Below are 55,025 nucleotides of genomic sequence, written 5' to 3' on the forward strand. Positions count from 1 at the left end.
CCGGGCGCCCCACACGAGGCGGCGCCGGCCACGGTCGCGCGACGCCCGACGCCCGCTCCGCCCTCGAATGCGCAGCTTGCCGCCGGAGCGCCGCCGCCCCTGGCGGTCGTTCCACCGGCGCCGCCGCTTCTGGCGGTCGGTCCGCAGGCGCCGCAGCATCCGGCGCTTCCGCACGATCCCACCACTGTCGCGGCCAGCATGCGGGCCGCGCCGATGGCAGGACCGCAGCAAATCGAGGTGCTGGGCCTCGTGACGCAGATGGGCGTGATGATGCGCGACCAGCGCGAGGAGAACCGGCAACTGCGGCAGGACGTCGCGGTCATGCGCGAGATGCTGGATGGCCAGCTGAGCGACTTCAATCGGCGCCTGTCGCTGGCCGAGGCGCGTGGCGCCCTCAACGCCGCGATGGGCGCCGCGGCGGCTGAACGGCCGCCAGCACGCCAGGCGCAGGCCGGCGGGCGGTCGGAGGAGCGCCGGCGCTATCGGGTGCAAGCCGCGTCGCCGGGCCTCGCCATGTTGGCGGAGATCGACCGTAGCGGCGAGGCAGGCGCGAGCCTGCAGGTCAGCGTCGGCCACGAGATTCCCGGCTACGGCCGGGTGCAGAGCATCGGGCAGGAAGGCAGCACCTGGATCGTCCGCGCCGAGCGCGGCGCGATCCAGTAGGGAGCGACGATCATGCAAGGGCTCGTCGAGTTCTCGGTCGAAGTCGGGCAGGTGCTCGCCATCCTGCTACCGGCCTTTTGCTACATCGCAGCACTTGGCCTGTTCGTCTCGTCGGGCTGGGGCTTCTGGCGCATGTCCCAGCCTGATAATCCGTTCCGGGGCAAGCCGTGGGTCCCCGTCATGGGCCTCATCCTCTGCGGCGTGTTCGCGTCCTTCGACCGCATCCTGACCATGGCCAATCGGACGGGCGGGTCCGCCGTCACCGTGGCGCTGAACAGCAGCCTGACCGGCTACACGCCCGCCACGCCACCGGGCGGTGTGCTCGGCGCGACCCCGGGCGAGACGATCCTCAACATCGTGGCGGTCTTCCAGTCCTTCTTCCAGGCGTTCGGCGCGATGGTCGCCTTCTTCGCGATCTTCACCTGGTGGAACGTCATGCGCGGCGTCAGCAATCGCCGGCCAGGCGGCTGCCTGGTGCAGTTCGTGTTCGGCGTGATGCTCATCAACGTCCTGCAGATCTCGACCTGGCTGGTCGCAGTCTTCCGCACCGGCGCCTGACAAACCCCGATCACTGTTCGCGCCGCCTTCTCGGATGGTCGTGTCGAGAGGCTGACCCTCTCGGCAACAGAAGGTGAGAACTCGTGAAGACCAACTCTCTTTCCCTCTCCCGCCGCGCCGGCCGCTTTGCGCTGGGCGCGGCAACCGCGGCCGTGGCCCTGCTCGTGCAGGCCTCGGCCTTCGCGCAGTCGGCCAACGGCATCGGCGCCCAGGTGCAGAGCATGGCCCAGGAGGCCAGTACCACCGGCGGCAATGTCGGCTCGATGGCCATGTATGTCGCAGCACTGGTCTGCCTCATCGGCGGCGCCTGGGCGCTGTGGCAGAGCCGCCAGCCGCAGAACCGCGAGGGCGGCAAGGTCGCGATGGGCCTGGCGGGCCTCGTGCTCTGCGGCCTGTTCGCGACCGGTGGCGTGTGGATCGGCAAGTCCGCCCAGACGGCCTCCGGTGGTGCGGCGACCGTCGCCGGCACCAACGCCATGGTGACCTTCGGGAACTGATCGCGTGCGCCTCTTGCCGCTCCCCCTCTCGGCGCATCCCTCGGCCTGGCTCGCGGGAAGCGGGGCGGGCGGCCAACCGGGGGCAGATCGCGAGCCAGGGCGACGGGCTTCGTTCACAGCGGAGCCCGTCCTCTCAGGCGATCCGGCGACGTGCCGGTTCTGCGGCGTCCACACGACGGCTCGGCACGAGCCCTTTCATCTCAACGGCGACCATCGCGACACTCGGCCCGAGAACCTGGTGGCCGCCTGCGCCTGGTGCCATCTCTGCCAACACCTGGATGATGCCGAAGCCGCCAGCGCGGCGATGCTGATCTGGCTGCCGGAGATATCGCAGGCCGCGCTCGTCACGATTGTCCGCGGCATGCTGACGGTGCTGGCGGGCCATGGCGAGGTTCGCGCCGCAAGCACGCGATCGCAGCGCCAGCCGGAAGTGCAGACCGGGGTACACCGCGCGATGGCGGCGCTGCAGGCGCGCGCTGACCTCGCGCGAAAGATCCTGGGGACCGCGCGCCCTGCCATGCTGGGCGCGGCGCTCCTGGCCCTTGAACCGACCTCCTATCGCGAGCGCGCGAACCTGCTGGATGGAATCCGCCTGCTGCCGACAGATCGGCTGATCCGCGGCGGCCGCGACATCCTCCCCGACCTCCTCCGCCAGTGGTACCCGCCGGGGGAAAGCCGCCAGAAAAGGACCGCAGCATGATCGGCGCGATCTCACGGCTGCTTGCCGGTGCCTCATTGCTCCTCAAGCAGCCACTCCACGCCTTCTGCGAGCTGGAGACCGCGCATGGGAACGCGCTGGTCACGAAGCACTCGGATTATGTGAGCTTCATCCGCCTGGATGGAATGCGACGGCTGGCGACGCGGGCGGATGTGCAGCGGATCGCGACGGCGCAGCGGATCGACCTCTCTGGCGCGCTCGAGCGCCGCGGCCATGCCCTGGTCGCCTGGTACATCTCCGATCCCGACCAGTCGGCCGTCGAGATCGACCGTCTCAACCTTGCCGCCTGCAGATCCGTGGCGCGGGAGCTCGGCCTCGACGTCCGCGACATCCTCGATGAACGTGCCCGCCTCTGGCCGGAGCTGATGCGTTGGGAGGCCGCCTATTACATCCTCTGGACGCGGCGCGCCGTGCTCACCAAGGAAGAGCGCAAGCAGATGGTCGAGGAGCAGGCGGAGATGGCCAAGGCCGGCCCGCCGGCCGGCGACAGCCAGCGTTACTATCTGCGCTCCGAGGTGATGGCGGCGCGGCACAGCGCCTTCGTGACGCGGGTCCTCGCCTCGCTGCAGAAGAACGATATCGCCGCGCGGGAACTCACCGCCTACGAGGCGCTGAAGGCGGCCCGCGAGGCCGTCTACCGCGAGACCGCCGGCTCCGACTGGAAGGCGTCGCTGCCGGGCGACCGGGTGACGCCGCGCATGCCGGAGGACGAAGCCACGCAGGGTAAGGATTTGGCCTCGCACATGCTGTGGCCAGGCTTGGGCGATCAGATCTTCCATGCGGATGCGGAGACCCTGGGCGGGCAGCGCGTCCGGATCGGAGAAAACGAGTACGCGCATATCGACATGTCGCTCGGCCCCGAAGATCCGCGGCCTTTCGTCGAGCTCGCCGCGCCGCTCGGCAAGGACCGCATTCCGTGGCGCGGCGCCGTGGTCCTGGAAGGGGGCGGCAGCATCGCCTCGCAGTTCAAGGAGATCGCCGCGACCTTCCTGAACATGTTTCCGGGCAATGGCGACATTCAGCGCGCGTTCGAGGCGCTGCGCCAGGCACGCCAGAGCGATGGTCATATCGGGGTGCGCATGCGCGCCTCTTTCGCGACATGGGCACCGGTCGAAAGCGGCCGCAAGCTGCGGCGCCGGGCGGCGACGCTGGCGCAGCGGATCGAGGGTTGGGGCAACTGCAAGACCACGACGGTCGCCGGCGATCCGCTGGAAGGCGCCATGAGCAGCGTGCCTGGCTTGTCGCTGACCTCGACCGGCGTGCCCTGCATGGCGCTGCTCGGTGACGCCCTGGCCATGCTCCCCTGGAACCGCACGGCATCACCCTGGGAGCGCGGTAGCGTCCTCTTCCGGCGGCCCGACGGCTCAATCTGGCCCTACGACCCCTCCGGCGGCTCCAAGCGCCCGCAGGTCCTCGATATCTTCGTGGCGCCGCCGCGCTCCGGCAAATCGGTGCTGGCGAATGTCATCAATCTCGGCCTCTGCCTCAGCCCGGCGGCCCTCGGCAGCCAGGGCGCCCGCCTCCCGCTGATCGGCAAGATCGACATCGGCAGGACCGCCGAGGGTTTCGTCCGGCTGCTGCAGGAAGCGTTGGGCCCGCAGCGACGCCATGAGGCGATCTTCGTCGCGATGCAGTTCGCTTCCGGCTATGAGGTGAACATCTTCGACACCCAGGTCGGTTGCTCCTATCCGCTTCCCCTCGAGAAGGCCTTCCTGCAGAACTTTCTCGCGCTCGCCACCACGCCGCCCGACACCTCAACGCCGTATGAGGGCATGGGTCAGCTGATCCCGGCCGTGATCGAGGAGGCCTACCGCCTCTGCACGAACGTCCCCGGCGGGTCGCCGAAGCCGTATCGCGCGGGGGTAGAGCCGGAGGTGGACCGCGCGCTGCAGCGCCATGGGATCACGCTCGATGCCGAGGACCCGTGGTGGCGCGACGTGGTGGACCGGCTGATCGAGGTGGAGGAATGGCGGTTGGCCGAAGTGGCGCAGCGCCACGCCGTGCCGGTGCTGCAGGACCTCATCGCCGCGGTACGGACCGAGCAGGTGCGGGATGCCTTTGCTGACCTCAAGATTGCGACCACGCACGAGGAGGCGTCCACGCTCTTCGAGCGCTACATCTATGACCTGATCAAGCGCTATCCGTCGCTGAACGCGCCAACCAGGCTCGACTTCGGCCCGGCCCGGGTGATCGTGCTGGACCTGGCGGCGGTGGCACCGGCGGGCTCGGCGGCGGCGAACCGGCAGACCGAGCTGATGTACATGCTCGGTCGCCACATCCTGGCCCGGAACTTTTTCCTGCACACCGACTACCTGGAATTCGTGCCGGAGATCGTGCGGCCGCATCATGCGAAGCGCTTCCTGGAGGCGCAGGAGGCGGTGAAGCGCCTCGACTACGACGAGGTCCATCGCACGAAGGGCAGTCCGCAGGTGCGCGAGCAGTTCGAGCGCGACGCGCGCGAGGGGCCGAAGCACAACCTGCAACTTGGCTTTGCGAGCCAGGAAATCCGCGACATGCCGGACAACATCATCAACCAGTCGACCGGCCGCTTCGTCCTTCGGCTCGGCAGCGAGAAGGAGAAGGACGCGGTCATCGACCTGTTCGGGCTCTCGGAGGCGAGCGCGGAGGTGGTGCGTTTCGCGCTCAATGGGCCGGGACCGGATGGGGCGCCGTTCCTGGCGGTGTTCCAGGCGGGCGGTGCTAAATACGAGCAGATGCTGGTCAACAGCATCGGGCCAGTGGAGCTCTGGGCGCTCAGCACGACGCCGGTCGATACGGCGCTGCGAAACCGGGTGACGCAGCGGCTTGGCTTCAGCGAGGGGCTTCGGCGGCTGGTGAGGGTGTTTCCTCGCGGATCGGCCGCGCAGGAGTTCGAGCGGCGCAAGGATGAGCGGCTCCGGCGCGGTGAGTCGGACGGGCGGGCGGAAGAAGGCGTCATCGACGAGATCGCCCATGAGCTGATCGACGGGAAGGGGATCGGCATCATTCTACGTGATGTTGAGCAACGCCCAGCCCCGGACTACGCGCTTGCGGCCGAGTGACAGGCGCCTGCCGCGCTTCTGCACGTTGGCTGAAGAATGCGTATGTCACCGAACACACGAAAGAAGGAGCGGCTTATGCCGATCGTGGTCACCGCGTCCGAGGTCCAGAAGAACTTCGGGGCTATCATGACCGGGCCCTGAGTGAACCGGTCCGCGTCACCAAGTATGGCCGCGAAACCGTCTACATCATCTCGGCGGATACCTTCCATGCCATGAGGCAAGCGGTGCGAGCGGCGCTGGGCACCAAGGATCTGACCGACGAGGAGACGGCCCTGATCGAGGCCTCGGAGATCCCGACGGGACATCTCTATAGCGCAGAAGATTGAGCCGGCTACAGGGCGTTGCCTGTGCCTGCTCCGGGCCTCGTCGTCTCATATTCGTCCGTGGCGTGATCAGAGCCGGTGAGCTGATTGACGGAAGGGAAGCGGCATCGTTCTCCGCGATGTCGAGCGCGACCGGGAGCCGGCCTGCGCGCTGGCAGCGGAGTAATTGCGAGGCGTCTTTCGGAGTTCGTAGACCGGCTGCAGAACCCGACGCATATCCGACAATCGGCTTCCCTCCCAGAACGCCGCTAGAATGTCGGGGGCTGACGTCGGCCGTCCACGTTGGCTGCCGCTGATCCATCTTTTTCAGCCATGACGGCTTGGATCGCCTGTTCCATACGCAGTAGCTCCTGATCCTCGATTTCGTTGAACGCTTCTCGCTTGGCTTGTGAGAGCCGCCCGCCGTTTTGAAGGCAAAGGCGGACCAGGAGGCTGGCGCGCCGGTCGGGCATGTCAACGATGTCCTGCACTGCGGACAGTGCGGCGTCGTAGAGCGCCACGAATTCCAGCTCTTCGCGAAGGTCCTTGCGGATGGTCGCTGCGACCTTGCTGTACAGATACTCGGTCAGTGTTGTGGCATCGAAGTAGCGGTAGAGATTATGCGTGTCGTTCTCGACCACGATCTCCTTGTCGGATGTCCAATGCCAGTCGATGAACGGCATTATGGTTCTGGAGAACCCTTCGAGGGCTGTGTCGTATTCCCCAACCTCCCGGACGATGGCAGCGGAGACCGGGAAGAGCAGCCCGGGTGGCGTGAAGTCCTCCGTGGCCAGGACATGATGGATCAGGAAGCGGTGAATGCGCCCATTGCCGTCCTCGAAAGGGTGAATAAACACGAAGGAGAAGGCGATCAGGGCCGCCGCCACGATCGGGTCCGTCGTGCCCTTAAGCCGCTCGGTCATCGCGGCCCAATCGGCCATCAGTGACTCTACGTCCTCGGGCCTCGGGCAAATGAAATGGACGACCTCCCGGTACCCACCGATCGTTTCTCCGACAAAGTTTTGGAAGTCCCGGAAGGCCGTGGCCGCGTAGCGGTGGTCCACAATGATGTTCTGCAAAGTGATCAGGCTCTTTGCGTCTGTTGGCGCGAACGATTTGACGGCGCGAAGGGCCGTGACAAATCGCTCGGCCCGTTGCCCGGTTGCGCGCTCGTGCTCGATGGCGAAGCTGCTCTTCGTCTCCTTGGTGTAGAGGTAATTCACGGCCCGCGCGAGAATGTCGGGATCGCATCCCTCGACGATGCGTCTTGCTTCTCCGGCCAGATCCTCCGCCCTGAATCCCTCCAGCCGCGGTGTTCGGCGCACCATGAGTGCGAAGCCTGGGCGGCCAGGAATATTGTCGACGACCTTGTGCCGTCGCGACGGGCTGCCTTTTGCCGTGACGTGCAGGCTTGTATCGAGCGCGTCCACATAGGCAACGGCCCCAGCGTCCGGCAGCTCCAGCCGCTTGCCGGTCAGCCATTCGTAGAAGAACCAAGCGCGGCGGGCATAAGCGCCTGTCGGTTCGGACCGAACCCAAGTCTCGATCTCGCCAGCGGCGTCGGGGATCCGGAAGACGTCCGCCAAAACACCCAGATCCGTCGGCTCATACCGAAGCGCAAACCGGAGGTGACCAATCAGGGTTTCTTCCGGCATATACCCGGTAGGGTATCGTTCAATCGTTCTGCCATCCTCGGTGACCGATCGCCGGGCGCCAAGCGCCACCCGGGACAGGACGGCGGGCATGGGGCGACGCAGGCCAAACTTGGTGATCAAGGCCCCCTGACCGACGGGAACGCCCTCGTCTGCCGGCGCCATACTTGCTCTCCCACCGAGGCTCAGCCTGCGAAATCGCTCCAGGGCCTCCGAAAACACTCACGATACTAGGATCGCGTAGGAAATCGTTCAAGCAATCCAACTTGGATCGGAGCGGGCTCTCCTCGGTCGAGATGGGGCAATCCGCCAATGCATCGCGTTCGCGCCACGATCCCGCAGTCTTCGCATGACCAGGTGGAGAGTCTTCCCATGTCCGGGATTTCGTTGCGTGCTGCCCCCGCGCTTCTCTGCATCACTGTCCTCGCAGGGTGTGCAGGCACCGGACCGACGACCGGGGTTGTCACGCCGGGCATGGCGAACCCCGAGATCGCCTTGCGTCGCTCGCTGGAGCAAGTCGGCGAGCAGATGGCGCAGCTCGGCAACCTCAATGCCGCGTCGATCGCGCGGCAAGGTGGGCCGGTGGTGCCTGAGGAGCTGCGGCGGCCGGTTGCCTTCGTCTGGAGCGGCAGCCTGAGCGCCGGCGTCCGGCGGCTTGCCGAGGCTGTCGGCTACCGCGTCGTGGAGAGCGGCGTGGAGAACGCGCAGCCGGTCAATGTCGCGATCGACCTGCGCGAGACAACAGTCGTCGACGCCTTTGCGGCGCTGGGCGAGCAGGCGGGGGCCTATGCCACCGTGCAGCTCGATCCGGCCTCGCGCACGGTGCAGGTGATCCGTCATGTATGAGCCGCTGCGCGTCGCGCTCCTCTCGGCGAGCGTGCTCTCGGTGCTGCCATTCGGGGCCGGCGCGCTTGCCGCCGGCGAGGGCTCGGTGACATTCCTGCCGAGCCCCCCGATCCCGGGCCAGGCAGCCTATACCGCGGCCGCGCAGAACCTTGCGGCGCAGGTCAACCAGCCCATCACGGGCGCCTCCACGCTGCCGGTTGTCGAGGGCGGGGACGCGCCGCCCTCGCTCGAGCAGCTGCAGGCGGCGCGGCCGGGCGATCAGGGCGGCGGTGGGCTGGAGACGGGGCGGGCCGAGACCTTGCGGCAGGCGGCGCTGATTTTCGGCGCTCAGGGCGGCTTGGCAGCGCGCTCCTTCGCGATCAACGAAATGCTCCGGCGCCACGAGGCGCAGCTGAACACCGTCTACGACTTCCGGTCCCTGGTGCTGCCCGTCGGCGCCGGCCAGACGCTCATGCGGCCCCCGATCATCTCGGAGGCCCAGATGGCGTTCGCGCTTGGCGAGAATGGCCAGGTGGCCCGCGAGACGAGCTGCATCTTCGAGATCACGCGCGAGGCGCAGCTGACCTCGGCGCCGCCCAACTGGCGGGCCTATCTCGTCCGAACTTGGGGAACGCCGGCGAGGCCGGCCGACGCGGCGCTGCCGCGCACCAGCCGCGAGGTGGAATACTGGAATCGCGTGCTCGCTGAGGGCTGGGCGCAGGGCGAGCGGCAGGCGGTGGACATCTTCCTCTCCGATCTCGGCCGCCTGCAGCGCGACATCGTGGGCATGGCCCGCTACCGGGTCCTGCTGCGCGTCGGCCTGGTCGAGGAGCCGCGCGTCGCGTTCCAGTCGACCGCGGCCGAGGGCGGCCGGTCGCGGCTTGTGATCGGCGACCGCACGGTGCGGATCACCGACCAGCCGGGCCTGCAGGCCAATCGTCGCCGCTGGCGGCCGGGGGCGGGCTGCCGATGAACCTGGTGCTCCCAGTCGGTGCGGCGCACGCGGCTCAGGAGGAGGCCGCCGCACCATTCCGCTGGGCAGCGGAGGGTCTGGCCTGGGTCAAGGATCCTCGCCGCGACGCTCCAGGCCTCGACGGCCTGCTGAGCTGGGCCTTCCGGCTGGGCGCGTCCCGCATCGCCTTCCAGACCGGGCATCCGGTGTGGATCCGTGTCCATGGCCGCAACCACCGGGCAACCGAGGGAACGCTCAACGAGGTCGAGATCGGCCAGGTCGCCAATCACCTCTACGGGGCAGATGGCATGGCGCGCCTGCAGGGTGGTCAGGATTTCGATGTTTCCTACGAAATCGCGGTCAGCCGCGCGCAGCGCCTGCGCTTCCGGCTCAACGCCACGCCGACGCGCTCCAGCCGCCGGGAAGGGGCCAACATCGTTCTGCGCCCGATCGCCGACCTGCCGCCGTCGCTCGCTGCGCAGCTGGTGGAGCCGGGCATCATGGAAGCGTTCCGCCCGGAGCGGGGAATGGTGATCGTCAGCGGCGGCACCGGCTCGGGAAAGTCCACCCTCATCGCCGGCATGACCGTGGCCAAGCTCTCTGACCCCGCGGGCAACTACAACATCCAGGAGGCCGCGGCGCCGGTCGAGTTCCTGCTCGATCGGTTCCGAAGCCCATCCTCGACGATGGCGCAGACCGAGATCCCGCGGGATCTGGCAACCTTCGAAGCGTTTATCAGGGGGTGCATGCGCCGGGAGCCCACCGACATCATCGTGGGCGAGTGCCGCGACAGTCCCACCATGGCAGCCTCCATCCATGCCGCGATCAGCGGCCATGCGCTCACCACCACGATCCATGCCGACGATGTGCCGCTGACGATGCAGCGGATCACGACGCTCTGCCCGCGCGACGAGCGCGATAATCTCATCGCCTCGGTCGCGCAGTCGCTGCGCCTGGTGATCAATCAGCGCCTGCTGCCCTCGACGGATGGCAAGCGCACCGCGGTCCGGGAGTTCGTCGTCTTCGATGCCGGGCTGCGCACGAAGCTGCTGCAGGCCGATCCGTCCGAGTGGCCGGTGATCACCCGTCACGCGGTGGACCACAACGGCCAGTCCTATGCGGTCGGCATCCGCGCTGCGCTCGGTGAGGGGCGCATCTGCGCGGGAACGGCATCCCGAGCGCTACGGGAGATTGGCTGATGTGGCGCAACACGGCCTTGCCGGTGCGGATCGCGATGCTCGATGCGCGGGCCTGCATTCCAGTGCTTTTCGTGGTGACGTATTGGTCGTGGACCACGCTCTACATCGCCCTGCTCGGGGTGATGTTCTTCACGGTGATCTCGTGGTTCGGGCTGACCGTGCCGGCGGTGCTGCGCGTGATGCGGCGGTGGGCCAACGGCGCCGTGCGCCCCGCGGTTCCCGCCTGGAAACGGCGGAGGCTGGCATGAGCGCGCCGCTGGATCTGCGCCGGGTGTCGCGGACGCTCGAGGCCTTCCTCGAGCGGCGTGGCCGTCCCATCCTGCTGCAGGACGAGGCTACCGGCCGGCTCCACCAGGTGCCGCCGTCGCTTGCTGCCGCGGCGGACGGCCTGCTGCCGACATTCCTCGCGGCGGGCGAGGTGGTCTGGCGAGCGGCGACGGGGCGTTCGCTCGGCGTCCAGCAGGTGCGTGATCCCGACAGCCTCCTGGGCTACCGGGTCAAGGGGGCCGGTGGCGCACCGTTCTCGGTCGTGATGTTGTCGGTGATCGAGGCCAGCGAGCGTGCGGCGCGGCCGGAGGCCCTCGTCGTGAATGAGCTCGGCCGGCTGTGGCGCGAGTTGCCGCCGCATCGATCCGACCTGCCCTGCGGGCGGTTGCCGATGCCCCGGGCCGGGGCTCCGAGCCCATGATGCACCGCCTGATCCTGGTCCTGGCGGCGGCCGCCATTGGCGGCGGCGCGGCGCGGGCGTCGCAAGTCTCGGACCGGACGGTCGACGTCGCGACCGCCTGCATCCTCTCGGCCGCGGCGGTCCATCGCGTGCCGCCCGGGGTCATCGCCGTCATTCTCGCCGTCGAAGGCGGCACGCTCGGCCGGGTCAGCCAGAACACCAACGGCACCGTCGACATCGGGCCGATGCAGATCAATCAGATCCATCTGCCCACGCTGGCGCGGCGCTGGAACACGACGCCGGAGCGGGCGCGCGAGGCGCTGCTCACCAGCTTCTGCGCCAATGTCGAGGCCGGGGCGTGGGTCCTGCGCAGGGCGATCGACAGCGCCGGCGGTGATTTCTGGGAGGGTGTCGGGCGCTACCACTCCAGCACCGATGTCTACAAGACGCGCTACCTCCGCCTCGTCCTCCGGCAGGCACTCCGCCTGCAGCGTATCGCCGTCCCCGGCAGTTGAGGATCCATCATGACCAAGGGTTACGGCGGCGGCGGCTGGGCGTCGCGCGACGACTACACGATCCTGTCGCTGGCGGTCATCGTGATCGGCGCCGTCTTCGGCGGCTGGATGCTGTGGCATCACCAGCATGCCGAGGTGGTCCGCATCGTTGCGGCGGTGCAGCTCGCCAAGATCGCGGTTATCGCGCGCTTCACGGACGCCTATGCCGGCGTGGCGAGCCTCGTCGCCGGCGCCCGCTATGAGACGGTGACCTTCGCCGAACTCGTGACGCTCTGCGACCGCGTCGGCCAGTTCTTCCGAATCCCGGCCGCGGTGCTGATCACCGCCCTCGGCCTGATCTGCCTCATCTGGGCGCCGCCGAGCCGCTACCGCCGCCAGCTGGATCTCGATGGCCTGATGCGGGAGCACGCGCGCTTCCATCGCGCGGCCGCGGCCAACATGCGCCGGGGTCTCAAGTTGGCCCCCATTCGCGACGGGGATCCGCGGCCGGCGGACCCGTCGCTCTTCGTCCATGAGTGGGTGGCACGCTACGCCACCGACCAGCGCGGCCAGTACGACGCCGAAGCCGCCCGGCGAGCCTTGGTGCGGCAACTGGGGCCAGCCTGGCGCGGCGCACAGCGGGCGCGCCCTCCAGCCCGGATCATGTTCGCAGCCTTCGCCCTGCACCTGGCCGATCGCCGTGAGGAGGCACTGGGTCTGCTGGGCGACCTGGCCGAGGCGCTGGCGCGCGACACCGGCCACGGTGCAGCAGGCCCCGAGGCGCCGGTGGCTGTGCCAGCCGATGTCCTCGCGGTCGCCGACGCCTGCCTCCGGCTGCCCTGCCTCCGGAAGCCCGCCGAGCTCGTGGCGCGGCGCCATGCCTTCGAGACGACGGCGCTGATGGCCCTGCTGAACGCCGCCCGCCTGCAGAGCGGCGTCCTGCCGCCGGCCCAGTTCAACGGCCTGAAGCTGCTGGAACGCGCCCTTTGGTTTGCGCTTCATTCCCTGGGCTTCCCCGGCCACGGGCCAGGCCAGAACACCCACCCGAACCCGCGCGTCGAGGCGCTCGGCGCCCGGGCGCACTGGGAGGCGGAGCGCGTGGCCGGCTGCGCGCTGTTCCAGCCGGAGGTCGGGCTCGCGGAACGCGCCATTCGCGCCGCCCTCGCCCAGCATCGGGACCAGCAGAAGGAGTAGCGGCGATGGCCCCAAGCGAGCCGGTGACCGAAGCACCCCAGGAGGTGATCCGCGTCCCCAGGGTGCTCTTCGAGCGGCGGCCGGGAGACGGGGATCCCGGACAGGACGCCCTCCATGTCCATGTGCATCTCCCAGGGAAAGCGGCGCGCTCTGGCCGTGCCTTTCTCGGCATCGCCGGCGGTGGCGTGGCGCTGGTGGCGGCCTTCCTCGCGGGCGTGATCTCTGCCGGCAGTCCCAACTCGGTGCCCTCCGCGGCCGAGCTGGCGGCACTGCAGCGGCTGGCCGGGCTGCCGGCGCTGGCGCCCCCTCCGGAGGGGGCGCCAGCATCCGGCATGCCGCTCCTCCCGCCAGGCGGCGGCGCGTCACTCCTGCCGCCGACCGGCGGCGCGCCCTCGATGCCGGCGGGATTGCAGCAGATGCTCTCTCAGCCGCCGCGCGTGCAGCTGCCGCCGGGTGCCGCATCGGTCTCCCCGACCCGTACCCCGGCGGTCCAGGGCGCGCCGGCGACCGCACCAGTCGTCGAGGGCGCACGGACGAGGAACGCCTTCGGGCTCGAAAACTGAGCCTCCGCGATGATCCAGCGCGAGATCGCGGGCCCGCAGAGCCAGTTCGAGCGGCATGCGGGGCAGAGCTTCCGCGATGTCCGGCCCTTCACGGTTCGCCTCGTGGAGCTCCTGGCCAGCAGCTTCTCGGGTATCGTGCTCATCGGCACCGCCGCGGCGTCGGTCGCCTTTCCAGCCATCATCGATCTGACGGTGCCGGGGGCGATCGCCTACACGACCTGGGTGATGTGCCGCCGGCTGAAGCTGCCACTGCGGCTGCCGCGTAGCGCCGAGTGCCTGGACCCGAACTACCCGAGCCCGGTAGACCGCAGGCCGCGCATGGCCGCCGGCAGCATCTATCTCGGCATCGACCAGGTGACCGGGCATGAGCTCTGGATCACCAATGAGGATGGGCGCCAGCACGGCACCATCCCGGGCACCACCGGCGCCGGCAAGACCACGGCGATTTTGAGCCTGCTCGCCAACGCGCTCTCGCATGGCAGCGGCTTCGTCCTGGTGGACGGCAAGGCTGACAACAAGCTCTATGGCGAGGTCCTGGCGCTCGCGCGGCACTACGGCCGCGAGGATGATGTCCTCGTCCTCAATTTTCTCGCCGCGTCGGGCGATCGGGATTCGCACAGCTTCAATCCCTTCTCCGGCGGCAATGCAGATGCGATCCGCGAGCTGCTCGCCAGTCAGCTCGGCGAGCAGCGATCGGAGGACAGCAATGGCGTGTTCCGGGCCCGTGCCGTGGCGTTGATCGGGACCATCGCTCCGGTCCTGGTCTGGATGCGCGACCTGAAGGGCGTGGCGATCAACATCGAGACCATCCGCTTCGCGCTGGAGCTGCGCTCGATCTGGACGCTGGCGACGCACAAGATCTTCCTGCATCGCCAGGCGATCGACGGCGAGGTCCAGGAGATTGCGGTCCCGACCATGCCGGAAGACATCCTCTATCCCCTCCGCGCCTATCTCGGTGAGCTGCCGGGCTACGACACCAGCCTGCCGTACAACCAGCAGAAGGGGGACGAACCGTCGAAGCAGCACGGCTTCGCGCTGTTCTATTTCACCGCGACTTTCACGCAGCTGTCAGTCTCGCTGGGGCACATCTTCAAGCCAACGTCCGGCGATATCGACATGCGCGATGTCGTGCTCAACCGGCGGATCCTGGTCGTCAACCTGCCGGCGATGGAGAACTCGGACGCGACGCTCGCCGCGCTTGGCAAGATCGTGGTGGCCGCGCTGCGCGGCATGCTGGCGCAACTGCTCGGAGCGCGGCTCGAGGGCACTGCGCGTGAAATCTTTTCCCTGAAGCCCGGTGTGGGAGAGGGGCCGTTTCAGGTCGTCTTCGACGAGGTCGCGTATTACGCGACCGAGGGCATGGACCGGATGCTCGCCATGGGCCGCGGCCTGAACATTATGTTCTGGATCGCCTTTCAGGAGGTCAGCGGCCTCTGGGCTCGCCTTGGCGAGAAAACCGCCTCGCTGCTCGGCAACGCCAACCTGACGCTCGCCATGCGCCTGCAGGACGCGCACCGGACGCGGGAATGGATCGAGAAGACCGCCGGCGAGGTCGAGGTCACGCAGGCGACGTCCTACGTCGCCGGCGAGGCCGGAAACTATCGGGAGAGCTACTCGGCCGAGGTCCGCAAGGTGGCCCGTGTCGCCTGGTCCGACCTGCAGAAGCTGCTGGAGGGCGAGGCGATCGTGCTCTTCGGGGGGCGGCGGATCTACGCGAAGCTGTTTTATGCCGCCCTCGACGCCTCGACGGGTCCCTTCCGACGGAGCCGCCCTCTGATCTTGCCGGCACCCGTGCGGGAGGACACGCCCGATGGTGCCTTGGAGGTCCCTGAGGTCGTGGCGCGGCTGGAGAGCGGTGCCATACCGGGCCATGCGGAGCACCGGCCCGATCCGGTGCTGCGGGCCCTGATCGCGGGCTACCGGGCCAGGCGATCGGGTGACGCGATGGACCGCGTGAAGGATGCGATCCTCGCCGCAGGCGCCGCGGAGGTCGCGGAGCCGACCGGCGACGCATTGAAGGAGCCGCCGGTGACATCCTGCACCCCGATGATCGAAGCGACGGTTCGGGCAACCGATGCGTCGGCGCCGGCCGCGCCTAACGATGACCCGCGGCAGGAGGAGCGGCGTTCTGCGCGTGCCCCGATCGACCGGCCCCTGCACCTCGGTCTCGCGGCCATCGAGGCCGAGGCGGGGGCCAGTCCACAGGCGGCCGAACGCATGGCACGCGAGGCGACGGAAGCTCTCGCGGGAGCCGCGATCTTACGCCTGCCGGATCCTCCAGCGATTTCGCCGGAGGAGTTTGCCGCGCGTCTGCGTGCCCTCAATGATCGTATTGCCTCCTCAGGAACGCGGAACTAGTTGTCGACGGATGATACCCGTCGGCTCCACGAGAACCGCCGTGCGGTAGACGTTCAGCGGGGTACCATTCGTCAGGATTGCTCCAATAGCTGCCATTTGGCAGGTGGCTAATGGCTGGCGCGCTGTCGAGCGCGGAGCGCATCACGGGCTATTGTCGCGACAGAGCCAAGCGGGCATGGCGCTCGCTCGCATAGCGCATCCTTCCATGCTCGGGGAAAGACTGCACCAGCGACTTCGCGATCAGTCTGTCGGCGAGTTTCAGCGCGACGTCGCGGGTAGCGCTCTGTTGTGTCTCGATAGCTCCGGCGATGGATCCAGTGATGGTGTCAATGCGCCCCGCGGTCCCTGCGATGGCGTTGATTTGGTCGGCCGCTGCCGATGTTGCGCTCTCCTCCGGCCAGGTGCCGTGCTGCGTTGAAGGGAACCGCAAGTTCTGGCGGCATCGCGTGAGACAACGGCGAAGGAGGTCTTACGACCGTAACCGCGGACGGAGGTCGGGCGAAAAAAAAGACAGGAGGCACTGGGCCAGCCAGCGCCGGCAGGAGCTTGTTGCAATGCGTCGACGTGCAGTGCCCTGCTCCTGGAGCTTGAGAGACGGTCCTGGCTCGGGTTCACCGGGCTGGCCTGTATCGCACGTTGGCTGAGCGAGCACGGCCACGTCTCGCCGCCGAAGCAACTGGAAGGTACGTCATGAGCAATCGTCGGAAGGTTCTACTTGGGATCCTTGCCGTACCTGCGGCCGCCAGGCAGGTGAAGGCCGCTGAGCCGTTCCCGCGTCCTGTGAACACGTTGGGATCAACCGACGGTTCCGCAATTCGAGGGTACGACCCTGTCGCCTACTTTGCTTCGGGTGGCCCGCAGGCCGGTCATAGGGAGTTCGCCCTGTCGCATGGCGGCGCGACATGGCTCTTCTCGAGCGCAGGAAACAGGGCGGCCTTTGAGGCAAACCCACAGCGGTATCTCCCTGCCTATAACGGGTTCTGCGCGTATGGCACCTCGCGCGGCTACCTCGTCAAAATCGAACCTGAGGCCTGGTCGATCGTCGATGGTCGGCTCTACTTGAATTACAGTTTGGGGGTGCGGTCGACTTGGCTCGCGGACCCGTTGAGATATATTCAAACGGCCGATATGAAGTGGCCCCAACTGTCCTCGGCCGACATTCGGGCCTGACATTCGGCTGCGTTTGGCGCGGCTCCTCGCATATTGGAACTGGCACGTCAGCAGAAGCGGTCCGGGCTCGCCGTCACCGGCGTTGCTTCTCGCGCCTGAACCGGCGCGGGACGGCTGCAACTGGAGTGTAAGACCGCATGTCCGCCGTTGAGGTTGGTGGGGCGCGGCACTCGCCAAAATCCCGCCGCGGTCTAAGTTGCCCAGGTCAGGGAACCGAGGACCGCTCTTTTGCAATCGCCGGGCCCGCCAGCGGCGGACCCATCTCCATCGAACCTATTGCGGGGCGTCGCCGATGGTCGGACTGGCGGAGCAAGTGACGCCGGTCCGCTGCGCGGCTGCCGACCGGACATGCGGCGAAGGAGCAAGCAAAGCCCGCAATCGCCTGCTGCGCGGTCAGCGCGGTTGGCCGGCGGCCGTGAAGATATGCCGAGTGCTGTAACCCATTGCCGCATTCGATCGAAGACGGGGAAGCAGGTACTGGAGGACACCATGCGGGACGAGGCCAGCGTTGCAGTCGCCATCATTTGCAAGACACCGGCACCGGGATTTTCGAAGACACGGTTGTCGCCACCTCTACGGCCTGAGGAGTGCGCGCAGATCTCCGCCTGCTTCATTCACGACCTGGCCGCGACGATCGACAGGTTGGCCGCGCGTGGCATCGCGGGCGTCGCTCTGTACACGCCCCCTGGATCGGAACCTGGGCTCAAATCGCTCCTGCCCGGCGGATTCTGGCTGCTGCAGCAAGGTGAGGGCGACCTCGGCGCGCGCTTGCATCTCGGTATGGTCGATCTGCTCGCCGAGGGCCACGTTGGCGCGATTATCGTCAACTCCGATAGCCCAACCCTGCCTTCGGCAATCCTGGAGATTGCAGCCGCAGCGTTGCGCGGAGGCGCCAGCATGGTCATCAGTCCAGCAGTCGACGGCGGTTACACGCTGATCGGCTTGTTGCGGCCACAGCCACGGCTGTTTGCGGACATGCCGTGGAGCACCAGCGCAGTCTTCGCGCTGACGCTCGAGCGGGCGCGCGAGATCGGCCTCACGCCAGTCGTGCTGCCAACCTGGTACGATGTTGACGATGCTTCCAGCTATGCACTGCTTGAAGCGGAGCTCGATGGCCAACGTCCGGAGTTCGCCGATGCCACGGCGCCAGCTCAGGACGCACCTTGGACTCGGGCGTTCGTCGCGCGCCGTCGAGCAGAGCCTGCGGTCGCTTGACACCCCTACACGAGCGCGGCGGCGTCACCGTAGTGATCCCATGCCTCAATGAGGAAGAGACGATCGCCGAGGTGGTGCGGCAGGTCCTGGCGCAGGAAGTCGGCGAGGTGATCGTCATCGACAACGGCTCCACGGATCGTACCGCGGCGGTGGCGGCCGCGGCCGGCGCGCATGTGGTCAACCAGCCGCAACGCGGGTATGGCCGGGCCTGCGCCACGGGTGTCGCCGCCGTGGCACCCGGCACCGCGATCGTCTGCTTCATGGACGGCGACGGCAGCGATGTGCCGGATTTCCTGCACGACGTCATCCGTCCAATCGCCGATGGCAGCGCGGATTTCGTCATGGGCTCGCGTATACGCGGCCGGCGTGAGCTGGGCAGCATGACGCCGCAGCAGATTGTTGCCGGCCGCTTGGCTGGCGTGTTGCTGCGGCTCGTTTACGGCGTGCACTTCACGGACATGTCTCCGCTCCGAGCCATCCGCCTCGATCGTCTCGATGTGCTTGGCATGCGCGAGAGCACCTATGGCTGGAACCTGGAAATGCAGATGCGGGCTGCGGCTGCCGGGCTCCGCTGCGTCGAGGTACCCGTGAACCACAGATGCCGCCGTGGCGGCGAGTCCAAGGTCTCGGGCAACCTGGTGGCCGGCCTCAAAGCGGCCTGGAAGATCAGCGGGACCTTCCTGCGCCTGGCAGCATCGCTTCGGCGTCAGCGCGTCGCCGCCGGATGAGTAGACGTAAGCAAGAGGAGGGTCGGCACGCGACTCCTGTTGACTGGTGGTGCCGGATTCATCGGCCAGCATGTGCTGGCGGCGCTGCTGCGTTGCCGGCATTCGGTGCGTGTCCTGGATTCGCTTCGGCCTGACGTTCACCGCGGTGGTGGCGGTTGGCGGCCGCCGGCCGGCGTTCCGCTAATCGTCACCGATGTGCGCGACCGGCGCGCTGCCGGACAGAGACAATTCACGCCTTGGCCAGGGCGCGAGGGGGGGGTCACGCCGGGTCATTAATGGATGACCGCGTATTCCCACGCATAGCGCCTCGCGCCGGAAATTGTCCGCGGCACCTGGCGCGCCGTGGAGATTGAGGAAAACGCGATGCCGTGGATACCAGCATGCGATGATCTTATCGATCCTCTGGTCGCCGACGGCGCCTGACTAAGAACCGGGAACCGTCACAGAAGCCGCTGGCCAGCGCCTTCGAGGAAGGCCCCCAAGCCGGAGATGCAGTCCTGATAGGTTCCCTAGTCGGGAAAGCTCGCGTCCGCGGCCTAGCGATACACGTTCAGCATCAGGACTGGATGACCGTCGCCGCTCTTCGCGATCGCCTGACGATAGCACGACCGTCCTCGTTCCACTGAGCCGCGGCAGTTCGAATGCCGTTCCGACAAGCTTCATGAGCGTCCTCCCCTTGTATCCGGGGTGCTGCCTCGAGGCTCGTGTCTCCACCCTCGCTGCGAAGGTTCGCGATTCACGTCGCGCTTCGAAGCAGGGCGCAGATCACGGTCATTTTGAGAATTGCGTCACCGACGAATGGCTCGATGGCAGCCGTCACCGCCGGCCCGATCGCCGGTGAAGGCAGGGCCGCGCGGCCAAGATGCAACTTGATGACGGCGGCGCGTCGTTCCGCCTCGCCTCGCATCGCCCGGATCGCATCCGCAAGCGCGCCGCTGGCATGCAGGGGCGTCAGGATTGCCCAGGCGAGCGCGAGATAGGGCGGCCAATACGCGAGATGGCGATACATGCTGGCGAGACTGGGCTGCGTCCTATCGGTGCCGAGCTTGTTCAGCTCCATCACCAACGCTGCCGTCTCTGCCGAAAGCTCTTCCATCCGTGGAAGCCGAGGAAGGGCGATCAGCGACTCAGGCTGGGGCGCCGGACGGGATGCGACGCTGACATCGGGGCTTTGCTCATCCGAAGGCCCGAGGCGGACTCGAAGCGCCGAGAAGGCGAACAAGGCCATCGCGTTGGTGTGGTCGTATGCCGCCAGGATGCTGCGGATCGGGTCGAGAGCGCTCGCAGGGAGGCCGATCGCTGCGAACACCTCGGGGCGAATGGTCTGGACTTGCGGGAGCGCCAAACAAGCGCGCAGCTTGCGTGCCTCCTCCTGCAGCGTCCCATGGGCGTAGAGCGGGCGCAGTGTCGACCACGTCCACGACAGAGCGCCGTCGAAGGTCGCCAGATGTCGCCAGACCAAGTTGACGACCTCCACGCCCAGCACACTACGAATGTCATCGAAGATCGCGGCGATCTCGCCGGTGGCGGCGGCCTCGGTGACGGCGGGGACCGGATCGCTCATCGCTGGCCTACTCGACCCGGTAGCGTTTCACGGCGTCGGGGTTCCAGCTCAGACCAGCCCCCGGCCGCTCGGGGACGATCGCCATGCCATTCTCGATGCGCAGCGGATGGGTGAGAATCGGATCGGCCCAGTCGACATATTCGAGCCAATGGCAGGTCGGGGTGGCAGCCAGCAGATGCGCGCTGACTTCGGGGAACAGGTGGGACGACATCTCGACTTCGGCCGCGGCCGCCAAGGCCGCCGCCCTTTGCCAACCGGTCACGCCCCCGATCCGCTCGAGATCTGGCATGACGAAGTCGCTGGCGTTCTGGGATAGGGCTGACAGCATCGCCGCAGGGCCTGCGAAATTCTCGCCGAGCTGGATCGGCGTCCTAAGGGCGGCCGCAACGCGGGCGCAGCCAACGTAGTCGTCGTGGCGGATCGGTTCCTCAATCCAATAGAGGCCTTCATCGTCCAGCATCTGGCCGCGCTGGATCGCCTGGGTGGTCGATAGCGCCTGATTGTAGTCGGCCATGAGCGCGACCGTGTCCGGAAGACGCTTTCTCACCGCGCGCACCACGGCGAGGTCGTCCTCCGGAGCCGCGCGGCCGAGGCGGAGCTTCACCGCACGAAAGCCGCCATCCAGGAGTGCCTGCGCTTCGTCGGCCGCTTTCTCGGGCCCGATCAGGCCAAGGCCGTTGCTGTTGTAGGCGCGAATGGGCCGCGGCGCCGCGCCAAGCAGGCTGGCCAGAGGAACGCCGGCGCCAATCGACAGCGCGTCCCAGCAAGCGGCATCAAACCCGGCCAGGGCCATCCGGACGATGCCCTGCGCACCTAGCAGCCGGTATTGGCGGACCAGCCGCGCCGCCAGATCCACGGGCGCCAGCCGTGCGCCATGCACCGCTGCCGCGACATCACGCAGGACGGTGGCAATGAGCAGCGGCGCCGTGTGGTCGTAGCAGAAGAGATAGGCATGCCCGCTCACGCCCTCCTCGGTGTCGAGGTCGATGAGCAGCAGTGGCGCGGCCGCCATGGTCTGGACGCTGGTACCGAGCGGGCGCTTCATGGGCACGCTGACGACCGTCGTCCGCAGCGCTCGAATGGTCAGGAACGGCGCCGGCACTGCAGACCCTCCCGCGGCAGCGCCCGCCGCGGCTGGCCGCGCAGGCGGCGAACCAGACGGCGTTCGCGTGGTGCCAGGCTCATCGGTCATAATGATGCATCTTCCCATCCACTGGCCCGTCTCTCGCGCGTGCCTTTTTAGAACAGCCGGGCTAAAATGCCGGAGATCGGTCTCGAGGACAATGGGCTTCGGCGTGGCCTCCTGAGTTCCCTGCGAGGCTGGTGCGAAGAGCGAGCCGAAGGTCTCGCTCAGGAAGGAGCGCAGATGAACGATGAGCTGCTGCGAGCGGTTGCAGAGAGGCAATGGCGCGACTACTGCGCGCGGACGCCCGGTACGCTCTTCGCCGGCGCCGAGGAACCGCCGTTCGACGTGGCGGATGCGTATGCCGTCCAGCGTGCGGTCGCGGACATCCGCCTCGCGGGCGGTGATACCATTGCCGGCTTCAAGGTTGGGTGCACCGGCCCGGGAACAACGACGCAGTTCGGCATGGCAGGGCCAATACGCGGCTTTCTGTTCGGCAGTGAGATACGGTCGAGCGGTACGACGCTCGCCCCAGACGGATTCGCGTCTCTGGCGATTGAGGGCGAGATGGCTGTTAGCATCGGCGAGAGTGGAGCGATCGTATCCGCATTTCCGGTCATCGAGTTGCACAACTTCGTCTTCCGCTGCCGCCGCAAGACGTTGGCGGAGCTGATCGCCAACAACGGGTTCAATGCTGGGATCATCATGGCGCGGGGGCGGTCAGCACTACTTGAGACAATGATACCCGCTTGGAACACACTTGGCGTGCGCATCAACGGTAGTCTTGTAGCCGAAGCTGGGCTCTGGCCACTCCCTGGCGGGCCGGCCGCATCCCTCGATTGGCTGAGGGGTGATCTGGCGCGAGAGGGCCTATCGATTTCTCCAGGCCAGATTGTGATAGTCGGCACACCTTTGGGACTCTATCCGGTCCATCCAGGCGACAGGATCGAGACCTGCTTGGATGGTGTTTCAGTGGTCGCGTGCTCCGTTGAGCAACCCGCGCTCCGGCCTTCGGAGTGACAAGACTGCGGGCCCTTGGGCGGCTCGGACGGGCCAGATCCGCTAGCGGCTCGCACCGGGAGCGCTCGGGGCGAGGGGCAGTAGGTCGAGGGCGGCTGCCAGCCAGTCGGCCCTTACTTCATGTCCGCCATCATGGATGCAGAGTCGAATGGGACCTCGACTGCAGTCTGTGACCTCGCATGGGATATCGACGATCTGCTCGATCCTGCGCTGCGACACGCAGCCACCCCGCGCTTCCATCACGGTGCGGCTTACGAAGGTATCGCCCTGGCGCGCGCCGGCACGCACGGCGCGTCCCTCCAATGGGAAGATGCGGTCGGCACGGCCATGGAAGTGGATCATTGCCGGAGGGGCGTCTTCGCAGTCGCTGCCCTTCGGGAGCGGGCTCCAGAACACGCCCGAGAAAGTCACGCTGCCCGCGACGCGACTGCCGATGTGACATGCTGTGTACCAGGCCATGGATGCGCCAAGCGAAAAGCCGCCAATGATGATCCGGTCGTGACCAAGGCCCAAGCGGTGCTCTATGTCGCCCAACACAGCGGCGATAAATCGAAGGTCATCTCGCTCGGAGGATGGCGAATGCTCAAAGGACCACCGTCCGTTCAGCCCATCGACTGCGACGAACGCGATGTTGCGGCTGGTCGCTGCCGCGACGAAGTCGCGATCGTGCATGACGGCGTCGGCCGATGAAGCGTAGCCATGGAAGAACAGATAGGCGGCGCGCGGCCGGCCTGTCCTTGGTAGCGCGACATCGTACCGGCCGCCTGCGACGTCGCAGACGCCTCTCGTGACGCATCCTTCGCCCATGTCGGATGCCCAGGCCGGCGCCATGAGGATTGCGATGACGAGGCCGAGCAATGCCAACGAATGCCTCATCCGCAGTCCCTCTCTCGACACGACAGAGTATTCGCCCCGAGCTCGCAGACGGTTACGCGCCAAGAGGTCTCCGTCCTGCTCAGGACGTCGGTCCTTGCCGTTTGTGGGATGGGAGGTTCCGAGCCAAGCCTTCAGTCGGTGTTCGGCTCTCCGCTGTCCGGCTCGCGCTGCGGCCGGGAGAGGCGCAGCTTTGGGTCTGCGGGCCAGCGCTCGATTGTTCTCACCCATGAAGCCGTGTGACTGCGGCGATGCGCCTGAGGGGCGACGCACCCCGTGACGTGATTCCACGTTCCGACGACAACACGGCGCCGGGCCCTCCGGATCCGCTTGCGTGCCGCCCTTCGTGTCGCCCCCGCATCGCCCGGCGTCAGTCGGCGGCTAGCTTGTCCTGCGTCTTCGTCTCGAAGTCGCTGGCCTCATGCCGCTCACGCAGCTGGCTCGCGGGGTCGCCGTTGACACGGTTGACCATGCGGCCGCGCCGCACCGCCGGCCGCGCGAGGAGCTGGTCGGCCCAGCGCTGCACGTGCTTGTAGTCCTGCACGCTGAGGAAGGTGGCGGAATCGCCGTAGAGCCAGCCCTTCACCAAGCCGCCATACCAGGGGAAGATCGCCATGTCGGCGATGGTGTAGTCGCTGCCGGCGACGTACTCGCTTTCCGCCAGGCGGCGGTCGAGCACGTCGAGCTGGCGCTTCACCTCCATGCTGAAGCGGTCGATCGGGTATTCCATCTTGGTCGGCGCATAGGCGTAGAAGTGGCCGAAGCCGCCGCCGAGATAGGGCGCGCTGCCCATCTGCCAGAACAGCCAGGAGAGGCATTCGGCGCGCGCCGCGGTTTCAGTCGGCCGGAAGGCGCCAAACTTCTCCGCGAGGTGCATCAGGATGGCGCCGGATTCGAAGACGCGGATTGGCGCCGGGCCGCTGCGGTCCACCAGCGCCGGGATCTTCGAATTGGGGTTGGCGCCGACGAAGCCGCTGCCGAACTGATCGCCTTCGTTGATGCGGATCAGCCAGGCATCATATTCGGCGTCGCTATGGCCGAGGGCCAGCAGTTCCTCGAGCATCACCGTCACCTTCACGCCGTTCGGCGTGCCGAGCGAATAGAGCTGCAGGGGATGGCGGCCGACGGGCAGTTCCTTGTCATGCGTCGAGCCGGCGATCGGTCGGTTGATGCTGGCAAAGCGGCCGCCATTGGCCTTGTTCCAGGTCCAGGCCTTGGGGGGCGTGTAGTCGGGGGGATTGCTCATGGTGCTCAAAGCTCCGGATCGATGCGCTGCGGCGCGGTTTGGCGGGAAGCTACGGCGGGCCAGGACAGAAGGAGAATGGCGCTGCGACCGCTCGTGCATTTCCATCTCAACCCGTCACCCGTTCCGTGAGGTGCCGCTCGTCGCCCCCTGTTATAGAATAGTCGATCTAAAATCCGCTGGGCAGGTGCACAGCGGTCGTTTATGCTGGGTAACGCGCCGGCGAGATGACACTCCGTCGATCTCGACGAGGTCCGGGGCAGACGTAGGACGGGCCCCTCCCGAAAACAGGGACAGAGAAAGGCGATGTCGTGAATGCAGATCCTTCATCGCGATCCACTGTGACCGGATTGGAGGGAGGAGCGCGCAGTTCAATGGACGCGCGTGGAGTCATTTTGGCCCGAGTGGGAGCGCTGTTCTACACTGGCTGGGGGCTGTTCCATCTCCACGTGGCGTGGGACATCATGATACTTGGGCTGCCCGAAGGCGGGTTAGTGCAAGGGCGCCTGTTCCAGCTCGCAGCGTACATGCTGACGATATCGCTGTTCGTCATCGGCATTGCAGTGCGCATGAACTGGCGCAACGACCGGCTAGGCTACTGGCTCAATCTTTGCGTGGCGGGTTGGGCTGACGCCGTTTGGGTCGCTGTCGTCGTGCTGCCTGGCTATGTCGGGCTCATGAGGGGTCTTGTTCCACCGGCGGTGTTCGTGGCCGGGGCTGTCCTCACGACGTTTGCGAGGTGCGCCGTCGCCGCGACGGCTGCCAAAAAGCCTTCGCGCGGAATCGATGGATTAATCGGTAGGTAGCCATCGCACGCGCTCGCGGCCCTTGGCGCGGCTGCGACGCCGGGACGATGGCGCGCAAGACGAATGGCTTGACGCCCGCAATTGTGAAGCATCCGAGGGCAAGGGAGGACTAGGAGATGGGCTTTCCGGAGATTCGCGAAGCGGACGCGCCGCCCGAAATCGCCGATCTCTACAGCAGATTGCGTGAGGCTTTTGGCATCCCGCTCGTCAATCTGATATGGCGCCACGCCGCGACGATGCCGGGCGTGCTTACCTGGCTGGTGGAAGCCGCGGCCGGTGTAGTGGCAAGCCAGGTGCTGAGCAGGGCGAGACTGGCTCTCCTCACGGTTCCGCCGATTGAACACTTGCCGACCTTCGCGGACGCAGCCTGCGAACTGCCTTTAGAGGAGCGCGCGCGCCTCAGGACGCTCGTCGAAGTCTACAATCGTGGCAATACGACGAACCTCCTGTTGCTGACCGCGCTGCGGCGCGCGATCTCCGGCGAGGCCATCATTGGCGGCGGGCTGTCGCTCCCGGCGGCTCCTGTACGGGCGCCCCAGCTGCCCTCCCTACCAGCGCTTCCGAGTCTCGAGTCTTTGCCTGTGGAAATGGCCCGCATCGTGCGAGGGCTCGCGGCGCACCATGAGGGGATCGCTGATGCGATTCCAAGCTTGTACCTCCACCTCATGGCTTGGCCGGATCTGCTGGCGCCGCTGTCCCGGGACCTGACGTCGCTTTTCGACGACGGGCAGCTGGTGGCCATCCGCGACAGGTTAATCCGGTACGCAGAGGAGACGGCGCCGCTGCTGCTGCCGGCGATGACGCCGCCCGGATCATTTCCCGCCGAATACAGGGAAGAGACGCTTTCGGCGCTCCAGGCTTTCGCCGGCGGTCTCATCGCCGAAATGACTGTGATCGGGACGTGGATGGCGGCTGCGTTGGATCAGACCCGCTGAGAAGGCCGAAGCCGCCGTCGCCTCATCTTGTGCCGGTCAGCAAAAGCCACGGCCCGCGGCTGATGGTCCGGGGCCACGGTGCCTATCCCCCACACGGTTACGAGGCACTGGTGATCCGCTGCACCGACACGTCCCGCCCGCGGCGGATTTCGTAAAGCTCAAAGTCGCGCGCCAGGAGACTGCCATCCGGCTTGAAGTCGACCGAAGACAAGGCACCGTCGTAGTTGATGGACCTGCCGGCTGCGAGCGCGGCGGCACCCTCAGCAAAGCTGGTCACCCGCTCACCCGGACCGTTCGCGACGCGCGGGATCTGCCTTGATCGCGTCCACCGCCGTGCCGTTGGCGGCCGCAATCGCCAGCAGCAGCACGTTGATCTGGTCATAGCCCGCGCAGCCGAAGGGATTCTGGACCTCCCCGTTCGGGGTCTTACCGACGAAACGCAGATAGGCGTCATAGGCCGGGCTGCCCACCGGCGGCACCGGGAAGCCGTGCAGGATACCGTCGGCGGCGGCGCCCACCGCCTGCTTGAACTGCGGCCCGACCGCGAAGGAGATGGTGAAGACGCGGCCGCGATAGCCCGCCCGGAAAATGTCGCAGTAGATCGCGGTGAAGTCCGTCACGTAGCCGGGGATGAAGACCGCCGACGGATTGCCGCGGAGCAGCCGCTCGACCTCGGCCCACATCTTCGCGCGACGCTCTCCGGTGGTTACGGCACCTTCTGCGGCAAGGTGAAATAGTTCTCGCCTGACGCACCGGTTCCCGGGGAGGTCCGGCGCTAACCACACTCTGTTGGCCAGCGAACGTGGTCCAGAACGGCGCGGACTCTGGCGCCGAGAAGGGGACATTTCGATGAAGCGACGCCATGTTCTCGCCGCTACGCCGGCCCTACTCGCTCTCCCGTCGCGCGGCTTGCGCGCGCAGCCCGCATCGCCGGCACAGCCAATCGTTGTCGAGCTCTTCACATCGCAGTCGTGCTCATCCTGTCCGCCTGCGGATGCCGTGTTGACGGAGTTCGTGCGGGATCGTCCGGATCTTCTGCCGTTGTCCTTTCACGTCACGTACTGGGATCGCCTCGGCTGGCGCGACCGCTTTTCCCTGCAGTCGGCCGCCGAGCGCCAAAGGCGCTATGGCAGCACACTGGTCGAGACGGCGTTTGGGCCGGGCCAAGTGTATACGCCTCAGATTGTCGTCCAAGGGCGGCGCGACGCGGTCGGTTCCGATCGCGGCGCCGTGCTTAGCGCTATTGCAGCGGTCTCAAGCAACCGAGTGCAAGTCCCGGTCGCATTGGCAGAGCAGGGAGGCGCTGCCAGCTTCTTGGTGGGCACTGGGGCCGGCAGCGGCACGATTTGGCTCATCGGATTCGATCGGTACCACGTCACTGAGGTTCGAGCAGGTGAGAACGGGGGACGGACTCTCGGCTACAGCAATGTGGTCCGCGGCATCGCCTCGGCCGGGACGTGGGAAGGGCGGGTGGTCCGGGCGACGGCCCCGAAGCCCGACGGCGAGCGAATGGCGCTCCTGCTGCAAGGCGCAGACGGGGGCATTCTTGGCGCGGCATTGGCGAGCTGAGGGCGCAATGGCGATTATTGGACGGCGTCAGCTGGCGCCATTGATCGGGTTTGCCCTGAGTCCCGCCGCCCCGGCGTCCGCCGCGCCGCAGGAGCTGCGAGCCGCTGATGGTGTCACGGTCTTCGGCGACTACCGCCGCTCCGACGAGCCGCGACGCCGGGGCACGATTCTGCTCTTTCACATGGCGGGGTCGAACCGCGGGGAATATGCGACGATCGCTCCTGAACTGACACGCCGCGGTTTCGACACGCTGGCGATTGATCAGCGTTCAGGCGGAGCGGGCTGGGGCCTGCGGAATGAGACGGCGTCCCGCCTTCCGCGTGATCCTGGCTTTCTGCCGGCGCTCGCGGATCTGGAGGCAGCCTTCGCGTGGGCGAAGGGCTGGGATCCGAACGGCCGCCTCATTCTTTGGGGGAGCAGCTATTCGGCGGCACTCGTCTTCCTTCTGGCGGCCGCCACACGCGACAGGGTGACGGCGATTCTGGCGTTCTCACCGGGAGAGTATCTTGCAGGGCAATCCGTCCGGGGCGCTGCGGCACGAGTGACCTCTCCGACCTTCGTTGCGTCCGATGCCGACGCCTTGGAGGAAGCCAGCGCTGCGGTGCTGCTCGCCGCTGTCCGCGGCGCGCCCAAGCGCCAGTTCCGTCCCACCAATGGAGCCCATGGCAGTTCTATCCTGCGCAGCGACCGCAATCCGCGCGGTGCGGCAGTCGCTTGGGGAGCGGTCTCGGCGTTTCTCGATGAGGTTGCGCCTCCCTGAGTTAGATAGAAGCCGAGGTGAAGCGGGGTTGCGTCGGCTGCGTAAAGCCCAGCGCTGTGAGCTTGCGAGGTAGAGGAGCCCTGAAGCAGTTTCGTCGGATCCGGCGTCAGGATACGCGGAGGGAGCAGATCCAATCTGCCGCGGCGCCGATCCAGCCGCTCCCGCCGATGCGGGGTCGCCTTACGAGTAGCTCGCCTGAGCGTCATCTGGTTTTCAGGCAACTGTAGTTGCCAGGTCGCCCGGCATATGCATTCTAATACGGACGATCTAAAACAGGATCCTGGAGCCTGTGACGAGCCCACGCAAAGCTCGTGCGACCTCCATCGAAATGACCTGCTCGGCAGCGCCGCGACCAGTTTCGGGCCGGCCCCAGAGTGGCGACTGAGGAGACCCGACGATGATCCGCTTCTATTTTCATCCAACACCAAACCCGGCGAAGATCGCGCTGTTCCTCGAGGAGGCTGGTCTGCCGTTCGAATTGGTGCCGGTCGACACCAGCAAGGGTGAGCAACACCGCCCAGCGTTTCGGGCGATCAATCCCAACGGGAAGGTTCCGGCGATCGTGGACACGGACGGCCCTGGCGGCCGTGAAGTCCGCGTCTTCGACTCCAGCGCCATTCTTATCTACCTTGGAGAGAAGACCGGCCGCTTCCTCGGCCGGCCCGCCGATCGGGCCGAACTGCTGTCTTGGCTCTTTTTCCTCGGTACCGGCCTTGGGCCGTTCTCCGGCCAGGCTGTCCATTTCCAGTTCGCGGCGCCCGAGGGAAACGGCTACGCCCTGAACCGCTATCGGAGGGAGGCAGAGCGGCACTACCGGGTTCTCGATGATCATCTGGTTGGTCGCGACTACATCGTTGGCGACGAATATACGATTGCCGATATCTCCGGCTGGGGATGGATCGATCGTGCTTCCCGCGTGCTGAAGGGAGAAGCCGATCCATTGTTAGCCTTCCCGAATATCAAGCGCTGGTTCGCGTCGATCGACGGTCGGCCCGCAGTCGCGCGCGCACGGGACGTCGGCAAGGGCCATGAGTTCAAGCGCGTGAATGACGAGGAGACGAGGCGCGCACTCTTTCCATCCAACTATCCGCCAGCACTTTGACCCTGTCGGCACGAAAGACAGCATCAGGGGCAAACCATCGTGAATCTTCAAGGCAAGCGCGTTCTCATTACTGGCGGCTCTAGCGGCATTGGCTTCGCCACTGCGCGGAAGTTGCTGGAGAAAGGGGCGAATGTCGCCATCACGGGCCGTCGTCAGGCTGCGCTGACGAAGGCGATCAACGAGTTGCGCAATGCATCAGGGCAAATCGTCTCCATTGCTGCCGACGTGGCGAGCGAAAACGGGCGCCGACTGACGCTCGAAGGCGCGCTGCACGCGCTGGGCGGCGTGGATATCCTGGTGAACAACGCGGGAGGAGTCCGGGCCGGCCGACTTGAGGCGATTTCCGAGGCGGAGATCCGGGCGATGATCGAAGTGGATCTGCTCGCTCCGATCCTGCTGACCCGCGCGGCTCTGCCGCATCTGCGGGCGAGCGGCAATGGCATCATTGTTGACATCACATCGGGGATCGCGCTCATCGGCGCGCCCTTCTACGCGCCGTATGCGGCGGTGAAGGCAGGCCTCGCACGCTTCGACGAGGCGCTTCGCCGCGAGCTCCAGGATGAGGGAGTTCACGTCCTCACGGTGTACCCTGGCGCCACCGATACGCCCACGATGGCGTCGAACAGGGCAGGGCCCGAGTTGGGCTTCTCGCGTGAACCGGCATCGGCTGTCGCGGAGGCCATCGTCGCGGCGATCGAGGCCGGCGACCGTGAAGTCATTCGTGGTGGAGAAGCTAGGGCGAAGATGATCGCGATGAACCGCGATGATCCCGCGGCCATCGATCGTCGATTTCTCGAGCTGAAACCGGCGCTGCTGGAAGCCGTGCGTGACCATTCAGCGCTCTGATTCCGGTATTGGACGAGATTATCCTTCTTCCTGAGGACCATCCCATGCCGAGTGTTGCATTGCTCGTGGAATTGAAGGCGAAGCTCGGCAAGGAGGAGGAGGTCGCGGCTTTCCTGGAGCGAGCAGGAGCGGTCGCCGCCGCTGAAGTCGGGACGCTGACGTGGTTCGCCGTGCGGTTCGACAGAACCACATTCGCGATCTTCGACACGTTTTCAGACAAGGGTGCTCGGCATGCGCACCTCGGTGGGCAGATCGCCGAAGCGCTGATCGCGAGTGCGGCTGACCTGCTCGCTACTCCTCCGGAGATTCGCGCGGCAGACGTATTGGCGGCGAAGCTGCCGGGCTGAACGAGAAGCCGCAGCGGGCTCTGAGCGTGGACCGTGACGATCGCAACGCTCGCTGGACGGCGCTGATGAGCGCCGCCCAGGATGGCGACTCCGGCACGTATGAGCAGCTGCTGCGTGAGATCCTGCCATTTCTTCGGGCGATAGCTTCGCAACGTGTGCGCGACGCGGCGGAAGCGGAAGACGTGGTTCAGGACGTGTTGCTGACCTTGCACAGGGTGCGCGCTACTTACCACCCCGCGCGGCCCTTCACGGCCTGGATGGTCGCCATCGCGGAGCAACGCTCGCTTGATCGCCTTCCCCGTCGTGCTCGCTGGCCGGGTCGCAAAATGCCAACGGGAGCGGCCTCGAATGTCGCGGGACGCTCGGCCAAAGAGATATTGGCCGCGTTGGTTCGGCAGGAACTGCACGCAGCGACGAGCGGCATGACTGGCTCTCAGGCCACTGCTCCGCGCCTGGCCGAGCTTGAAGAGCTCCCATTGGCTGAGGCGAGCCCACGATCGCGACTGGTCGTCTCGGCGCTCAAGGGTGCGATGCACTGGGCCTTGCTGACCCTCAGAAAGAGGTTCGGCGCGAAGGAAGGGCCGACAAGCACGTGACCTCGATCCTGCAGTTCGACCCGTCGTGCGGTTTAGCGTATCGACCACGGCGGGCCCGACATGACCTGCGCTACGGTGAGCCCATCACTCGAGGCCCGAGAAGCGCCGAACCACCGACTGTGATCAGCACCCCCAAGCCGTGCCAAGCAAGCACGGTTGCCGCAGCGTCGACGGGGTGCATCATCATCATTCCGACGTTCGTCAAAGACGCGGCGGCCAGTCCGCCTAGGAGCGCAACCGGCAGCGACCGCACCGGTGCCGCGCGGCGCACCAGCAACGCCATCGCAAGCGAGAGCGGCAACCCAAATCCGAGTATGAATGCCAAACATGGGACGCTCGTCTCCAGGTTCATGCGATCGAACCCGGATTCGATGAGATCGCGAAGGCAGCCCCACCCGAGGTCGCCTACCCAGAACCCCGTAGCCGGAATGGGTAGTAGGCCCCAATTTGCGCTCCTGTCCGGGAAGGAAAGCTGAAGTGCGGATATCGCGGCCAGCACCCCTGCCAGCCCCGCCGCGATCATCTGGCGCAGATCACTGCTATCGGCGAGGCGCGCCGCCAGGTCACGACGCAGCCCGAAAGCGGCCGTCGCCAGCGCGATGACGGCGATGGCGACCACGAGCCAACGGACGGCCAGGATCCAGGGGCCCGGCAGGCGCCGCACCGGCGTTAGGCCACTTGAAAGTTGGGCAATCAGCTCCTCGGTCTGCATGACGTTGCGTCCAGGGCACCCAGCCGCTTGCGCAGGTTGCGCATTGCCCGATGGGTGGCGACTTTCAGGGCTCCTACACTGAGGCCGGAGCGAGCGCTGGCTTCCATCAGGGAGAGTTCTTCGATTTTGGCGAGCTTGAGAGCGGTCTGCTGCGAGACCGGCAGCGCACCGATCGCCGCGCGCAGCTCGGCTCGTGCTAGGCCGCGCTCGGCCTCTGGCGCGGCAGGGCTGGGGATGTGCTCGGCCGCCTCGACCTTCACCTCGCGCGCAGCGCGGCGACCACGGCTCCGGCCGCGGTCCAGCGCTCGGCGTTCGGCGATGGCGGCCATCCAGGGGGTGAAGGGGCGCGCAGGGTCGTAGGTGGCGCGCACCCTGTGCAAGGTCAGCAGCGCGTCCTGAATCGCGTCTTCCGCTTCTGCCGCGTCGCGCAGCCGCGCGAGGGCGATGCCGCGCAGTAGGGGCAGGATCTCCCGCAGCAGCCGGTCATAGGCACGTTCGTCGCCCGATTGGACGGCGACCATCAAGGCCGACCAGCGCATATCCCGCGCTTCTCGGGATTCGACCTTGGTGGCGTCCGGTGGTGCCATCCATTCTGGGAGGCGGCGGAGCGCAATTTCCGACATGGCGCTGCTAGCTTGCCCGTATGGTGGTGGTGGCGGGCGTCCGCTGCCTTTCCAGCCAGTAGGCGAAGATGGCGAGGATGATAGCGCCGGTGACCACCAGCCCCGGGTCGAGCCAGATGGCCTGGCCCGCGAAGCGGCGCAGCAGCATGGAGACCGCTTCGGAGAGGAAGAGTCCGAGGCAGAAGACCTGCAGGCTGTGGCGCCCGATCCGCGCCAGGGCGTGCCCGATCAGATTGCGCATCCAGGGCGTCTCGCGCGGGATCAGCGCGGCGCAGAGATAGGCGAGGGAGAGCGCGTGCAGCAGTCGCGTCGGCGCCAGCACTTCCTTCCCCTGCACCGCGAGCGCGGCCCAGGCTGGCCCGACGATGACCTCCTCGTCGATCATCCGCGCCCAAAGGCCGGCGACCAGCACAAGCGATGCAACCGCGATCAGCGCGGGATGCCGCGGCAGGGTACGGCCGGTCAGAAGCCTGCGCCGGCCGAGGAAAGCCCCGATCATGAAGATGAGCTGCCAAGCCATGGGGTCGAAGGCGATGCCGCTCATGATGCCGGGCGTCGCGACCAGCCCGAGCTGCGCGGCGCCGTAGAGCAGGGTCGAGGGTAGCAGCGCCCAGGCGCCGATCCGCTCCACCAGCCAAAGGAAAGGCGCGAGCAGCGCCATGCAGACGACGAAGATCGGCAGAATGCCCATGTCGGCCGGCTGGTAGAGCATCGCCGCCGCTGCCGGGATCGCGAGACGTGGCATTTCGAACAGAAAGCCCCAGCCGAGCCGCATCGCCTCCCCGGTTACGCCGAGACTGCGCTCGAGGCCGAGGATGAAGGCGGCCATCAGCAGGAAGACCAGGATATGCGTCCGCCAGAGGCGAAGCGTGCGCGCCAGGATGTCGGCGCGCGCACCCGCGCCATCGCCACGCGCCGTCTTCAGCGTGAAGACCGAGCCGAGCAGCAGGCCGGAGAGCAGCACGAACTGCTCCGAGCTGTCGGAGACGCCCCAGGCGGCATGGATGCCCCAAGCCATGTAGCTGCCGACGCAATGCGAGACGAAGATCGATACCTGCATCCAGCCGCGCAGGATATCGAGCCGCAGGTCGCGCGGCGGCCGGGCTATGGGCGGCCCCTTGGTCACGCGGGCACCGCCGCATCGCGCCCGGCGATCCGATTGAAGAGCGCGACCAGCTGGTCCCGACGCAGCACCGCGACCAGCAGACCCGCCGCCCAGGTGAGGCAGGCTTCCTTGAACAGCACGCCGCCATCGCTATAGGGGTCGATGCCGAGCGGGCTGACGGTGTGGAAGAAGATCGCGCCGCTCATCACGCCCATCGCGAAGAGCCCGCCAAAGCCCTGGGTGCGCGGGATCAGCACCAAAATGGAGGCTGCGATCTCCATGGCTCCGACGCCAAGGCGCATCGCCTTCTCGTAGCCGTGGAAGCCGAGCCAGTCGGTCAGCACGGTGAAGAGAAAGACCGAGCCTGGATTGCCGAGCAGCTTGTACTGCTCGTAGTGCAGCAGTTCCCAGGCGATCCAGATCGCAGGGATCCAGGCCAGGTGGCGCAGAAGGCGCAGCGGCTTGTGCTCAATCACGACATGATCCCCGTTCCGTCGATTGCTCATTCGTGGGATGAGTGAAGGGAGTTACAGAGGCATGCGAGATTTGTGCGATACCTCGCAGGCCGCCAGCGCAGAACGGGCGTGCCGCCCACGAGCAGCGACACCTGCGGCTGCTCGGGGCGGAAGCTCATCAGAGCGACGGCCGGGCCGGGATTTTCCCCCGGCGAGCCGATGGGCCAGCTCCGCCGGAAGGGGTGACGATTGACCCCAGCAATCCGCATCAGAGCCGTCGCGCGGCGGCGAAAGCGAGCACTGAGAGACCAAGCCCGGCGGAAAACACGACCAAATGACTCTCGGCGGTTGCCACGAAAGCGGCAGCCAGAAGAAAACCTACGATCGCTTGAGTCACAGAGAAACTTGCTGAGCATCGGATCCACAGGGTTACCGCATGCTCGCGGGCGATCTCCTGAGCGAGCGTCAGGGTCACTGTGCTGACGCCGACAGCCGCGAAGCCGGCTAGCCCGGCCGCGGGCACGATCAGTATCGTCGACGGCTGAATGCAGAGCGCAAGCGCAAGAACCTGCGTCCCGAGCAACACCTGCAACGTGACTCGGCTACTGATGCGATCGGCCAGCTGGCCGGCGAGAACGCCGCCGGCTACCCCCGCGAGCCCGAAGACGAGCCAGATCATGGCGCCGGCTCCGATCCCCATGTGATGATGCCGAACAGCTAGGTCGGCAAGGTACACCATGGGTGGGACCATGCCGGCGCTATGTACAGCGTAGGTGACGACGAGCAGATTGCCGTGCGTCGGCGTGCCTGACGGCGGGCGATTAAGCTGGGCTCTCGGCCAGTGGCGGTGGGCCAGCATCCACAGCAGGGCCACCAGCGCCGCCAAGCCGCTCCAGGCGGCAGCGACCCCGCCGTGTAGAAGGGCGGGAACCGAGAGCGCGCCGCCGACAATCCCGAAGCCCACGCCAGCGACAACGATTCCGCCCGCCACTCCTTTCCGGCACGGCGGCACGACTGCGAGCGTCGCTGGGCCGGCAATTGCCATCAGCAGGCCGCCGCCCACGCCAGCGAGGCAGCGCCAAACCATTAACCACCAGAATCCCGCGTTCCAGGCACAGGCGATCAGGGACAGCACCAGCAGTAGCATGCCGAAGTTCAGCAGCTTCGGGACGTCGTTGCGTTCAACGCTGTGGCGACCGGCCAGTGTTCCAAGGAGGGAGCCAAGCAGGGCGACTGCGCCCAACGCTCCGGCCTGCCCGCCATCAACCCAGCCAGCTCCGATCATGGCGGGGAAGAGAGGGACGTAGGCGAACCGCGCTAGACCGTTGCCTGCAGCCGTCGCCGCAGCGCCAGCCAGCGCCGAAGGGAGGTAGCGGTCCCCCTGCTTCCTAGGCATTCCCAGCGTCGCCACCGCCGGTGCGCTGCAATGGACGCGCGTTTGCAGCCTTGGCCACGCTTCTTTCTCCGGAATCCCGTGCAAGCGCCGTCGATGCGGTAACCTCCAGCAGAGACGGCTGGAGTTCCGCCAGCGCTTCCGTTGCGATATCTGCGCCTTGCCATGGGCGCGACATCGGATCGGCGCGTTCAGGAGGAGCGGGGCCGCGCATCCGGGAGACTGATAGCCCGCTCAGTCGCTACGGAGGGAAGCCAGCGTCGCCAGAACTTCGCTAGGCTCGAGGCGACGACGGTAGTCGACGTCGATGTAAGTCAGCGCAACGCGTCTGTCGGGGGCGATCACGTAGGTAGCCGGAACCGGAAGCTCCCAGCTCTCATCGCCATTGAAGCCATCCAGCGCCTTATTGTTCGAGCGGAGTGCGTCGCGCAGCTCCTGCGGCAGCGAATAAACCAGCCCAAACTGTCTGGCGACCGTATTGCCGACGTCGCTCAGGACATGAAAGCTCAACCGATTCATTTCCGCCGTCGAGAGCGACTTGTCCGGAAGCTGTGGCGAGACGGCGATCAGTGACCCGTCAAGCGACGCTATCTCTGATAGCGCCGCTTGATAGGCGCGGAGCTGGATGTTGCAGTAAGGGCACCATGCGCCGCGGTAGAATGTGAGAACAACGGGCCCGCGCAGGAGCTCTTTGAGCAAGGATATGGAGCGTCCCTGTCCATCCTGGAGCGTGAAGTCGGGAGCCTCGTCGCCGGTCCCAATCGCCTTTTCCAGCGCGAAGCTGGTGCGAAGTTCCTCGATCTTGGAATCATAGAGGGCCGGACGACCGGCAGGCGCCGTGCGTGCGAACTCTGCCCTGAATGCCGCAAGCTGTTCCTGGAGACCCATCGTCTGCCGCTTCCCTGTCTTTCGCTCCGTAGGCTGTGCCCGGATAGTGGCCAGGCCCATCCATAATTCTCGTTCGACTGTTCTATAATGCGCCCGCAGGTGCCTCAGGACAAGCTGGAAAGCGTGGCGCCGGACCAAGACAGTCAGCGTCTAAACGAGTGGGGAAATAGGGAGGGAGTTGTGCCTTGGCGATGATCGCGGCCGCCGGCCATCACAGCCGTCGGAACATCTGCCCGTCCGCTGATCATTGTGCCGGGGAGACTATTCAGTTGCGCCTTTCACGAAGTCTTCGAGAATGAACTCGGTCTCGCGCCGACCTTCCGCTGGCACGTTTATCCCATGGCGAGCGAAGACACGCTCGGCCAGGTCATCGCCAGTGCTGCGCGTGATGAAGGTGCGTCCCGTCTCATCCTGCCATACCAGGACGCGCATTGGCAGATCGAGGGCAAGGGTCGGATGTCCGGCCATGGCTGGCGTCCCCGCGCGAGGATTTCCGAACACTACGACCGTCCGAGGCAGCAACGTCATACCCACGCCCTGAGCCGCGGCCGCGTGGTCGATTTCCGTGAAGACAACCCATCCGGCACGTCGAACGGCGGCGGCGAAGCGGTCGATTGTCACACGCACGTCATGGGTGCTGGGACGCGTCATTAACCCAGCGGACTGGGCAGCCGAAGGAACAGGATTCAATAGCACGGTCAGTGCTGCGGCCAGCGCACCGAGACCTCGTTTCGCGATGGGACTTCTCATTAAGGCTTTGGCGCCAACAGCGTTCGGGCTGTCGACAGGAATCCTCGTCATCGCGAGGTGCGCAGCCCTATCAGCGGGCGCGGGTTCATCAGGCAGGGAGCGGGCGCTGGGCTTCATAGCGAACTCCACGAACGTTCTCTTGAGGAGCTTCGACAGCCGGAGCAGGAGGTTACGTTGCTGCCGCCGACGCCTATGCGAGGAACTCGCCTCCGCTCGTTCGATGCACCTCCGATGGCTTGGGGCCCCGGTCGAGACGGAAGTCGCATGCGGCTCGCGGTCCTCCACTCGCTCCGGGACGAGGCTAGCCCCCCGCCTGCGTGGAAAAGGCCCCGTTTTGGCATTCTAATGCAGGTAATCTACAATCAGGTCGCCGACGATTATGCTAATTTACCGTCGTGCGACATGCGAGTGGATAGCGACATGGCAAGACCGAGGGAATTCGACGAAGGCGACGTACTCGACGCTGCAGTGGAGTGCTTCTGGAAGCAAGGCTTTGAAGCGACTTCGATGCGCGACCTAATTGAACGGACAGGTATCACTGGTGCGAGCCTCTACAACGCATTTGGAGACAAGCGTGCGCTTTATCAGAGGGCGCTCGACCATTATGTCGCTGGTAGTATTGCGGAACGGATCCGTCGGAGCCGAGAACTGCCCCCGCGCGAGGCGATCGAATCCTTCTTCGCCGATATCCTAAAGCGCTCTCTGGGAGATCGCCAACGAAAGGGCTGCATGTTGGTGAATGCCGCTGTCGATGTGGCACCTCATGATCCGGCCTTTCAGAAAATTGTCGCTGCGGTGCTTAAGCACCTCGAGACCTTTTTCCTCGATTGCGTGCGGGCGGGGCAAGCTGACGGCACGATCACGCTGGCTTCGCCGGCGGCGGACTTGGCGAGGCACCTTCTCGCTGTTTTGCTGGGCGTTCGTGTCCTGGCGCGCGTCCGGCCGGAGCCGGCGTTGCTCAAGGGTGCCGTTGCGACGGCTCTCGCCTTCCTTGATGGGAGCGGGCGAGGACACGACGCGCGGGCCGGGCAAGCACTCTCGGGGAGAGGTGCGCGGTAGCATGGATGTCGCGCAGTCCTCGTCGAGGAACCATCCAGGTGCACCGCAGATCTCGCCCGCTGCGTCTACGGCGCGGCTGGCCAGGTTTCATTGCCGAGCGGAGCGCTCAACACTCCGGCGCCGCGCTTCACGCGTGCCGAGCTCGACGCCGCTCGCCGAGATTAGGCAACGAGCTCAGGCCTCAGTCCCTGGTCGGCGAACCGACCTGTCGGCGTGAGCTGATCAAGCTCCTGGGCGTCCAGACGAGGCGGCAGCCTTTGAGGCCGGAATTGGCAGCTTCTTCGCAATCGGAGACCAGCGAGTTCGCACGGACTGATGTCAAATGATCGTCTCCAGGCTGCCGAATTTCACCGGGATGACCTGGCGGGCATGAATCTCTCCGACCATGTCCTTGTTTATGACCGTGAGCCGCTGATCATCCGCAGGGCCGACGGGCAGGACCATCCGGCCGCCTGGCTTGAGCTGCTCCACTAGGTGCGGAGGGACCTGCTCTGGCGCGGCAGCCAGCAAGATCTTGTCGTAGGGGCCGTGTTCGATCCAACCGCGCGAGCCATCTCCTACGCGGCAGCCGACGTTGGAGTAGCCGAGCTGGTTGAGCAGAGCCTCGGCCCGGCTCGAGAACTCCTCCACGATCTCGACGGTCCAGACCCAACTCGTGAGTTCCGCCAGGATCGCCGTCTGGTAGCCGAGGCCGGTGCCGATCTCGAGTACGACATCCACATCGCTCGGCTTTAGAAGATCGGTCATCAGTGCGCAGATGAACGGCTGCGAGATCGTCTTGTCGAAGCCAATGGGCAGGGCGCTGTCCTGATAGGCGTGGGTGGCGAGCGACGGGGGCACGAACAAGTGCCTGGGTACCCGCTGCATGGCTGCGAGGACCCTATCATCCAACGACGGCTTGCCGATCTCGACCTCCAGAAGGTCGGCGTGAACCGAGATCAGCTCGACCATATGCCGACGCAGGATGGAGAGGTGCTTGTCGGTCAGCGGCTTCATCGCGGTGGACTCCTTGATCTGGGGAGGGCGGCGCCCGCGCTTCCATCCCCCCGCGCCCGCTCGATCTGGGAACCTGCCAGCTCTTCGGCAACCACGAAGGCGGACCTGGCGCGGGCGCCTCCCGCGAGGAAAGCTAAGGCATCTGTCTTTGATTGCAGTTATTCGCCGCAAGCGTCGCCTCTCAATCGTCGCCGAATCAGCCTGCACCAGTCATGGGCAATGGCGCCATGCACGCGATGGCTTCCTGAGGCGTCCGTCGATGATGCGACCGTCGCGCGGAGTTCGGCGGAGTGACGCCCAGACCACCGCGTTCACGCAGGCCACTCGCTGTCGACTGGCTCCCGGGGCCCTCGGATGGTTCCCCTCAGGGCCGACGCTGACCATCATCACCTCGGCGGGGAAGTTCGGCAGGGGAGGCGGTTGGATACGGGACATCGTGGAAACGCGCACCCAGGCCGACCCGGACGTAGCCATCCTCGAGCCTCCAGATGACGCCGCCACCCTGGTCGGCCGCGGCGCGCTCGAAGACCCAGCTGCTGTCCAGCACCGCGTGCGTGTCGGTGCGGGCCAGCTCCGCGAGAGTGGGGTTCTCCATGTCGAAGTGGAGCCAGCGCTGCCAGCGCGGCGGCATGTAATAGACCACCTGGTAAGACCCGTCGGGGCTCATGGTCGAGCCGACGAAGGTCTTGCCGCCCAGCGCCCCGGGTGTCAGCGCCACGGCGCCTGGTGCCGCAATGAACTGCTGGAGTCATCGAGCGGATCGCGTGGGCCTACCGCGCGGTTAGCGAGCGCTGCGCGTGAGTTGGCATCGGCTCAACGGTCCAGTGCCGGGCTGTATGTGAGCCGTCGTGGCTAGCGGAAGTCCCTGGTCTTCACCTTGATCGCCTCGGGGACCACTGCGGGGCGACAGAGCTTACCTCCCGGACGTGTTCAGCGCCGCAGCCGGTCCGCAATCTGCCGCCGGTGCTCGACGCCGCCGAAGAAGACAGCGAGGATCCTCACCTCGCCAGCGGGGTCGTCCACACGGAAATAGTAAATGAGGCGCTCGTGGGTCACGTTCCGGATGCCAGGCAGGACTTCCGGGTGCTCGGTGCCTCTGTGCGGCTGGACATGGAAGGTCTCCATGTAGGCCAGCGCTCCGGCGATGCGCTCGGCCGCGCGCTCCGCGGCAGAGGTTTCGTCCTCACCGAAGTCGCTGTACGAACGCACCAGGTGCTCTTCGATGCGTTCGAGGTCGAGTGGGACATCGGCCGCCAGGAGGATCCTATAGCGACGCACGTTCCCGCCGCTTGCGCTCCAGCATCGCCCGGGTCTCCGCTGTTGCCTCTTCAAGGCTGACGAAGGGGCCAGACTCCCGTCGCTCGATCAACGCTCTTAGTGCCGCCAGATCGGCCTCGCGCGCCTCGTTCTCCTGCCTGAGCATATCGAGACCGCGCTGAAGGACGGAACTCAGGCTCGGATAGGTACCGCGCTCGACCAACGAGCGCGCGTAGGCTTCCTGCTCGTCGGTGAGCGAAATTGAGGTCTTTACGGTCATCGGCCACCTCCAGGCCGACCGTACTACCCAGTCATACCGCGTTCAACCCTCGCACGACGGATCCATCCGATTGAGAACTGGCACCCATCCCGCCTGCAAATGCGACGGCATTCCTCCTCCACTGAAGGCGAGGGCCCGCTGCGAGGCGGTTGACGGGAGCATCGGTCCGCCATCCGAGCGTCTGTTACCGGAAATCCCGCGTCTTCACCTTAATCGCATCGAGATGCAGGTTGCGAATATAGATGTCCCGCGTGCGGGCCGCCTTCGCCGCCGCATCCCGCGGATCCTGCGTCGGGCTGCCGTGGTGGAAGTTGTCGCCGCGTCCATGCGGCAGCGGGAAGGAAGCCTCGCGGTCGCCGACGCTGGCGAGCTCGCCGGATAGGTCGGTGAGCTGATCCGAGCCAGGCTGAGCGGTTGCAGGCGAGCCTCCATAGCGGCTCCCAAAGCATCATCGATAACCCACTGCCTGCTCTCAAAATTCCAGAGCAGAATCACCGCCGTGCGGCCATCCGGCGCGTTGGGTGCACTGGTGTGGTAGAGCAGAGCGAGGCGGGGCACCAAGGCGGACGGAACCGGACCAGCTTCGAGAAGACGATCACATCGCCGGTCAGCGGTTCGCCCGCTGCCAACGGTGATGATGACTTGATGCGTAAAGTCCGCCCGCTCGGAGGCAACGCCGCACCACTGCGCGTTCGAGAGCTTCTGTGGCCCTGCACCCAGGATGCCTCGAAGGCAGCGGCACACGGTCGGCGTTTCGCTCAGCCGCTTGGCCTAGATATAACGCCCGGGGCCGAGTTCCTGCGCCTGGACGCCGCCGCTTCCATCTCCCGGCGGCTCAGCTCGGCGTCGATCCTTAGACGGCGAAGATGGGCTTCAGCAGGCATAAGCGGACCACGTCGTGCGCCTTGATGATGAAGAGCTTCATCCAGCGCGGCAATGTGCAACGGCAGTGAGTCGCGGATGACCTCTGCCTGGCGCTGCAGGCGCAGCTCGCGGCCTGGGTCACGCCCGCGGATCTGAGCCATCTGCACCCGCTGTGCGAAGCGGATGAAGGTGTCGATCGCCTTCTGGCGATCCTGCTGTACATGGGCCAGTAGGTCCGACCCCAAAGGCTTGTAAGGCTTCTGCGACAAGTCCTCAGCGACCTTCCCCCAAAGGTCCTCGTTGGTGATCGGCGTGGTGTCGCCCAGCGCCATCCCGCGCTTGACCGCCTCGAAGGTCGCGGCCTCGGAGATCATGGTCCACGTCGTGCCCCGGGCGCGGCTCTCCGCGACATAGCCCTTGAAGGCCGTCGCGCCGGCCGCGCCGCGGGGGAGGGCGTTGATGTGCTCGTCCGAGGTGATCCCCTGCGCCGCATCGACAGTGAGTACGTGTCCGAAGCCGAGCAGCAGGCGGCGGGACTTCTGGTCCGTGAGCGTGTTCCAGCTGACCGCGCCGGCGCGGCCTGCCTTGTCCCTGAGAAGGAGCCCATCATCGCTGCGGCCGACCACGGTGACGATATCGCCGTTGGACCCGAAGGAGGCGCGCTTGCCGTCGACGAGGCCGTAGGTGCGGCGGAACAGCCGCACCTTGTCGCCGCGGGCCAGCGGCAGGTCGTACTGCTCGCCACGCTGATCGATGGCTTGGTAGACGGTCTCCTCCGCAGCGATCTCGCCGCGGGCCTTCATGCGGGACCGAATGGCGCGGCTGATGTCGGCCGCGTCCTCGTTGGTCAGGGCCGAGACCGTGACGCCGGCCCTGGCGCCGGCGGCCGCCAACGCATCGCGCCGGTAGAGGTAGAATTCGGCGATCTGGGCGACCACCTGGTCCTGGTCGCCACCGAGCAGCCGGGCCGAGCCGTCGCCGCGGGCACGCTTGCGATCGAGTGCCGCGGCCGCCTCGCCCTCGCGGAACAGGGTGGCGATCTCCCGGTCCTCCAGGCGGGTCTGCCGGACTGTGCTGGTGATGACCGGCCGCTCGGCATGAGGCAGGGCGCGTGTCAGCAGCTCCACAGTGTCGCCGGCCTCGACGGACTGGACCTGCTCGCGGTCGCCCAAGGCCTTGATGATCATCCCGGTCCGGACCTGCACCTCCAGTAGCTCCAGCATCGCGCGCGGCGCCACCTGGCTCACCTCGTCGATCACCAACACCGTGTTGCGGGTGGGAACGATCTCGCCCGCGGCGATGGAAGCGAGCAATGGATCCACGGCGACGGTCCGGCGAATGCCGGTGTCCTTCAGCGCGTCCGCCTGGCGCCAGGCCGTCGCGGTGCCGATGATCTCCCGGCCACGAGGATCGAAGCGGGTATCGGCGCGCCAGGCGTCCACCAAGGGCTTCAGCAGGGTGGTCTTGCCGGCGCCGGCGACGCCGGTCAGCAGGGAAAGGGCGCCACCCTGGCCCAGAGCGTAGATGGCGGCTCGCTGCGCCGCGGCGTGCTCGGGCTCGCGCTGGAAGTCCAGCTCGCCGGCAGCGGCTGCAGCGCCGATCGCCCGGGTGATGGTGTCGGCGGGCAATGCTCCAGTCCGGTCGACGGCCGCTCGGCGGGCTGCCGCCTCAAGCGCCTGCTCCATCCGGACCTGCGCAGTGTGGGTCACGCGGACCCTGTCGCGGGAGAGGCCGGTGAGGAGGGCGACATGCTCGCCCCGGAAGACGATGCCCCGATGCTCGATCAGACCAACCACCTTATCGATGTCGTCAGGTCCGCCGGCGATACCCGCGCCGATGAGGGCACGCGCGGCATATAGGCGCAGCTTGTCGTGGTCGATCACGGCAGTCGTTCGGAATTCCTTGGCAAGGTGTCGGGCGGCGAAGGCGTAGGCGCGGTCGAAGCGCTCCGTGTCGGAAAGGGCAGGGTGCTCCACCCCTTCGAAGACCGTGGTGTGCTTCCAACCGATGGCGTCGGCCTCGGCCTTCCAGATCTCCCGGTCGCCGAGCTTGCCGTGTTTCTCCAGCCGCGTCGCGAGCCCGGTCACCGCGAGGATCTTGAACTTGCCCTCGGCGGACATCGTCTCCCAGTCCAGCCCCTGTCCCTTGGCGTAGGCGCGTGCGGCCCGGAGTACCTGGCGCCGGCCTTTCGAGAAGAGGTCGGACGCCTCCTGGGGAATGGCCTGCAGGACCACAGCCTGCTGATCGCGGTCGTACCCGATCCGGGCGCCGAGGGCGCGCAGGCGATCGGCCAGTCGCGCCTGGAAATACGCACCGAACTCATGCACGCGCGAATGGAGGCGCTGGGTATCGAGCGACCCGACGCGGCCGTCGTCGGTCGCGACCGCATTGAACATCGCGTTGTGGATATGGGCGTGCGGATCTCCATCCATCGGCACGTCAGCAAGATAGGTCGCGCCTTCGGCGCCGTCGCGGACGGGCACCGTCGGTCGCGCGGTGTAGTGCCGGAAGCTGACCCAGCCGACCGCGCCGGGATCCGCGCCGTCTTCTCCGCCGGCGCCCTTGCGGGCCCAGCCGAGCTCGCGAACGACATAGCGCATGGTCTCGTCGTTCGCTTGGTCGATGGCGTGCCAGATGGCGGCACTCTCGGCCGGCGTCGTCGCGAACTCCGCCGCGAGCGTCACCGACTTGTGGGGTGCAATGGTCAGATCGTAGGCACTGACCTTGCGTTGATGGCGTGACCAGGCCTCGCCGTTGTCGGCGCGCTTGGCCTCGAAGAGCCGATCGAGCTCCTGGTCCCGCGGCAGGCGGGTTGGGTCGATGCCGAGGGCCTCGGCGATGGTGGCGGGCATATCGGGACGCCAGGTCGCGCGGCTGTCGCGGCCGGTATAGTAGGCGGTGAGCCGGCCGCCGGCGTCGAGCTGCCGGCCCGGTGTGGTGGCGGGGTCGTGGATCGGCTCAGGGGTGTTCTCGGTGAAGTAGGCCCGGATGAGCTTGCCGGCGCTCGCCGCGGCCAGCTTTCGGAAGGTCATCATCAGGCGAGATCGCGGTTGCGGCTGGTACGCAGCACCGCCTGGGCGAGGGCCGGCGGCAGGTCGGTGCCCAAGGCGGTCAGCTTGGCTTCGATCCGATCGAGCGTCGCGCCCTGGGCATCCATCCGGCTGCCCTGAGCCTGCACGAGACTGATGAGGCGGGCGATCAGCTCATCGAGGGACGGCCCCTCCCGCTCGCCCGGCGTGAGCATCTGAATCAGCGCGGTGATCTGCTCGGTGAGGGCGCGCAACAGCGCGGTCTGCGCGTGCAGCAGCCGCAGGATCTGCGACCCTTCGCTCTCCGTTCGCGCGAACTCGGGATCTTCTGCGCCCATCGCGGACCTCCTCGCTTGCGCGACGACCGTCTCATCGAGCGGCGCGAATGGAGAACAGGCGGCGGAGAGGGCGCGATCGAGTGACGGCCCCCTGCACCATTGGTGCAATGGTGTATGGAGACCTGAAAATTCCATACGGCTGACCTTCGGCGGGCATCCGCCAGTGCTTCCGGCAGGATACGGGGAGTCTCCGGTTTGCCTGCGGCAAATGACCGCGGCTGTTCGTGTTCGCGCCGATCGGCCGTAGCCGATCCCCATGGCAGCGAAGAGAGACAAGCGCCTCACGGAGATGCGCGCGAGCCTGCTTGCGGAGACATCGCGGGGACGGTCGCCGATGCATGCGTTCCTGCGCGATCACTACGACGTGGTCCGCGAGGTCCTGGATCGGCCAACGCCGAAATGGCGAGCCTGCGCGCTGTGGCTGGCGAAACAGGACGTGGTCGGAGCGCAAGGCCAAGCGCCTTCGGCAGACTCCCTCAGGCAGATGTGGCCGGTGGTCAAGCGGGAGGTCGAAGCCGACCGGGACACGGCGCGGCGACGCGCAGAGAAGCGCGCGCGGAAGCGTCCGAACCGCTCACCCCGCCACGCCGGCCCGCCGCCCGTGACGGAGCGGGCGCCGGCGGCGCTGCCGGAGGCAGCCAGCGCCTTGGAGGTACCGCTGCAAGCGGCGCCCGCCCCCTCGGGGCGGGTGCTGCCGGCCAGCCCCATGGCAAGCAACGAGATCGAGCTGACGCCCGAGGCGGAGGCGAAGTTCGCCGCCCTGCGTGAGCAGCTCGCCCATGCGGACCGCTATCTCGGTCCACAACCCAAGAGGAAATCGGGATGACCAGGCAGGGTATCGCTATCGAGCAGGCTGGCGAACGGAGGCCGGTGCTGCTTATCGCCGTGGGGCGGCAGCGCGTCGGGAAGACGACACTGCTGAACGCCATCTCTCAGCACTATCGGGAGGCGGGTGCCGATCTCCGGATCTGGAATGCCGACCTTCTGAATCGAATGCACTCGCTGTCCAATTTTCATCGGGATGCGTTGGAGGCGCCGGTCGGAAGTTTCGACGACACGAAGGCATGGATCGAGGAGAGGATCGGCGACCAGATCGCCCATCGCTATGACGCGATCCTCGACGTCGGAGGCGGTGAGACGGCACTGAACCGGCTCGCGGCCGAGGTATCGCTGGTCGATGCGCTGGAGGCGCAAGGAATCCGGCCGGTGGCCATCCATCTCCTCGGGCCGGAGCTGGCGGATCTCGACTACCTCAATGCCTCGGCCGAGACCGGCCTCTTCGCGCCGGAGGCGACGATCCTGGTGCTGAACGAGGGACTGGTCACCTCTGGCCGCTCAGCGAGCTTTGCCTTCGCGCGGGTGCAGGAGCATCCGGTCGTGAAGCGGGCGGTACTGAAGGGCGCGGAGGTGACGATGATGCCGGCTCTGGGCTGCATGGCCCAGGTGACCGACCGCGGGCTAGCCTTCGCCGAGATGGCAGAAGGAGCCCAGGCCACCGGGCATCCACGGACCTCGTATTTTGACCAGGCGCGCGTGGGGCGGTGGTGGAACAAGGCCATGCCGGAATTCTTCGCTCGGCTGCGCCCTGAGTGGATGCCCCGTATCCCGGTGAGGGAGGCGGCCGAGTGATGGACGGTTTGGAGAAGCCGCCCGGGTCAGCATTGGTGCGCCGGAGTGCGGAGGCCCGGCTCAGGTTGGAGGAAAGTTTGGCGGCGCTGAATGCGGCGATGCCGGAGTTCGGCGTGCTGCCGGGTCATCCCGAACAGATCTTTATCGCTGCCATGATGGGAACACAGCGGACCTTCGGGGAGATGGCGGTTGCTTGGGGCGATGATCTCCGGGGCCTCCTGAGAGATGCACGCGAGCTCAACGAGAGCGAGCTGGATAGATTGCGGGAAGCGACGGCGCTGGCGGATCTGACGATCCGCCAGGCTAAGGCGGCGGCGGTCGCCGCGGAGGTCGAGCAGCAGCGCGCGCTCGGGCAGGTGGTGAAGTCGCTGGCGCCCCAGCTGACGGAGATCCTGCGGGATACCGTCGTGCTGAAGGAGTGGCGGCACAACAAGCGCCTGAACCTCCTGCACCATGTGAAGGTCGCGGCGCTCGCGCTGGTGCTGATCGCCGGCGGCTTCGCGCTGCGGACCTGGGACACTTGGGACGCGACGGCGTCGATTGCGCGGTGCATGGCGAGTGCGGAGCGCAACGCCGCGGGGCGCCTCTACTGCCCCCTGGACGTGATGACCGCCGCGGCGGTGCAGACTCCCGGCTGAGGGGGCACCGTTCGCGCCGGAGGCTGGAAGATTGCCGCCCTTGGCATCAAGGAGGCGGCGGGATGCGCGGAGGCCGGGCTGATCGGCTGGTGATGGGGGAGGGGCGGCGCCAATGCGGCGCCGCCCTGTTTATTGCAAGTTTGCTGGTGGCGGGCGGCGCCTGGGGGCAGGCCGGTCCGGTCCGCATGAACGGCGTACCGGAGCAGATTATCCCGCGTGTTTTCGACGTCGGGCTCGGCTCCTTCGAGATTGTGCCGGGCACAGGCGTGGTGGTCGGCGGCACGCCAGCGCCCGGCGCGGGCGGCGGTGAGGGGATGCCGGCGGGCGCGAGCGCTGCACTGGATGTGATGAGCGGTCGCAGTTGGGGCGACGCCGCGAGCCAGCATGCGACTCTCGTCGGTGTGAACCCATCGGCGCTGGCGGCGACATGCATGGTCGAGAGCGGATGCCAGAATGTGGCGGCGCGCGATGGAAGCCGGATCAGGGGCGCGTTCCAGATGTACGACCCGACCTTCGAGAGCGGACTGACGCGGGCGGTCGGGTACAATCCTGCGCTGCAAGGGGCTATTCAGCGCGGCGTCGACGGCTCGATGGATCCTGCCAACCAGGCGATATCGGCGGCCGCGACGATTCGCTCGGAAGCGGAGCGGCTTCAGCGCGCGGGGATTTCGAACCCGACGGTGCTGGACGTCCGGGGCGGGTACAATTTTGGAAGCGGCTACACGATTCCTCTGGCGCAGGCAGATGGAGGGCAGCTGATGCGCGACGTGCTTGACGGCTACACGCCAGCGCAATTGGCGGCGAATGGTATCTCACCGACGACGACGGTCGCGGACTGGCGTTCGACGGTCTCCGCGCGGATGGGAGATGCGGCGCTCCAACCGGTGCTCGTGAGCAATGGGAGATAAGGCGATGATGATCTGGAAGGGGCTGTGCATCCTAACTCTGTTCGGCGCAATTTCAGCGGAGGCCCATGGCCAGCAACAGGGGCGGGGGCAGATTCAAGGCCCTCAGGTTGTCCGGATTCTCGAAGGCTACACCTGTATGGCACTCAACGTGCAGCGGGGCCGGACTTCCTGGGACGACTTGCCGCCGGTTTACGCGGAACCATCGGCGAGCGCTGCACAGATTGGAATTGCGACGAACAACGTTATCGTTGCGGAGCCCCGACGCGAGCAGAACGGCTTCATCGCGGTGCTGCACATGGACGGCCGTCCGGGCTGGCTGGACGCAAGGATGGTCCGGCAGTGGCGCAACTTGAGCGACCCGTCGACTCAGTGCCATCCGGCGATGATGTCCAACGGCAGGCCTGGGTTTACCTACACGCGCCCGCACGGCTGATAGGGCAGGGCGGCACGCACGTCGCCGGTCGCGGCTCAACTGCGGCCGGCATTTTTGGCTGATAGGAAGCTCGTCGGCCGTGGCATGCAGGCGCCTCGCGCGACTGAGCGCTGCGAGGAGGATCGATGCTCTGGAGATGGTGGGGCGAGCAGTCGTCGGCGACGCCTTGGTTCCCGGCAGGCGCTGTGTTCTGCGTTTTGCGTGCGCTGTTGGCCGATGGGCCGGATGCGCGGGAGGTCGCGCGCGCGTGTGATGACCACGACGGTTTTGTGGTGCTGCTGTTGGCCTTCAGGAATCGGCGGCGTAGCGGCTTGCGCTAAGCGGACGCCGATCAGGTCGGAGTGTCGCTGCCGAGGCCATTGTAGATGCAGTTGAAGTTGACGGTCGGCCCGGTGTCGGCTTCTTCGAAGAGGTTCCCTCGCACGCAGAGGCGCGCGGTCCAATCGGGGGCTGGGAGCGTCGCATAGGGCGTCTGCCGGACGGGCAGGCCGCGCACCTCGAGCCAGCTGCCGGCGCGGCAGTCTTGGTGGCTGAGTTGCTGACGAAGATGCTGGAGAGCGGCCTGCTCGTCACGCGCGGCCCCGGGCACCGCCACGTGACAGGTGGGCGTTGGCGCAGCGGCCAGAGCAGGGCCAGGTGACGGCTCATGCGCGGGCCTGCCAGCCCAGGCGCCGATGGCAGCGCCGAGCGCGACGGCAGCCAGCGCGACATTGCGAGTATCCACCTCCGATGCCTCCTCGTGCGTGGTGCGAGCGAGCGGATCAGGCGGCGGCGCGAACATCAAAAATGGCGGTGCCTAGGGGCTGCTGAGCAGCCCCGCCGGACGCTGGGATGTCTATTCCCAATCGTCGAAGCTCAGCGCCGGTACGCGCTGGAACTCGCGCGTGTTATGCGTGATGGCACCAGCGAGCGAGCCAGCGCCTGGCCGGCGATCAGTGCGTAATGGGCGTGCCGGCAGAGGCGAGATGGGCGCGCAGCTCACCGGCGCGCCGCGCATCCTCTCGCGCGAAATCGACCAATTCAAACTGGAGCGCATCGACCCAGGCGAGGTTCTCGGACGCCCTGCTGCTCTTGAAGGCGCCGAAGAAGAGCTCGTGCAGGACGATAGCGGGATACCGAAGTCGCGCGGGTGGTGCTTCTTGAGCCTGGCGAGGACAGAGGGCTTGCCACCGAGGATGGCAATGACGACGTTGCTATCGAGGAGAACGTCACTCAAAAACATCCAAGGCGGGGCGATCCTGCTGAGGGGGCTCAGTCGTTGCCGCTGCGACAAAATCCTCGTCGAGAGGGCCCGTGATCGCGTCGAGCCACTGCCAGTCCTGATGGATGGGTTCCAGGATCACAGCGTTGCCGTGACGGCGGATCCGCACCTCGGCCGTGTCGAAGCGGAAGTCCTTGGGCAGGCGCACGGCCTGGGATCGCCCGGACCAAAAGACCTTTGCGGTATTCATGGCGAGCCGCTCCGTGAGTTGGGATATGCCTTTGCTACATATCGCAGGTGTGGCGCTGCAACGGCGCCGCCGAACATGCCGACGGGGTTCTAGGGAGGGGCCTATGCCCCGGCCACGCGCGGGGCAGCGAGCCGGCCCATCGATTGCCCTGCCCGCTGATCTCACTAGGGGGCGATAACCTCGAAGAGTCGGAGCTCGCGCAGGCGATCGGCGCCGTCCAGGCGCACGCGCTCGACGTTATCGGACATCCAGCCGAACGCGCCGCTGGCGAATTGCTCGTATGTCGCCCAGGTTCCATCCGGCCAGACCACAAGGTCGCTGGATGGAAGGGACGCGAGGCCCCTTCCGTGCTCACTCTCATCTCGATCACCCTCCGAAGGCGGCCATTTCCTCGGTCGCCGCGCGGCGGGTGACGGTGCGGGAGCTGTCGGTGCCGCTGGACTGGTAGGGCTTCCAGGCCTCGCCGACGACGTGTTCATAGGCATGCACCGCGCCGTCGGCAGCGGCCAGCAGCGCGGCGGCCTGTAGACCCATCTCGGCGGCAAACTGGCGGGCGCGGGCGGCCTTGCTCTCGAAGCCGAGCACGCCATCGCGGTCTTCGTCGCGGTGGTCATTGGCTATCTTTGTGGTCTCGTCGCGGGCGACGGTGACCTTCTGGGTATAGAAGCTGCCGGCCCCATAGGCGGACCCCACATAGGCGCCGACGATGCGCTGCAGGTGCATGGCCATGGCACGCTCGTTCAACGCGCCCTGCAGGACCTCCGCCGTCTGGATGACGTGCTGCTCCATGGCTTCGCGGATGGCGGTCATGTCGACGCCGTCGAGGGCGAAGGTGCGGGCGAGGTTGTCGGCCAGGCCCTGATGGGGGCAGAGGCGCTCGGCATCCTCATAGGTGATGGCCGGGCGGCTCTGGGTGGCGGAGCGGCGGGGATCGGTCTTGCCCGGCTGCTGCTTCTTGCCCTGGGATTTGCGGGGCCGGGCGGCGCGCATGGCCTCGCCCATGACGGTTCCGGAGTTGCCCTGCGTATCGCCGGCGCCGATGTTGGTCTGAGCCTGGGACATGATCTGAACCATCCTGTCACTGGTGAGGCCGGGGGGAGGGGTGGCCGCCCCTTCTTCCGGCCGCTCCCCTCGGGAACAACAGAACTATATAATAGTCTATAGTAATTGTCAAATACTCGTCCGCCAGAACTTCTCCGCTGCTCAAGTAATATTAGGACTCTATTCCGCACTTCCTTGAGCGCCGGGAGTGCAGAGGGCGGCGCCCTTTGCCCGCCGGAGGCGGCGCGGCGGGAGGCCGCGCGCAGCGACAGAAGTGCAGGCGCGCGAGCGGGTTATGTGAGAGGCCGCCTTCCCGTCGCGCATCTCTCAGGTAGTAGGACGGGGTTCCGACAGAGCATGAACGCGCGGGGCGACGCCGTGCGATCAAGGCGTGGCGTGGGCAAGTACTGGCTTCTCTTATTTCTCTCCTCCATTTCCACCGACACTGTCTCGCCATGCCTTGAGCGCAGGGCTGCGGCCTGGCGCGGCTCATGCGGCGGCGGAGCCCCGTCCTGCTACCGCCCGGAGAGATGGGCGACGGGAAGGCGGCCTCTCACAGGTGGCGCCGGAACGAGGCCCGGGACCGCCTCGTCCATCCGGGCCATGGTCGCTTTCCGGCACGGCCCCGTCGGCCCCAGCAGATCAGAGCGGCCGCGCCCGGCGGCTGCGTGAGGGATCGCAGCCCTTAGGGCGGAGACGCGGCCGAGCGGCTGGCCGGCGCCGCAGCGCCCGGGCCGGGCGCGACCTGCAGCTCCGGGAGGTCGCCCTAGGCGGCCGAGTAGAGTCCGATCCGGAGCGCAGCGGAGGGGCACGCCCTTGTTCGACGCGCGGACGGTCGGGAGGACCTTGGTCATTTGCCGCGTGCAGGCGCACCTACGAGGCGGCGAACGGCAGCTGGCGGGCCGCGGTGGAGCTGCCTGCGCGCCCTACGCCTGGTCCCGCTTCAGCATGCCCGGATTGATCGCGAGGGTGTCAGAGGGGCGGCGGCGAGAACTGGCCGGTTGCAACGACGCCGATCCGCACCGCCATCATCAACGGCGTCAACCCGCAGGCTTGGCTCACCGGCGCGCTGGAGCGAATGGTCCGGAGCGATGTTCCAGCACGGCGCCGGACACCCTGCTCCTTGGAACACGGGCGCGAACACGGGCGCCCCGGGGCGTGCAGCGGCGGCCTGAACCCAGGGACTGGCCGTCCCGTCCCTTATCTCCCTGCGGCGTAGCCTCGCAGCCGCGCGTACGCCGCCCGCTGCTCCGGCCGGAGCGCCTCGCGCATGGCGATGTGCGTGGCGAGGTGCACCTCGCGCAGCCTGCCGCTCAGCGCGCCAATCGAGGCGGTCAGGGCGGCGAGGCTTGCGATCTCCGCCGATCCGGTCGCGAACAGCCGGTCCAGGTCTGCTTCCATGCCGACGATCCGGGCGCCAAGGAGCCGCGCCTCACGAGCCATGCCGTCACGCAAGGCCTCCGCCGTGGCCTGTTGGGCAGGCGACAGGCGCAGCGCGTCAGCGTGTTCCAGCACATGCACCGGTCCCGGGTAGCCATTCATCTCGGCCGCAAGAGCGAGGCCCATGCCGCGTCCCTCAAGGAGGGCCCCAATGTCGTCCTCGGACAGCGCCTTGATCCGGCGGCCCTCCAGGCCGGCGTAGGGCAGGGCTGGGGACCCTCGTTCAGCACCATGCGGATGATGTCCGCGCTGTGGCCCCGCCTGCTGCGCCGAGGCAGGCAGGGCGAGAGCGAGGGCCAGGGCAGCGATGGGGAGTGCGGCTGAGAGGGTCATGACAGGGGCGCGTAGCGCGGAACCGGCCCTAGCTTCTATGATTGCGGTCATATGAACGCCGACCTCCTCCAAGCGCTGCCTCCCGGCCGCGACCGCCGCCTCGCCCATGGCGAGGCGCTGTTCCGTGCAGGCGACGCCGCCCTCGGCCTCGGCCTCGTGCGCCAGGGAGTGCTGGAACTTGTCCGCACCTCGCCCGAGGGGCGCCGCCTGGTCCTCCACCGAGCTGGGCCGGGCGAGACCTTCGCCGAGGCCAGCCTGTTCGAGAGTCACCATCACTGCGACGCCATCGCCGCCGTCTCGAGCCTCGTGACGGTGCACCCGGCCGCGGAGCTGCGCAGGGTGGCCAGGGCCGACCCGGGGCTCGCCTGGCGCATCGCTGCCCATCTCGCGGCCCGGCTCGTCGCCGAGCGAGCTCGCGCCGAGCGCCTCGCCCTGCCGCACGCCGCCGACCGGCTGCTCGATGTGCTGCATGCTCTTCCACCGGAGCCCGACGGCACCCGCCGCCTCGGGAGGTCCTGGAAGTCGCTCGCCGCCGAGCTCGGCCTCTCCCACGAGGCGACCTACCGGGCGCTCGCCCGGCTCGAGCGCGCGGGCCTCTTGCGACGCGAGGGCGGTGATCGCGTGCGGCTTCCGGCGGCGGCCACGGCATGAGGCTCGCCCAGCCCAGCGTAGCGGGCGAGGTCGACGGTGCTTTCGGCGACTTCGGCACGCTGCTGCCGATCCTGCGCGGTCACGGTGGCGGTTATGTCCGCGGGCGGCGTGCTCGTGGGCTTCGGTGCCTTCCTGCTGGCAACGGGGCGCATCTACCGCTTGCCGCTGCCGGCTCAACTGATGACGCCGTCGACTCCGCTGCGGTCGCACTTCCGGCGGACGGCTGCGGCGTCACGCTGGGCCGCTTCGCGCCGCGGGGCAATCTGGTGCCAGGAACCGACGCGGCAACGACATGCGGAACCCCTCGGACGCGGTGCCACTGGAGATCGCGCACTGGCGCGAGAGCCAGGGCCTCCGATGAGGCGCCGCGCCCGAAAGCGCGATCCCGGGGCAAGTAAGCGGCGAGCTGCGCCTACGTCAGCAGTACCGTCACCGCCGGTCCGGAGCGCGACGGCTCGACGGATGTAACACCTGTGATGCCGTCCTGCAGGCACTCTCGCCCGCTGCGAAACAGTCCTAGTGCGGCACGGCCCCCATCTCCACGCCGGTCTTGTCGTGGAGGGCGAAGCGATCGACGATATCGGCGCTGGCCTTGTTGTAGCCGATGACCTCGACGGTACGGCCTTCCCGACGCAGGCGGGCGACGATCTTGTCGAGTGCGCCGACGCCGGAAATATCCCAGAAATGCGCCGCCGCCACGTCGATCGTCACATGCGTCGCGCTGTCCTCGCCATGGAACGCCCGGGTGAAGCGATCGACCGAGGCGAAGAAGATCTGCCCCGTGACGCGATAGGTGGCATGGCTGCCATCCGGCGACAGGCTGCGGGCGACCGCGAACATGCGCCGCACCTTGCCGGCGAAGAAGATGCCCGACAGCAGCACGCCCGCCAGCACGCCGAGCGACAGGTCGCGAGTCGCGACGACCACGATCACCGTCACCAACATCACGACCGAGGATGTCGGCGGGTGCCGCCGCAGATTGGCGATCGAGTTCCAGCTGAAGGTGCCGATCGACACCATGATCATCACGGCGACCAAAGCGGGCATCGGCACCTGCCCGACCCAGGGCCCGAGCACGGCAAGCAGGAACAGCAGGAAGCCACCCGCGACGAAGGTCGAGAGGCGCCCGCGCCCGCCCGAGGTCACGTTGATCACGGACTGGCCGATCATCG

The 55,025-nt window shown here is 67.0% G+C and carries 59 protein-coding genes and 1 pseudogene (1 of these 60 running past the window's edge); 35 read left to right on the top strand and 25 right to left on the bottom strand.

From position 1 onward, the window contains the following. From GXW71_RS09805 to GXW71_RS09830, 6 genes and pseudogenes are all read left to right on the top strand, one after another. Positions 1-663, top strand: a pseudogene (locus GXW71_RS09805) (hypothetical protein); the annotation flags it as partial. Between the two features lie 12 nt (positions 664-675). After that, positions 676-1,221 (top strand): hypothetical protein, encoded by a 546-nt coding sequence (locus GXW71_RS09810; RefSeq protein ID WP_211852317.1) that lies wholly within the window; start codon positions 676-678, stop codon positions 1,219-1,221. A gap of 83 nt (positions 1,222-1,304) precedes the next feature. Further along, positions 1,305-1,718 carry a hypothetical protein gene (locus GXW71_RS09815; protein WP_367617278.1) on the top strand — a complete coding sequence of 138 codons (414 nt, stop codon included), beginning with the start codon at positions 1,305-1,307 and terminating at the stop codon, positions 1,716-1,718. 238 nt (positions 1,719-1,956) lie between these two features. Next, positions 1,957-2,418, top strand: coding sequence for a hypothetical protein (locus GXW71_RS09820; protein ID WP_211852318.1), 462 nt, complete (start codon positions 1,957-1,959; stop codon positions 2,416-2,418). After that, on the top strand, positions 2,415-5,477 hold the full coding sequence (locus GXW71_RS09825) for an ATP-binding protein (protein ID WP_211852319.1): 3,063 nt from the start codon (positions 2,415-2,417) through the stop codon (positions 5,475-5,477). The genes GXW71_RS09820 and GXW71_RS09825 overlap by 4 nt, the downstream gene beginning before the upstream one ends. Beyond that, the gene (locus tag GXW71_RS09830; protein ID WP_246526434.1) at positions 5,474-5,803 is read left to right on the top strand and encodes a hypothetical protein; all 330 of its coding nucleotides are present in this window, start codon (positions 5,474-5,476) and stop codon (positions 5,801-5,803) included. The genes GXW71_RS09825 and GXW71_RS09830 overlap by 4 nt, the downstream gene beginning before the upstream one ends. A gap of 245 nt (positions 5,804-6,048) precedes the next feature. Here the strand turns inward: GXW71_RS09830 and GXW71_RS09835 are convergent, their stop codons facing one another. Further along, positions 6,049-7,596 (bottom strand): Fic family protein, encoded by a 1,548-nt coding sequence (locus tag GXW71_RS09835; protein WP_211852320.1) that lies wholly within the window; start codon positions 7,594-7,596, stop codon positions 6,049-6,051. Positions 7,597-7,803: 207 nt separating this feature from the next. Between GXW71_RS09835 and GXW71_RS09840 the strand changes: the two genes are divergently transcribed. The 13 genes from GXW71_RS09840 to GXW71_RS09900 all read left to right on the top strand — a co-directional run bounded on the left by GXW71_RS09840 (position 7,804) and on the right by GXW71_RS09900 (position 19,072). Next, entirely contained in the window at positions 7,804-8,277 is a 474-nt protein-coding gene (locus tag GXW71_RS09840) for a DotD/TraH family lipoprotein (RefSeq protein ID WP_211852321.1), read from the top strand. Between the two features lie 31 nt (positions 8,278-8,308). After that, on the top strand, positions 8,309-9,229 hold the full coding sequence (locus GXW71_RS09845) for a type IV secretory system conjugative DNA transfer family protein (protein WP_367617279.1): 921 nt from the start codon (positions 8,309-8,311) through the stop codon (positions 9,227-9,229). 287 nt (positions 9,230-9,516) lie between these two features. Further along, positions 9,517-10,407 carry an ATPase, T2SS/T4P/T4SS family gene (locus GXW71_RS09850; RefSeq protein ID WP_246526435.1) on the top strand — a complete coding sequence of 297 codons (891 nt, stop codon included), beginning with the start codon at positions 9,517-9,519 and terminating at the stop codon, positions 10,405-10,407. Continuing rightward, positions 10,407-10,655: an IcmT/TraK family protein gene (gene icmT / locus GXW71_RS09855; RefSeq protein ID WP_211852324.1), complete on the top strand. Its 249-nt coding sequence runs from the start codon at positions 10,407-10,409 to the stop codon at positions 10,653-10,655. The genes GXW71_RS09850 and icmT overlap by 1 nt, the downstream gene beginning before the upstream one ends. Continuing rightward, positions 10,652-11,095, top strand: coding sequence for a hypothetical protein (locus tag GXW71_RS09860; protein ID WP_211852325.1), 444 nt, complete (start codon positions 10,652-10,654; stop codon positions 11,093-11,095). Before icmT ends, GXW71_RS09860 begins: the two co-directional genes overlap by 4 nt. Further along, positions 11,092-11,589: a lytic transglycosylase domain-containing protein gene (locus GXW71_RS09865; protein WP_211852326.1), complete on the top strand. Its 498-nt coding sequence runs from the start codon at positions 11,092-11,094 to the stop codon at positions 11,587-11,589. Before GXW71_RS09860 ends, GXW71_RS09865 begins: the two co-directional genes overlap by 4 nt. Positions 11,590-11,598: 9 nt before the next feature. Further along, a complete protein-coding gene (locus GXW71_RS09870; protein WP_211852327.1) occupies positions 11,599-12,762 on the top strand; it encodes a secretion/conjugation apparatus DotM-related subunit in 1,164 nt (387 codons plus the stop codon). A 5-nt stretch (positions 12,763-12,767) separates the two neighbouring features. Beyond that, a complete protein-coding gene (locus GXW71_RS09875; protein WP_211852328.1) occupies positions 12,768-13,325 on the top strand; it encodes a hypothetical protein in 558 nt (185 codons plus the stop codon). A 9-nt stretch (positions 13,326-13,334) separates the two neighbouring features. Then, positions 13,335-15,683, top strand: a complete 2,349-nt coding sequence (locus GXW71_RS09880; RefSeq protein WP_211852329.1) for a type IV secretion system DNA-binding domain-containing protein — start codon at positions 13,335-13,337, stop codon at positions 15,681-15,683. Positions 15,684-16,373: 690 nt separating this feature from the next. Next, complete coding sequence (locus GXW71_RS09885; protein ID WP_211852330.1) at positions 16,374-16,853, top strand: YHS domain-containing (seleno)protein; 480 nt, start codon at positions 16,374-16,376, stop codon at positions 16,851-16,853. Between the two features lie 489 nt (positions 16,854-17,342). Beyond that, positions 17,343-18,068 (top strand): TIGR04282 family arsenosugar biosynthesis glycosyltransferase, encoded by a 726-nt coding sequence (locus tag GXW71_RS09890; RefSeq protein WP_211852331.1) that lies wholly within the window; start codon positions 17,343-17,345, stop codon positions 18,066-18,068. Then, positions 18,017-18,796, top strand: a complete 780-nt coding sequence (locus GXW71_RS09895; RefSeq protein WP_211852332.1) for a glycosyltransferase family 2 protein — start codon at positions 18,017-18,019, stop codon at positions 18,794-18,796. The genes GXW71_RS09890 and GXW71_RS09895 overlap by 52 nt, the downstream gene beginning before the upstream one ends. A 39-nt stretch (positions 18,797-18,835) precedes the next feature. Then, a complete protein-coding gene (locus GXW71_RS09900; RefSeq protein WP_246526436.1) occupies positions 18,836-19,072 on the top strand; it encodes an NAD-dependent epimerase/dehydratase family protein in 237 nt (78 codons plus the stop codon). Between the two features lie 460 nt (positions 19,073-19,532). Here the strand turns inward: GXW71_RS09900 and GXW71_RS09905 are convergent, their stop codons facing one another. Further along, positions 19,533-20,360: a hypothetical protein gene (locus tag GXW71_RS09905; RefSeq protein ID WP_211852333.1), complete on the bottom strand. Its 828-nt coding sequence runs from the start codon at positions 20,358-20,360 to the stop codon at positions 19,533-19,535. A 7-nt stretch (positions 20,361-20,367) separates the two neighbouring features. Further along, positions 20,368-21,462 carry an enolase C-terminal domain-like protein gene (locus GXW71_RS09910; protein ID WP_211852334.1) on the bottom strand — a complete coding sequence of 365 codons (1,095 nt, stop codon included), beginning with the start codon at positions 21,460-21,462 and terminating at the stop codon, positions 20,368-20,370. 264 nt (positions 21,463-21,726) lie between these two features. On the opposite strand from GXW71_RS09910, the gene GXW71_RS09915 reads away from it, so the two are divergent. Next, a complete protein-coding gene (locus tag GXW71_RS09915) occupies positions 21,727-22,503 on the top strand; it encodes a 2-keto-4-pentenoate hydratase (protein WP_211852335.1) in 777 nt (258 codons plus the stop codon). 42 nt (positions 22,504-22,545) lie between these two features. Here the strand turns inward: GXW71_RS09915 and GXW71_RS09920 are convergent, their stop codons facing one another. After that, positions 22,546-23,367 carry an alpha/beta hydrolase family esterase gene (locus GXW71_RS09920; protein WP_211852336.1) on the bottom strand — a complete coding sequence of 274 codons (822 nt, stop codon included), beginning with the start codon at positions 23,365-23,367 and terminating at the stop codon, positions 22,546-22,548. 379 nt (positions 23,368-23,746) lie between these two features. Then, positions 23,747-24,622: a glutathione-dependent disulfide-bond oxidoreductase gene (gene yghU / locus GXW71_RS09925; RefSeq protein WP_211852337.1), complete on the bottom strand. Its 876-nt coding sequence runs from the start codon at positions 24,620-24,622 to the stop codon at positions 23,747-23,749. Between the two features lie 371 nt (positions 24,623-24,993). On the opposite strand from yghU, the gene GXW71_RS09930 reads away from it, so the two are divergent. Together GXW71_RS09930 and GXW71_RS09935 are read left to right on the top strand one after the other, a co-directional pair. Then, positions 24,994-25,425: a hypothetical protein gene (locus tag GXW71_RS09930; RefSeq protein ID WP_211852338.1), complete on the top strand. Its 432-nt coding sequence runs from the start codon at positions 24,994-24,996 to the stop codon at positions 25,423-25,425. A 116-nt stretch (positions 25,426-25,541) separates the two neighbouring features. After that, a complete protein-coding gene (locus GXW71_RS09935; protein ID WP_211852339.1) occupies positions 25,542-26,360 on the top strand; it encodes a hypothetical protein in 819 nt (272 codons plus the stop codon). Between the two features lie 97 nt (positions 26,361-26,457). Here GXW71_RS09935 and GXW71_RS09940 read toward each other — a convergent pair whose 3' ends face one another. Together GXW71_RS09940 and GXW71_RS09945 are read right to left on the bottom strand one after the other, a co-directional pair. After that, entirely contained in the window at positions 26,458-26,637 is a 180-nt protein-coding gene (locus GXW71_RS09940) for a hypothetical protein (RefSeq protein ID WP_211852340.1), read from the bottom strand. 4 nt (positions 26,638-26,641) lie between these two features. Continuing rightward, positions 26,642-27,043: a type 1 periplasmic-binding domain-containing protein gene (locus tag GXW71_RS09945; protein ID WP_211852341.1), complete on the bottom strand. Its 402-nt coding sequence runs from the start codon at positions 27,041-27,043 to the stop codon at positions 26,642-26,644. A 166-nt stretch (positions 27,044-27,209) separates the two neighbouring features. Here GXW71_RS09945 and GXW71_RS09950 point away from each other — a divergent pair, with 166 nt between their 5' ends. The 6 genes from GXW71_RS09950 (at position 27,210) to GXW71_RS09975 (ending at position 31,580) form a co-directional block, all read left to right on the top strand. Then, a complete protein-coding gene (locus GXW71_RS09950) occupies positions 27,210-27,929 on the top strand; it encodes a DUF1223 domain-containing protein (RefSeq protein WP_211852342.1) in 720 nt (239 codons plus the stop codon). 7 nt (positions 27,930-27,936) lie between these two features. Then, positions 27,937-28,689, top strand: coding sequence for a serine aminopeptidase domain-containing protein (locus GXW71_RS09955; RefSeq protein WP_211852343.1), 753 nt, complete (start codon positions 27,937-27,939; stop codon positions 28,687-28,689). Between the two features lie 397 nt (positions 28,690-29,086). Then, positions 29,087-29,791, top strand: coding sequence for a glutathione S-transferase family protein (locus tag GXW71_RS09960; RefSeq protein WP_211852344.1), 705 nt, complete (start codon positions 29,087-29,089; stop codon positions 29,789-29,791). A 39-nt stretch (positions 29,792-29,830) separates the two neighbouring features. Further along, complete coding sequence (locus GXW71_RS09965; RefSeq protein WP_211852345.1) at positions 29,831-30,637, top strand: SDR family NAD(P)-dependent oxidoreductase; 807 nt, start codon at positions 29,831-29,833, stop codon at positions 30,635-30,637. Positions 30,638-30,645: 8 nt separating this feature from the next. After that, positions 30,646-30,984, top strand: a complete 339-nt coding sequence (locus GXW71_RS09970; RefSeq protein WP_246526438.1) for a putative quinol monooxygenase — start codon at positions 30,646-30,648, stop codon at positions 30,982-30,984. Positions 30,985-31,010: 26 nt separating this feature from the next. After that, the gene (locus tag GXW71_RS09975; protein WP_211852346.1) at positions 31,011-31,580 is read left to right on the top strand and encodes an RNA polymerase sigma factor; all 570 of its coding nucleotides are present in this window, start codon (positions 31,011-31,013) and stop codon (positions 31,578-31,580) included. A 70-nt stretch (positions 31,581-31,650) separates the two neighbouring features. On the opposite strand, the gene GXW71_RS09980 is transcribed toward GXW71_RS09975, so the two are convergent. From GXW71_RS09980 to GXW71_RS10010, 7 genes are all read right to left on the bottom strand, one after another. Then, positions 31,651-32,292: an NrsF family protein gene (locus GXW71_RS09980; protein ID WP_211852347.1), complete on the bottom strand. Its 642-nt coding sequence runs from the start codon at positions 32,290-32,292 to the stop codon at positions 31,651-31,653. Then, positions 32,274-32,915, bottom strand: coding sequence for an RNA polymerase sigma factor (locus GXW71_RS09985; protein ID WP_246526439.1), 642 nt, complete (start codon positions 32,913-32,915; stop codon positions 32,274-32,276). The genes GXW71_RS09980 and GXW71_RS09985 overlap by 19 nt, the downstream gene beginning before the upstream one ends. A gap of 7 nt (positions 32,916-32,922) precedes the next feature. Further along, complete coding sequence (gene opgC, locus GXW71_RS09990) at positions 32,923-34,041, bottom strand: OpgC domain-containing protein (RefSeq protein WP_211852348.1); 1,119 nt, start codon at positions 34,039-34,041, stop codon at positions 32,923-32,925. Further along, complete coding sequence (locus tag GXW71_RS09995) at positions 34,038-34,496, bottom strand: hypothetical protein (protein WP_211852349.1); 459 nt, start codon at positions 34,494-34,496, stop codon at positions 34,038-34,040. The genes opgC and GXW71_RS09995 overlap by 4 nt, the downstream gene beginning before the upstream one ends. Before the next feature lie 247 nt (positions 34,497-34,743). Continuing rightward, positions 34,744-35,871: a YbfB/YjiJ family MFS transporter gene (locus GXW71_RS10000; protein ID WP_211852350.1), complete on the bottom strand. Its 1,128-nt coding sequence runs from the start codon at positions 35,869-35,871 to the stop codon at positions 34,744-34,746. A 231-nt stretch (positions 35,872-36,102) separates the two neighbouring features. Continuing rightward, complete coding sequence (locus tag GXW71_RS10005) at positions 36,103-36,756, bottom strand: peroxiredoxin-like family protein (RefSeq protein WP_211852351.1); 654 nt, start codon at positions 36,754-36,756, stop codon at positions 36,103-36,105. Positions 36,757-37,017: 261 nt separating this feature from the next. Next, the gene (locus tag GXW71_RS10010) at positions 37,018-37,623 is read right to left on the bottom strand and encodes a DUF302 domain-containing protein (RefSeq protein ID WP_211852352.1); all 606 of its coding nucleotides are present in this window, start codon (positions 37,621-37,623) and stop codon (positions 37,018-37,020) included. A gap of 228 nt (positions 37,624-37,851) precedes the next feature. On the opposite strand from GXW71_RS10010, the gene GXW71_RS10015 reads away from it, so the two are divergent. After that, positions 37,852-38,565 (top strand): TetR/AcrR family transcriptional regulator, encoded by a 714-nt coding sequence (locus tag GXW71_RS10015; protein ID WP_246526440.1) that lies wholly within the window; start codon positions 37,852-37,854, stop codon positions 38,563-38,565. 318 nt (positions 38,566-38,883) lie between these two features. Here the strand turns inward: GXW71_RS10015 and GXW71_RS10020 are convergent, their stop codons facing one another. The 6 genes from GXW71_RS10020 to GXW71_RS10045 form a co-directional block, all read right to left on the bottom strand. Then, on the bottom strand, positions 38,884-39,561 hold the full coding sequence (locus tag GXW71_RS10020; RefSeq protein ID WP_211852353.1) for a protein-L-isoaspartate(D-aspartate) O-methyltransferase: 678 nt from the start codon (positions 39,559-39,561) through the stop codon (positions 38,884-38,886). Positions 39,562-39,925: 364 nt separating this feature from the next. Continuing rightward, positions 39,926-40,279: a hypothetical protein gene (locus GXW71_RS10025; protein WP_211852354.1), complete on the bottom strand. Its 354-nt coding sequence runs from the start codon at positions 40,277-40,279 to the stop codon at positions 39,926-39,928. Between the two features lie 212 nt (positions 40,280-40,491). Beyond that, on the bottom strand, positions 40,492-40,770 hold the full coding sequence (locus GXW71_RS10030; RefSeq protein WP_211852355.1) for a type II toxin-antitoxin system RelE/ParE family toxin: 279 nt from the start codon (positions 40,768-40,770) through the stop codon (positions 40,492-40,494). A 55-nt stretch (positions 40,771-40,825) separates the two neighbouring features. Beyond that, positions 40,826-41,098, bottom strand: a complete 273-nt coding sequence (locus tag GXW71_RS10035) for a ribbon-helix-helix domain-containing protein (RefSeq protein ID WP_211852356.1) — start codon at positions 41,096-41,098, stop codon at positions 40,826-40,828. 758 nt (positions 41,099-41,856) lie between these two features. Next, complete coding sequence (mobF, locus tag GXW71_RS10040; protein ID WP_211852357.1) at positions 41,857-44,997, bottom strand: MobF family relaxase; 3,141 nt, start codon at positions 44,995-44,997, stop codon at positions 41,857-41,859. Further along, positions 44,997-45,329, bottom strand: a complete 333-nt coding sequence (locus GXW71_RS10045) for a hypothetical protein (protein WP_211852358.1) — start codon at positions 45,327-45,329, stop codon at positions 44,997-44,999. The genes mobF and GXW71_RS10045 overlap by 1 nt, the downstream gene beginning before the upstream one ends. 334 nt (positions 45,330-45,663) lie before the next feature. On the opposite strand from GXW71_RS10045, the gene GXW71_RS10050 reads away from it, so the two are divergent. The 5 genes from GXW71_RS10050 (at position 45,664) to GXW71_RS10070 (ending at position 48,937) form a co-directional block, all read left to right on the top strand. Beyond that, on the top strand, positions 45,664-46,155 hold the full coding sequence (locus GXW71_RS10050) for a hypothetical protein (protein ID WP_211852359.1): 492 nt from the start codon (positions 45,664-45,666) through the stop codon (positions 46,153-46,155). After that, complete coding sequence (locus GXW71_RS10055; RefSeq protein WP_211852360.1) at positions 46,152-46,958, top strand: DEAD/DEAH box helicase family protein; 807 nt, start codon at positions 46,152-46,154, stop codon at positions 46,956-46,958. The genes GXW71_RS10050 and GXW71_RS10055 overlap by 4 nt, the downstream gene beginning before the upstream one ends. Before the next feature lie 77 nt (positions 46,959-47,035). Further along, on the top strand, positions 47,036-47,596 hold the full coding sequence (locus GXW71_RS10060; protein ID WP_211852361.1) for a hypothetical protein: 561 nt from the start codon (positions 47,036-47,038) through the stop codon (positions 47,594-47,596). 62 nt (positions 47,597-47,658) lie between these two features. Then, entirely contained in the window at positions 47,659-48,504 is an 846-nt protein-coding gene (locus tag GXW71_RS10065; protein ID WP_211852362.1) for a hypothetical protein, read from the top strand. A 4-nt stretch (positions 48,505-48,508) separates the two neighbouring features. Continuing rightward, on the top strand, positions 48,509-48,937 hold the full coding sequence (locus tag GXW71_RS10070; protein WP_211852363.1) for a hypothetical protein: 429 nt from the start codon (positions 48,509-48,511) through the stop codon (positions 48,935-48,937). 331 nt (positions 48,938-49,268) lie between these two features. Here GXW71_RS10070 and GXW71_RS10075 read toward each other — a convergent pair whose 3' ends face one another. From GXW71_RS10075 to GXW71_RS10090, 4 genes are all read right to left on the bottom strand, one after another. Continuing rightward, complete coding sequence (locus GXW71_RS10075) at positions 49,269-49,718, bottom strand: hypothetical protein (RefSeq protein WP_211852364.1); 450 nt, start codon at positions 49,716-49,718, stop codon at positions 49,269-49,271. A gap of 427 nt (positions 49,719-50,145) precedes the next feature. Then, positions 50,146-50,388: an antitoxin gene (locus GXW71_RS10080; RefSeq protein ID WP_211852365.1), complete on the bottom strand. Its 243-nt coding sequence runs from the start codon at positions 50,386-50,388 to the stop codon at positions 50,146-50,148. Between the two features lie 366 nt (positions 50,389-50,754). After that, positions 50,755-51,450, bottom strand: coding sequence for a hypothetical protein (locus tag GXW71_RS10085; protein ID WP_211852366.1), 696 nt, complete (start codon positions 51,448-51,450; stop codon positions 50,755-50,757). A 1,179-nt stretch (positions 51,451-52,629) separates the two neighbouring features. Continuing rightward, entirely contained in the window at positions 52,630-53,274 is a 645-nt protein-coding gene (locus tag GXW71_RS10090) for a hypothetical protein (protein ID WP_211852367.1), read from the bottom strand. Between GXW71_RS10090 and GXW71_RS10095 the strand changes: the two genes are divergently transcribed. Beyond that, positions 53,254-53,853 carry a Crp/Fnr family transcriptional regulator gene (locus GXW71_RS10095; RefSeq protein ID WP_211852368.1) on the top strand — a complete coding sequence of 200 codons (600 nt, stop codon included), beginning with the start codon at positions 53,254-53,256 and terminating at the stop codon, positions 53,851-53,853. The genes GXW71_RS10090 and GXW71_RS10095 overlap by 21 nt on opposite strands. A 516-nt stretch (positions 53,854-54,369) precedes the next feature. Here GXW71_RS10095 and GXW71_RS10100 read toward each other — a convergent pair. Continuing rightward, a protein-coding gene (locus GXW71_RS10100) for a SulP family inorganic anion transporter (protein ID WP_211852369.1) crosses the window boundary here: on the bottom strand, positions 54,370-55,025 show its 3' portion. 841 nt of this gene lie beyond the right edge of the window; only the last 656 of its 1,497 coding nucleotides appear in the window; the start codon falls outside the window, past its right edge — the gene reads right to left on this strand; it ends in the stop codon at positions 54,370-54,372.

The sequence above is a fragment of the Plastoroseomonas hellenica genome, assembly GCF_018129085.1.
GTDB lineage: Bacteria > Pseudomonadota > Alphaproteobacteria > Acetobacterales > Acetobacteraceae > Plastoroseomonas > Plastoroseomonas hellenica.

Excerpts from the sequence above, each read along its gene's own strand:
- GXW71_RS09810 (WP_211852317.1), top strand. The coding sequence starts at position 676 with ATGCAAGGGCTCGTCGAGTTCTCGGTCGAAGTCGGGCAGGTGCTCGCC.
- GXW71_RS09825 (WP_211852319.1), top strand. The coding sequence starts at position 2,415 with ATGATCGGCGCGATCTCACGGCTGCTTGCCGGTGCCTCATTGCTCCTC.
- GXW71_RS09835 (WP_211852320.1), bottom strand. The coding sequence starts at position 7,596 with ATGGCGCCGGCAGACGAGGGCGTTCCCGTCGGTCAGGGGGCCTTGATC.
- GXW71_RS09840 (WP_211852321.1), top strand. The coding sequence starts at position 7,804 with ATGTCCGGGATTTCGTTGCGTGCTGCCCCCGCGCTTCTCTGCATCACT.
- GXW71_RS09850 (WP_246526435.1), top strand. The coding sequence starts at position 9,517 with ATGGCGCGCCTGCAGGGTGGTCAGGATTTCGATGTTTCCTACGAAATC.
- icmT (WP_211852324.1), top strand. The coding sequence starts at position 10,407 with ATGTGGCGCAACACGGCCTTGCCGGTGCGGATCGCGATGCTCGATGCG.
- GXW71_RS09860 (WP_211852325.1), top strand. The coding sequence starts at position 10,652 with ATGAGCGCGCCGCTGGATCTGCGCCGGGTGTCGCGGACGCTCGAGGCC.
- GXW71_RS09865 (WP_211852326.1), top strand. The coding sequence starts at position 11,092 with ATGATGCACCGCCTGATCCTGGTCCTGGCGGCGGCCGCCATTGGCGGC.
- GXW71_RS09870 (WP_211852327.1), top strand. The coding sequence starts at position 11,599 with ATGACCAAGGGTTACGGCGGCGGCGGCTGGGCGTCGCGCGACGACTAC.
- GXW71_RS09875 (WP_211852328.1), top strand. The coding sequence starts at position 12,768 with ATGGCCCCAAGCGAGCCGGTGACCGAAGCACCCCAGGAGGTGATCCGC.
- GXW71_RS09880 (WP_211852329.1), top strand. The coding sequence starts at position 13,335 with ATGATCCAGCGCGAGATCGCGGGCCCGCAGAGCCAGTTCGAGCGGCAT.
- GXW71_RS09885 (WP_211852330.1), top strand. The coding sequence starts at position 16,374 with ATGAGCAATCGTCGGAAGGTTCTACTTGGGATCCTTGCCGTACCTGCG.
- GXW71_RS09890 (WP_211852331.1), top strand. The coding sequence starts at position 17,343 with ATGCGGGACGAGGCCAGCGTTGCAGTCGCCATCATTTGCAAGACACCG.
- GXW71_RS09905 (WP_211852333.1), bottom strand. The coding sequence starts at position 20,360 with ATGAGCGATCCGGTCCCCGCCGTCACCGAGGCCGCCGCCACCGGCGAG.
- GXW71_RS09915 (WP_211852335.1), top strand. The coding sequence starts at position 21,727 with ATGAACGATGAGCTGCTGCGAGCGGTTGCAGAGAGGCAATGGCGCGAC.
- yghU (WP_211852337.1), bottom strand. The coding sequence starts at position 24,622 with ATGAGCAATCCCCCCGACTACACGCCCCCCAAGGCCTGGACCTGGAAC.
- GXW71_RS09930 (WP_211852338.1), top strand. The coding sequence starts at position 24,994 with ATGGACGCGCGTGGAGTCATTTTGGCCCGAGTGGGAGCGCTGTTCTAC.
- GXW71_RS09935 (WP_211852339.1), top strand. The coding sequence starts at position 25,542 with ATGGGCTTTCCGGAGATTCGCGAAGCGGACGCGCCGCCCGAAATCGCC.
- GXW71_RS09945 (WP_211852341.1), bottom strand. The coding sequence starts at position 27,043 with ATGTGGGCCGAGGTCGAGCGGCTGCTCCGCGGCAATCCGTCGGCGGTC.
- GXW71_RS09950 (WP_211852342.1), top strand. The coding sequence starts at position 27,210 with ATGAAGCGACGCCATGTTCTCGCCGCTACGCCGGCCCTACTCGCTCTC.
- GXW71_RS09955 (WP_211852343.1), top strand. The coding sequence starts at position 27,937 with ATGGCGATTATTGGACGGCGTCAGCTGGCGCCATTGATCGGGTTTGCC.
- GXW71_RS09960 (WP_211852344.1), top strand. The coding sequence starts at position 29,087 with ATGATCCGCTTCTATTTTCATCCAACACCAAACCCGGCGAAGATCGCG.
- GXW71_RS09980 (WP_211852347.1), bottom strand. The coding sequence starts at position 32,292 with ATGCAGACCGAGGAGCTGATTGCCCAACTTTCAAGTGGCCTAACGCCG.
- GXW71_RS09985 (WP_246526439.1), bottom strand. The coding sequence starts at position 32,915 with ATGTCGGAAATTGCGCTCCGCCGCCTCCCAGAATGGATGGCACCACCG.
- GXW71_RS10000 (WP_211852350.1), bottom strand. The coding sequence starts at position 35,871 with ATGCCTAGGAAGCAGGGGGACCGCTACCTCCCTTCGGCGCTGGCTGGC.
- GXW71_RS10005 (WP_211852351.1), bottom strand. The coding sequence starts at position 36,756 with ATGGGTCTCCAGGAACAGCTTGCGGCATTCAGGGCAGAGTTCGCACGC.
- GXW71_RS10010 (WP_211852352.1), bottom strand. The coding sequence starts at position 37,623 with ATGAAGCCCAGCGCCCGCTCCCTGCCTGATGAACCCGCGCCCGCTGAT.
- GXW71_RS10015 (WP_246526440.1), top strand. The coding sequence starts at position 37,852 with ATGCAGGTAATCTACAATCAGGTCGCCGACGATTATGCTAATTTACCG.
- GXW71_RS10020 (WP_211852353.1), bottom strand. The coding sequence starts at position 39,561 with ATGAAGCCGCTGACCGACAAGCACCTCTCCATCCTGCGTCGGCATATG.
- GXW71_RS10035 (WP_211852356.1), bottom strand. The coding sequence starts at position 41,098 with ATGACCGTAAAGACCTCAATTTCGCTCACCGACGAGCAGGAAGCCTAC.
- mobF (WP_211852357.1), bottom strand. The coding sequence starts at position 44,997 with ATGATGACCTTCCGAAAGCTGGCCGCGGCGAGCGCCGGCAAGCTCATC.
- GXW71_RS10045 (WP_211852358.1), bottom strand. The coding sequence starts at position 45,329 with ATGGGCGCAGAAGATCCCGAGTTCGCGCGAACGGAGAGCGAAGGGTCG.
- GXW71_RS10050 (WP_211852359.1), top strand. The coding sequence starts at position 45,664 with ATGCATGCGTTCCTGCGCGATCACTACGACGTGGTCCGCGAGGTCCTG.
- GXW71_RS10055 (WP_211852360.1), top strand. The coding sequence starts at position 46,152 with ATGACCAGGCAGGGTATCGCTATCGAGCAGGCTGGCGAACGGAGGCCG.
- GXW71_RS10065 (WP_211852362.1), top strand. The coding sequence starts at position 47,659 with ATGCGCGGAGGCCGGGCTGATCGGCTGGTGATGGGGGAGGGGCGGCGC.
- GXW71_RS10070 (WP_211852363.1), top strand. The coding sequence starts at position 48,509 with ATGATGATCTGGAAGGGGCTGTGCATCCTAACTCTGTTCGGCGCAATT.
- GXW71_RS10075 (WP_211852364.1), bottom strand. The coding sequence starts at position 49,718 with ATGTTCGCGCCGCCGCCTGATCCGCTCGCTCGCACCACGCACGAGGAG.
- GXW71_RS10080 (WP_211852365.1), bottom strand. The coding sequence starts at position 50,388 with ATGAATACCGCAAAGGTCTTTTGGTCCGGGCGATCCCAGGCCGTGCGC.
- GXW71_RS10085 (WP_211852366.1), bottom strand. The coding sequence starts at position 51,450 with ATGTCCCAGGCTCAGACCAACATCGGCGCCGGCGATACGCAGGGCAAC.
- GXW71_RS10095 (WP_211852368.1), top strand. The coding sequence starts at position 53,254 with ATGAACGCCGACCTCCTCCAAGCGCTGCCTCCCGGCCGCGACCGCCGC.